The following is a 49,953-nucleotide window of genomic DNA, read 5'->3' on the forward strand; positions in this document are numbered from 1 at the left end:
TTCCGCTACGGAACAAAAGAGATTGTTTTTGAACCTGCTACACGGAGGGACGACGTGTATCCTGCTCCGGCGAAGCCGGATCAAGAGAGTCCGTAGGACGAACGGTGTTAGCTTGGGTGGTTATAGGTTATAGGCGATAGGGTATGGGACAGGTCTCTCGTCCTGATCAAAAGTTGACACCTTGTGGTTAGTAAATGTTTTGGTATGGTTCTTTCAATATCGGTCTTGCCTGGCAAGGCTGATTGGCTGATGGAGTTGGAACATCGTTCAGCTGTGCTTCACTGGATGGACTGGCGGGGCCAGTCCAACAGGATGCGCTGTGCGCAACAGGTTTTTGTGGGTGTTTTTTGAAGCTGTTGCTGGGAAAGGTCGAACGGTTGAGGTATTCGAGTGTCCAGGGAGCGAAATTTTTCCAAATTCCGCTACGGAACAAAAGAGATTGTTTTTGAACCTGCTACACGGAGGGACGACGTGTATCCTGCTCCGGCGAAGCCGGATCAAGAGAGTCCGTAGGACGAACGATGTTGGATAACAGCGGTTGTATGGAACAGGCTGACGCACTGCTGAGGATGGAACATCGTTCAGCTGCGCTTCACTGGATGGACTGGCGGGGCCAGTCCAACAGGATGCGCTGCGCGCAACAGGTTTTTGTGGGTGATTTTTGAAGCTGTTGCTGGGAAAGGTCGGACCGTTGAGGTATTCGAGTGTCCAGGGGTCGAAATTTTTCCAAATTCCGCTACGGAACAAAAGAGATTGTTTTTGAACCTGCTACACGGAGGGACGACGTGTATCCTGTTCCGGCGAAGCCGGATCAAGAGAGTCCGTAGGACGAACGGTGTTGGATAACAGCGGTTGTATGGAACAAGCTGACGCACTGCTGAGGCTGGAACATCGTTTCGCTACGCTTCACTGGATGGACTGGCGGTGCCAGGCCAACAGGATGCGCTGTGCGCAACAGGTTTTTGTGGGTGATTTTTGAAGCTGTTGCTGGGAAAGGTGGAACCGATGAGGTTTTCGAGTCTCCAGGGGTCGAAATTTTTCCAAATTCCGCTACGGGGGATGATGCCTTGGGAGGAGGGGCATGGCGGGTTGGAACGGCGGCACCCGACACAAGCGGGAGCCCTACGCAAGATAGGGGAATCGCAATGAGAGAAGATGCTAAAAGAACGGAGTTGGGGAATGGGCGATGGGTCTCGACTAAAACCTATCTGTGTTTTCTGCGAAATCTGTGGTTTAGAAAGAATCGATGCTTTGGGTGGTCAGTGTTTGAGAATGCTGACGCGCTGCTGGAGTTGAAACATCGTTTCGCTGTGCTTCACTGGATGGACTGGCCGGGCCAGTCCAACAGGATGCGCTGAGCGCAACAGGTTTCTTGTGGGTAGTTCTTGAACCTGTTACTGGGAAAGGTCGAACCGATGAGGTTTTCGAGTGTCTAGGAGTCGATATTTTTACAAATTACGCTACGGGGGATGATTCCGTGGGAGGAGGGGCATGGTGGGGTGGAACGGCGGCTCCCGACGAACAGTGTTCGAGTAGATGCGAGTAAATCCGAAGGGGCAGAGGCAAAAGATAAAGATTTTCCCTATTCTTGTGGGTTCGTTTCCGGTAACTCTGGATCTGCCTCAAGGCATGGGCGAACCCTGCGGAGCATCCCTCACTCAGGGGAATGTAAAAAGGATTCAATGATTCACAATTTTGGAATCTTGAACTGCAACGACGGTCCGAATTCTCCCGAATCCGGCTACAGTTAAGGAGGTGTGAGTGAAGCGGATCAAGGGAGGGGGTGAGGATTTTTGCGCATTTGCATGGAGTTGTTCGTTGTTTTCAGTGAGGTGGTCGGGGACTCAAAAGCTTGTTGGCGCTGTGGAACAGCGTTTTGTGGGCCATAGGCCTTCTAGGTTGGCATTCGCCAACCGATGTAATAAAATTCGGTTGTTTAAACCATAAATGGCGCTCAAGACGCCAAGTTGGAAGAAAAATAACAGGTAGATGTCACGCTCTGGAAATACCAGCACGCGCATCGTTCTTGCCTCAATTGCTGACCACTGCTAGCATTTCTACGATTACCAGTGCCTCACCTCGACTCCAGTTTCATTCGCCTGATGAGCATGCTTGTGGTTGCAGCGATGCAGGGAACCGGGCACGCCTCCCCGGAGCAGGCCATCGTCGAGCTGCCAGGATATGTCATTGAGGGCAAACCGGACCTGCCCGATGCGGAGTCGTGGCGGTATGCAGTGGTCGATGATTTCGAAGTGCTGTGCAATGGTTCGGAAACGAGGGCAACTGAGCTGCTCACCGCATTTCAGTGCTTTCGTCAAGCACTTGCCATCGTTCGCCCCGCACCGGAACCCACGCACATTGGCAAATCATTGGTCCTCTGTGGCAGCCGAAACGATTTCAGGCGTTTCGTTCCGCAGGGAGAGTCGCTCGAAACCGGAATCACCAGCTATCTGCTTCGGGATTCGGAGGTTGCGGTCATCGTCCTCGATTTGAGCACACGATACCTTCAAATCTCTGGACTTGCGACCCTGAGCGAAGAGGGTTCAAGAGTCAGGGAACTGGAAGTATCATCGAAGCGGCAGCTCTTCCGACAGTATTTCCGCTATCAAATCCCTCCTGGCAATACGGCTGCAACTCCGGCGTGGTTCATGGAGGCGATGTGCCAACTGATCATGGATCTGGAGTTCGAGGAACACGTGATTCGCTTTGGTAACATTGACAACCGCAAGGGAGCATTGATGCTGCTCGGCGAAGCGACATCGCCTCCAATTGGAAATGGCGCAGTGGATATCGCCAGTTCGTTTTCGAGATACAAATCGGAACTCACCCTTGCAAATAACGGCGGGTACATCGCCAATGCCTACATCGGAGATCGCCCCTTTCACACCGTATTGAGGCGACAGGCACTCATGCCCATGCAGGCACTCTTCGCGGTACAAGCAGACGACCCGGAAGCCCGTAATCCACTCGTGCATCCGCTTTGGACCAAACAAGCCTATGCTTTTGTACACCTGTGCCTTTTTGGGAATCCAAGTCGGTTTCGAGCAGCGCTCCATGACTTCGTCTTGCGTCTGCAAACCGAACCACTGAGTGAGGCTCTGTTTCAGGAGTGTTTTGGAATGTCGTTTGAAGCCATGCGTCAAATGTTGAAAGGCTACATCCGCCGACCGGTGGGGAAATACGACCAGTATCGACTGCAAGAAGGCAGTGAACTGACGGCAAAGCCCGTAGCATTTCGAGAAGCAACACAAGCGCAAATCGCACGAATCCAGGCCGACGCATTCCGCCTTGCGGGTCATCGGACAGACGCCCTTGAGACGCTGCGCATTGCCTATGACCGGGGAGAGCACGACCCCGAATTGCTTGCAACCCTGGGAGTTAAAGAATTGCACGCGGGCAGACGGGATCGTGCGTTGCAGTTTCTGACCCGTGCGACGGAGAACGGTGCCCAACGAGCCTCCGCCTGGGAGGCACTCGATTTCATCCGGCAACGCACACCCCATGCGGAGCGGAACTGAGCTGCACCATCCATCATGCCGAGCAAATGCGTGATCGAGGCCCAGACGTCTGCGGTGCCAGTGGACGATCCTCGGCAATGATGAAGGTCAAAAATATCCATTCACCGGTCAAACAGATCGATTGCCGGATGACTGCATGCATGATATGCTTTGAGAAGTTACCCGACCCTTTCCCCGCAAAAAGCTGGATGCTTTGTGCAACCCTATGGCTTCGCCGGGCAGATCTCTGTTCACGCCAGCGGATCATCACTGCATTCATCCAACAACGGGCATGGGGGTCGTGAAACGTTTTTGATCGCTGACACCCTGTATTGACACGAACACGCCGGGTTCACTTCGCTCACCCCAACTCCCCGATTAGCCATGACAAGCCGACTCCCCCTTCTCGTTCTCAGTTGTGTTGCGATCCTGCAAGGCAGCTACGCAAACTCCGTTTCGTCGTCAGAAACCCCGAGCGTGATCGTTTCCACCACAGCAGAACCCATCGCACCGGGACCCTTTGAACCGGACTGGCAGTCCCTTGCTTCGTATGAGATGCCGGAATGGTTTCGGGATGCAAAATTCGGGATTTGGGCACATTGGGGTCCCCAGTGTGCACCAGAGCAGGGCGATTGGTATGCGCGACACCTCTATTTTGAAGATGGCCCTGCCTGGGGAACCAACGTCACCGCCTTTCATCGCGATACCTATGGTCATCCATCGGTGGCAGGGTTCAAGGATGTGATTCACCAATGGACGGCCGAGAAGTGGAATCCAGATGAACTGCTTGAGCTGTATGTGAAAGCAGGGGCGCGGTACTTCTTTGCCATGGCCAATCATCATGACAATTTTGACCTCTGGGACTCCCAATACCAACCCTGGAACGCCGTTCGCCTGGGACCGAAACGCAACATCATTGCCGAGTGGGCTCGCGTCGCGCGTTCACACGGACTCAAGCTGGGATTGAGTGTGCATGCCGCACATGCCTGGAGTTGGTATGAACCTTCCCAGGGAGCTGACAAAAAGGGTGCCCTGGCAGGAATCCCCTATGACGGAAACCTGACCGCTGAAGACGGGAAGGGAACCTGGTGGGACGGTCTCGACCCGCAGGATCTCTACGAGCAGCGCCACACACCCAGTCCGAATTTTGAAGACCCCCTTTCCATTCATTCGCGCTGGAACTGGGACAACGGAGCGGTACTGCCCGACCAGGCCTACTGCGAGCGGTTTTACAATCGAACCATGGATCTGATCAACCAGTTCAGCCCCGATCTGCTCTACTTCGACGATACTGCACTTCCACTCTGGCCCGTCAGCGACGCAGGACTGAAAATCGCCGCCCATTTCTACAATCAGAACCTGGCTCGCAACCCCACAACCGACCCTGGGGTGCTCTTTGCCAAAATCCTTACCCCCGACCAACGGGAATGCCTGACCTGGGACATCGAACGCGGTGTTCCCACAACCACCCTGCCCTATGCATGGCAAACCGATACCTGCCTGGGCCACTGGCATTACGATCGATCCGTCTATGAACAGAAAACCTACAAGAGCGCCCGCACTGTCATTCACATGCTGGCCGATATCGTGAGCAAAAACGGAAATCTGCTGCTCAGTGTGCCCATCCGCGGAGACGGCACGATCGATGAGGAGGAACGCCGCATTCTTCATGAAATCGCATCGTGGATGAACGTTCATGGTGAAGCCATCTACGAAACAAGGCCCTGGTCGGTGTTCGGAGAAGGGCCGGCCAGTGAGGGAGTGGAACTCAGAGACCAGGGTTTTAATGAAGGAAAGGGCAAGCCGTTTACCGCTGAGGATGTTCGCTATACTATGAGCAAAGACGGCCACCACCTCTACATCATCGTCCTGGGCGCACCTCGCCAACCCCTGTCGCTCCAAGCCCTCGGATGGAACCCTTCCGGACGCCAGATCGAAAACCTACAGTTGATTGGAGACGAGCTTCCCGTTGAATGGGAACAACATGCGGAGTCCCTCAGCATCGAGCCACTCGAAGCCGCGCGTTTCAACGACATTGCAATGGTGTTCAAGGTCGACTTTGAAACGAACTGATCTCACGCGTTTGGATCATTCGCCTGCGTTTATTCCTCGTCATTCATGAAACTTGACATGGCATGACATTTCCTAACATTTCACTGTTATGAAATCCCATATCAGTGCTACAATCGATGAAAGAGTTGCCGAAGCACTGGACCGCTTTGGGAAGCAGGAGCGCCGGTCGCGGAGTCAAATCATCGAGATGGCACTGGAAGAGTTTTTGAGTCAACATGTCGGTGTTGAGGATGAGATCGTGACTTCTGGAGGATCTTTTGAAGGCAGCTTCAGTCGGGAGGAAACCTATGCGCGTTGAGGCACTCTCGGGCCGAATACTTATCGACACGAACGTACTGCTCTACGCCACTCTCGCTGGAGATTCTCGACATGCTCGGGCACGCGAGGTTCTGGCACTTCGTCACCGTCCAGAGGTGGCCTTGTTCATATCTGTGCAAAATTTGGCTGAGCTGTATCCGAATCTCACGGGTCCCAAAACACAGCCACCGAACAGTCCCGAACTAGCAAGGGAAAAGATCCGGTCACTGTCCCGCCTGCGCGGACTGAACGTACTTCCGCTCACACTTGAGAGCGTTCATCGGGCACTGGATATTTGCGTCGCAGGCAAGGTAACTCGACAACACTATTTTGATCGTCAACTCGCTGCCCTGATGAACCGTGAAAGAATCCCCATTATTCTCACCGAAAATGTGAAGGATTTTTTGGATATTGAAGGCATCACTCCCCTAGACCCTTTTGCCTGAGCAGGAACGTCCCCACCTCACCTTTTTTCCGGATAGTCTTGCAGCCGAAGCGAAAGCACTCAATTTTTGAGCAATACCCGCAAACTCCCCCTTTGCCGAAAGTTGCCCTGTCTCCGAAAGACAGGGTCCTGAATACTTCAATCGGATCAATCAAAGGCAAACTGATGAATACATTCTTATCTGGAGGACTCATTCGACGGGTCCAGCATCTCTTTCGATGGGTCGCAATCGCGGGATGCTATTGCTCGCTCGCACCGTCACTGCACGCGCTGGGTGATCCCAATTACGTGCTGCATGAGCATGACGCTTCTGCCCTGCCCATCATCGGCACTTCCGAGCGCGCCAAACTCTACGTCGACACCGAAGATCAAACTGGAGTGCTGCGCGTGGTCAATACGCTGCGTCAGGATATCGAACGCGTCACTGGCACCGCACCGGTGATCGCGCACAGCTCAGCCGAATTGCGGGACTATGCGGTGATCATCGGCACAGTGGGACACAGCTCCCTCATCGACCAGCTTGTTGCATCGGGAACCATTGATGTGTCCGATGTGGTGGGAAAATGGGATGCCTACCATCTTGAAGTCGTGGAAAATCCACTGCCACAGGTCAAGCGCGCCCTGGTCATCGCTGGCGCCGACCGGCGCGGCACCTTCTACGGAGTCTTCGATCTGGTCGAAAAGATGGGGGTTTCGCCCTGGCATTTCTGGGCAGATGTTCCTGTTCGCAAGGCGGATACCCTCTACGTTCGTGGTGATCTTCGCCTGCAGGATGCACCCGTGGTGCAATACCGCGGCATCTTTCTCAACAATGAAGCACCCGCGCTGACCAACTGGGTGCATGCAAACTTCGGTCAGTACAATCATGAGTTCTACTCCCACGTCTTCGACCTGTTGCAGCGCCTCAAGGCGAACTACCTGTGGCCTGCGATGTGGAGCAATGCGTTCAATTACGATGATCCCCTGAACATGGTTGTGGCACACGAATATGGCATCGTCATGGGCACTTCCCACCACGAACCCATGATGCGCGCCGACAAGGAGTGGGACATCTACGGTCAAGGTCCCTGGCAGTACTCCACCAATGCGGAAAATCTCAACCGGTTCTGGCGCGGTGGAGTCGAGCGCAACAAACCCTACGACAGCCTCATCACACTCGGCATGCGGGGACGCGAGGACACGGCCATGAGTGAGGGGGAAAACATCGCCCTGCTGGAGAGCATCATCGATGCTCAGCGTCAGATCATCGACGATACCTTTGATCAGCCCGTGGAAGAAGTGCCACAGGTCTGGACGCTCTACAAGGAAGTTCAGGGATTCTACGAGCGCGGCATGCGCGTTCCCGACGATATCATCCTGCTCTGGACCAATGACAACCGGGGCAACATTCGCCGACTGCCCAGCCCGGAGGAGCGCAAACGTCCAGGAGGTGCCGGGGTGTATTACCACTTTGACTACGTCGGTGGCCCGCGCTGCTGGCGCGGACACAACGCCATGCCCATCGCCAAGATGTGGGAGCAGATGAATCTGGCCTACCACTTCGACGCCACGAAGGTATGGATCGTGAACGTGGGCGGTCTCAAAACCCATGAATTTCCCATTGAGTTCTTCCTGCGCATGGCATGGTCTCCTGAGCGCTGGAATGCAGGCAATCTCGCAGAATTTGGCCAAACCTGGGCGGAGCGGGAATTTGGTCCCCAGCATGCCAAAGCCATCGATCAATTGATCACCGATTACTCCCGCCACAATGGTCGCCGCACGGTTGAACTGCAGGAACCCGATACCTACAGCCTGCTGCACTACGACGAAGCAGACCGCGTTCTGGAAGAACTCAACGACATGGTCGCCCGCGCGGATGCCCTCCGGGAAAAGATCCCTGCTGAGCATCAGCTCGCCTATCACCAGCTGGTCTGGCACCCAGTGCATTTCGCCGCCAATATCACGCGTTTGAATATCAACATCGGCAAAAACCGTATGTTTGCTGCCCAAGGTCGATACAATGCAAATGCCTACGCTGACAAGGCTCGCGCCAGCTTCGCCTACGATCAAGAACTGCGCGACCAGTACCACGCTCTCAACGACGGCAAGTGGTTCCACTTCATGGACCAGCCCCACATTGGCTACCTGCACTGGCAAAGCCCTCAGGGCAATCAATTGCCCGCCCTTGCCACCTACGATCCCGGTAACTACGGAGAAATGGGAGTTGCCGTGCAGGGATACTCCTCTGCCTGGCCCTCCAGTCCGGAAAGCACAGCACCGAATCCAGGTCCCTACGCACTGCACTTTGATGAAGTCGGCAAATCCACACGAGACCTGCTGATTTTCAATCGTGGCACCCAATCCTTCACTTATGCCGTTACCGCCAGCGAACCCTGGATCAGGCTCAGCCACACTGCCGCTGAAATCGATACCGAGCAGTCGATCAAAGTCAGTATTGACTGGAATGCACTGCCCGAGGGGACACATCGCGGCTTCATCGAAATCCGGGGTCCCGGTTACTCGCGTCCGCGCATTATCGTGCAGGCCAAGCGCCACCTCTCCGAGCTGCTTGCCCGTGCGCAGGGTTATCTCGAAGCGGATGGCTACGTCTCCATCGAAGCCCCGCACTACCATCGCCATGTTCCACAGGAGGGATTCGAATGGAAAAAAATCCAGAATCACGGGCGCACCCAGGCTTCCATGTCTGTATTTCCGATCAGTGACCGCCATTTTGACAACCCACGCGAAGCTCCATGCCTGGAGTATGATGTCACCTTCACGTCTACCGGCACCTTCGAAGTACAGGCCCTGCTCGCACCCAGCTGGCCATTCCTGCCCGGGCACGGACTGCGCTATGCCGTGGCCATCGGTGATGAGCAGCCGCAGGTGGTCGAGTTTACCGCCGATTTTGACAATGAAGATGCCGTCTGGGCAAAGCGTGTGAGCGATGCGGTAGCGGTGGGTCGTTCGACACATGAGGTAACGCAAGCCGGACCCACCACCGTTCGCATCTACAGCCTGGACGCTGGCGTCACCCTGCAAAAAATCCTGATCGACACAGGCCGCCTGCTGCCCAGCTATCTCGGACCCGAACCGAGCGTGCAGCGCTAAGCATGGCTCGTTGAGGACCGAAAAAAGCGGTGCGCCGGATTTCACGCTGCACCGCTTTTTTGTGTCCAGATCGATGAGTCATACGAATGATTTTTTAGATACTGAACACAGGATTTCACTACACACCGTTCGTCCTGAAGGACTCTCTCGATCCGGCTTCGCCGGAATCCCGATTCCTTTCGTCATACGGGAACGTCGGTGAAGCGCAGCTGAACGATGTTCCAGTCTCAGCACTGCGTCAGCCTTCGCCATCAGGCATTTCTCATTCGCCATCGCAGCATCGCTGCACAATGGCTCAATCCAGATGAAAAACTTCAACCACAAAAGGCACAAAACACACAGAGTCCGCAGGACGCGATTTCTCTACCGCAGATTTCAGATTGCCACAGATAATGGCCTCTCCCAGTTCCCCCCGTAGGGCGTTCGCTTGTGGTTTCACCACCCTGAGCAAACCGTAGGGCGGACGCCGCCCCACCCTGAGCAAGCCGAAGGACCCATCCATCCAATCTTCAAACTACGATCTCCGAATCCCATCGCTCCGCCATTCAACCTCATTCATTCGCCATTTCTGCTACGCTACGGCCGCTCTGCGGCATGCACCAACAGTTGATCGTGCTTACCACGTTGCACCGCACCAAAAAGCTTTATGTCCCCGACTCGTCGGGGTTTTTGCAGCTCCGATTTATCGGAGCATTTTGAGTTCGGCATCTGCCGAACGGTGTTTTGTGAAACTCTGGGTTCAGTATCTGAAACAATCATTCGTGTGCCAGGTGAACAAAAAGAGAAAAACCTGTTGCGCACAGCGCATCCTGTTGGACTGGCACCGCCAGTCCATCCAGTGAAGCGCAGCTGAACGATGTTCCAGTCCCAGCACTGCGTCAGCTTCGCCGCCCCTCACTCCAGACCCGCTTTTTCGCGCAGGAGCTGACGGGTCAGACGACCGGATTCCTTCATATCCTCTGCACTCCACCCCCCCTTGCTGGCGGCACTGGGCAGCAGAAAGGAGCAGGTTTCATTCTTGTCCGCAATCGACCAGGTAATCCAGCTGATCTTGCGATCCTCAGCCCAGTCACGCCAGACCTTCCACGCCTCAAGATCGATGGGACCATCTCCGCTGGCTTCCATGCCAGCCGATTCGGAAATGAAGAGCGGAATACCCTTGCTCAGGGCATAGTCCCCACGCTCACGCAGGTAGTCACCATGCGTTGCCGCGTAGTAGTGCAAGGTGTACATGATGTTGTGAGATGCCGCGCCCGTAATCGGGTCGTCGGCGACGAGGTGCAGATCCTGATCCCAGTGCGGGCTGCCGACCAGGATTACATTGTGGGGATCGATTTCGCGGATCACGGCGATCACTTCTTCGGAATACGCCTTCACCTCCTCCCAGCTCTGGTGCACAGGTTCATTAAAAATCTCGTAGATGATGTTGGGATACTGCCCGTATTGCTCTGCCATCTGTCGGAAGAACGTTTTTGCCAGCTCGAGTTCAAGCTCATGGCTGTGGAAATCGATAATCACATACACGCCATGTTCGATGGCACCGTCGATCACCTTGGAAATGATCTTCACGGCACGCTCCGGTTCTTCATTGTAAGTCAGCTCCGGTTCCTCCAGGTGAATTCCAATCGCCGCACGCACGACATCCACGCCCCAGTCGTCCTTCAACCACTTCACACTTTCCTTATTGTAGAAGCGTGGCCACCAGTTGTGCCACCCATAGCTGACACCGCGCAGAACAACGGGTTCACCCGCCTCGTTGACAAGTTGGGTGCCTTCCACAGAGAGGCGTGAAAGCACAGGCACTTCCTCTGGAAGGGATGAGCGGGAGCAACCGCTCCAAGCGGTCGCTGCAAGAACAGACAGGGTGAACAGGGTTCGAACAGGTTTCATGCGAACACCCTATGCGCAGCACCCATCAAATCAACGAAAGACGAAGTCATTCATATGAAAGCGTGTCACTTTCCTGTGCAATGATTCCCACTTCGCTTCCTTCCAGTGTTTCCTCAGCAGCATAACGATCCTCTGCGTTTCAGAGGTTGTGTTTCCGATCATCCGGTCGCTAGATTGTCGTAACCATTTCCCAGAGTCATCCGCATGAAGCCCGAAATTCACGACATCCTGAAACCGCTCGAGTATTTTTCCCGACCCTATCCGAAAGCGGCAATTGATCGTGCCATCGCAAATCCATCCCTGGTGATCAACGATCTAAAACGATCCATCGAATGGTCCATCCAGGAATTCGACACCGTTTGCGATGACGCAAACTATATGCTCAACATATATGCCCTGTATCTGCTCGCCTATTTCCGGGAGAGTTCGTTCCTGCCGACCCTCATCGAACTCTGCCGAATTCCGGATGTGGAAGAACTGCTGGATGATGAAGTCACCACTCTCGCAGGCATTCTGGCATCCCTTTCTATCGAACAACCTCACCTGCTCCATCAGATCATCGAAGATGCTCAGGCAAATGAGTATGTTCGCAACTGCGCACTGGAAGCACTCGTCATCCACTATTATCACCAAAAACTACCCGAGCCGGAGTTCAAGGCATACCTGAAATACCTCTTTGAAGAGGGTCTGGAGAGAAAGGACAGTTTCATCTGGAATGGCATCGTGGACACCGTCTGTGATTTCCAGTTTCAGGAGTTTGAACCGGAAGTGCGCTTTGCCTACGAACACCACCTGGCAGATCCGTCCGTCATGGGCTACGAAGAGGCACTGGACCAGCTTTTTGGAAGACAACCGTCCTACTTTAACAGCAAACCCTTGCATTACATCGATGATGTTCATGCGGAGATGCAATGGTGGGCATGTTTTCGCGAAGAAACGGAAGAGGAAGGCGACTGGGAGGACGACTGGGAAGACGAAGACGTCGAATACCTCCCTCCCGCTTCATGGGTAGATCCCAATCCGGACCCACTCTCGCGCATGCCCGTTCAACGTCCCATCGTTTACGCTTCCCCCAAAATCGGAAGGAACGAACCCTGTCCCTGCGGCAGTGGTCTCAAATACAAAAAATGCTGCGGAAAATCCTGAGCTTGCGTCACCGACGTTGACGAGTTGAACCTCAAGGAGACTTACCCCGATTATAGTTTTTCGTCCCTGAAATGCTGATAAACACAAACTTCAGTTACACATTCCTGTGATCTTGTGACTTCTGGGGTTAACAACTTGGTCAGTTCTTTAAACGTTTTTCGATCTCAAGTACCAGCGCCCACGCCGTCCAGATTTGCACAATTCAGGCTCGCCAGAAAACCAAATGTGGATCAAAAGTGGAGTGTCCATTTCAAGTCAGTTTATCCCCATTTTGCAATGAATCTGAAACGCTGCCCCTTCACGCTTCTCGCAACGCTGTGCCTGAGCATATTCCTTTCCAGTGCATCGCACTCCGCCCCGCTCGATCCCATTCCGCTCTGGCCAAACGGGGCACCCGAGTCGGTTCAGTATGACCGCGAAGAATACGACAAGACCACGCCCGAGGATAATCGTGTCGACGGGCGCTATGTCAGCCGCCTCACCAATGTCGTCAATCCCACACTCACGCTTTATCCCGCACCTGCATCGCGCAATACCGGAACCACCGTGCTCGTCTGCCCAGGCGGTGGATACTGGATTCTGGCCAATGACCTCGAAGGCAGCGAAATCTGCGAATGGCTCAACTCGATCGGGGTCAATGCGGTGCTGTTGAAGTACCGCGTCCCGCGCCGTGAGGGACGGGCGCCGCATGAAGCTCCACTTGAGGATGCTGCACGCGCCATGCAACTGATTCGCTCCAAGGCGATTGAGTGGAATCTGGATCCCACAAAAGTGGGTGTGCTCGGATTCAGTGCAGGCGGACACCTCGCCGCAACCCTGAGCAATACCGAAACATTTCCTGAAATCGAGGGAGTTCCCGCCCTGGAAGGCATTGCCGTTCGCCCGGATTTTTCCGTTTTGATCTATCCCGCCTACCTGGTGGACCAAGACAACGCCGATGCACTGCACCGCGAGGTGACTCCAACGGAACAGACCCCGCCCACCTTCATCTCGATTTCCATGGATGACCCCGTGCGCGTGGAAGGTTCCATCGCCTATGCCATGGCGCTCAAGACTGCAGGCGTTCCGGTCGAACTGCACGTCTATCCGGAGGGCGGTCACGGCTACGGACTGCGGCGCACCGCAAATCCGGTCACCACTTGGCCCGACCGCGCCGAGGACTGGATGCGCTTTGCCGGATTGCTGGAATAGGAAATTTCCGTCCGGCTTCTGCCGAACGGTGTTTTGTCAAACCCTGGGTTCAGTATCTGAAACAATCATTGGTATAAATCGAGGATTGCAGCCTTTGCGATTACCTTGCCAACTCAGGCACACCGTTGCCCGACTGCCCGCGAGGTGATCCGGATGCGTTTAATCGCCTTTCCATACTTGACACCGCATAGTGTGCGTTGCATAGTATGCGACATATGGTATCTCCCCGGTTTGAAAAGATGCGCATGGAACTGCGACGAGGCAGCCTGGTCATGGCAGCCTTAACCGCACTGCAACAGGAAGCCTATGGCTACGCACTTCGCAAGCGCCTGAGTGAAGCAGGTCTGCAGGTTGACGAGGGAACGCTCTACCCACTGATTCGCCGCCTCGAAGAACAGGGGCTGCTCGAGAGTCGCTGGGATGCTTCCGACGAAGGACGGCGCCGCCGCTACTATACCATCTCGCCCGATGGCCATGCCCTGCTTCTGGAACTTCAGACCGAATGGGAATGCATCCGTCAATCTCTTGAACAACTCACCCAATCATCGACATCATGAACTGGATTCACGCCTACATCAACGCGATCAAAACCAACCTTCCACGCCACAAGCGTGACGATATCGCCTCGGAATTGCATACCCTGCTTGAGGAAACACTCGAAGCCGACACAGGTAAACCCGCATCGGATCTGAGCGAAGCAGAAACCCTGAACTGGCTCAAAACACGCGAACACCCAGCTCTCGTTGCCATGCGCTACCAGGATCGTCGCACTCTGATTGATGAGGACAGCTTTCCGCTCTACAAATTGACAGTTCACTACGCTATCATCGGCTTGACGGTGATCTATGTGCTGCTCGAGATGTTGACTGCTTTCTCCTCTCAAAGCAGTGCACAGTCCATTTCGGTCACACGCCTTGCGGGCAACATCCTGCATTCCAGTCTGCTTGCTTTCGCCTCGATCACCCTCGTATTTCATTTTTTTGGAAAACAGTTCAACGCCCGCAAATGCCTTGCACAATGGAACCCCAAAGAACTTCCAGACCCCGCCAAACGATGGGAGTTGGAACCCTACGCAGACTCCATCGCCGGATTGATCTTCACCGGTATATTCCTGCTATTCATCAATGGCTTGCTCACCGGAATCGTCTCTGAAATCTCGAACTCCACCGTGATCCGCTTCCATCTGGTGGAATCCGCCGCGACGCTGTTGCCATGGATCAATGCAACCCTGATCGCTTCGATGGGTCTGTATGCACTGATGATCCTCAGACCACACTGGAGCACGACCACCCTAGCGCTACATGCAGTCATTGCCCTTGCCTCAGCGGCAATTGCCCTGCAGTTGCAATCGGTAACGCCGCTGTTTGAGATGGTGAACGAGTCCACATCACACCCTGAACAGCTCGACCGCTTGACGCGCACCGTCAGCACTTCAGGACGCGTGGTACTGTCGATCATTGCCATCATCAGCATCTACGAGGTAATTCGGGACGCTTGGCGCATGATCCAGCTTGGAGGTCGCCGTCTGCTACCCTGAGGGGTTCGCCTGCAATTCTGTCGTCCGTACCCTGGATCCGCAAATTTCACTTCGAAGGCATACAACAGCCAGTTGCAGTTGACGCCGATTCCAAATTGCATCGAATGCATTAACCGCTTATCCAAAAACACTGTCACATCTGCCCGACTCATGAAGATTGCCCGTCTGTTCGCTGCCCTGGCTCTTCTCTCCATCAGTCCCGTTCTTCTCATCGCCCAAATCAGCCCTGAAGCCCTTTCCGTAATCGAGCGTTACAACCGCATCACTGGAGGAGCCGAATCCAAACGCAACATCACTTCCATCATTTATGAAGGAACCTGGGACATGCCTGAGCGAGAAATTTTTGGCCCTGCCACCATCTATATTCAGGATGGGGAGATTTTTGGCCTCTTTCTGGAAATTCCAGACGTGGGAACCATCAAGAATTGCTTTGCCCATGGAAAAGCCTGGGTCGAAAACCCTTTCATGGGGACCCAGGGATTACAGGGCACCGAGTTCGAACAAATGGGCAAGAGTTCTGTCATCTTTCCCGAGATTGCCATGGATCGGATTTACGCCTATGCGCAAATTCAGGAGCATCGCGATCCCAACCTTACCAAGCTGCTGCTCAAGGACAAAAACGGGGAAGAAGAAACCTGGTGGTTCGACCCCCGGACTGGCTTGCTCAGTGAAATCCAATCGGTCATGGATGCGGGTGTGCAGGGCAGTTTCATCATCAGCCTGAAGTATGGCAACTACCAACCCTTTGGCGATCTTCTGTTGGCCCACACCTTCACTTGGCACACTCCGGCATACGAAGTGGAAATCCGGGTCACGAACATTCGGATCAACGCCGAAATTCCCGTCCACCTGTTCCAGCCTCCGACAGAAGCATCCGAGGCCGATCTGTATTGAATCGCTTCTGGATGCCAGATGCAGCACCAAAGACTGTGGATGTTTGCAAATGCTCGCTCAGCTCCATAACCCCATCCTGTGGGCTGCGCTCCACGCTTTCCTTCATGCACAATTCCATTTTGGGAAACAACCATGCCTCCGGCACGGTCGCGGGAGGGCATGTTGCGATCACCGAATGGCCTACTTCAGGGCAGCGAGTTCCGCACCGAAGTTCAGATGAAACGGAACGGACCGACCCGGAGCACTCGAACGATCCATCACTGGAATCTCCACCAAGATCCTGTCCGAACGCCTGCGAAAACTCACTGCCTACGGTTTGCTGCACAAAACCAAATTCAACGAATCCCCTCCGCGAACAGTGTATTCGCTCACCTCCAAAGGAGCCAAACTGGTGAAGATCATCGCACAGCTCCATGAGCTGGATCGCGACAACTGATCCCTGCTTCCTGGGCAGCAAGGCCATGCTGCCCAGACGTTCGACTCAGTCGAATACTGCCACCTTGCCTGACTGCGCTATGCAGGAATACTCCAGTCACTTTGGGGCACTCCCCTTCATTTCCTCAAAAAATTTGCTCGAAATTCATCTGCATTTTGTAAGGAAACCCGTGCGAGCGGCCACTGATAGAGCAAACTCATGATATTCACTGATCAGCAAACCCAATGTTTTGCCGACTGGATGGAAGAGCACGGAGCGATTCTGCAGAAATTGAGTCGTGCCTACGCACCTGAACCCGTCGATGAGCAAGACCTGCTCCAGGAAATGCGAGTGCAGCTCTGGCGTTCCGTGCCGCGTTTCCGAAACCAGGCCAAACCCTCCACCTGGATCTACCGCGTTTGCCTCAATACCGCCCTCACCTGGCGTCGCACCCAGCGCCGCCGGGAAGCGCGTGTTGTCAACCAACCCGAATCCATCGAAGTCGCCACAAGCGAGGACCACAACCCGGCCTGCCAACAGGATCGAAGCGACCTGATGCATTCCCTGATGCGATCCGTTCGCCAGCTCCCCGCTACTGAGCGCTCCCTCATCGTACTCGCACTCGATGGCCTCAGCTATCGCGAGATTTCCGAAGTCACGGGCATGACGGAAAACCATATCGGTGTGGCCCTGAACCGTGCCCGCAAACGACTCACCCAATTGTTAGAGGAGGTAAGTGATGAAATTTGAAGACCTTCAACAGGCATGGCAGCAGCAAGCCCAGAATGAACTCCCTTTGGATAAATCCCTACCGGCTCGTGTGAAGCGCACCAGTCGCGCGTTTTCCCGCCAGATTTTCTGGAGGGATCTGCGTGAAGTCGCCGCTTGCATCGTGGTCAGTCTCATCTTCGGGAAAGTGGCTCTCGATGCCGGTACCGAAGGGGCCGCAGCGACCTGGCCCGCCTGGATGGCGGCGGCTCTTCCCATCGCAGTCGCATCCTTTTTTCTCGTTGACCGGCTCATCATGCACCATCGCGCTACCCCGAAAGGCGAGGCACTCGCTGTCGAGATTGAGCGAACGGCTAAAGCGGTCAGGCATCAGATCTGGTTGCTGCGTCATGTGCTCTGGTGGTACATCCTGCCCCTCGCACTGTGCTCGTTTCTCATTGGTGCGCAAATCATACTCTATGCTCCAGAGAGCTTTCCAACCTGGGCGCGCTGGGCTGTCGGTGCACTCATACTCCTTCCAACGGGCTGGGTGGACTGGTGGGTGTTGAAGCTCAACCAGAACGCCATTCAAAAGGAACTTCAACCCCGCCTGGCAGAGCTGGAATCCCTTCAAAACGAACTGAACGCTCCAGCAGAGCAGCTCAACAACATTCAATCAACAACCATCCACAAATCATGAAACTCACTCCCTGCATTCTGCTTCTCCTCGCATCCACCGCCGCTTTGGCCAGCAATCCTGCTTCCTCGATCAAGGCTCTTCAGCACGAACTCGAGCGTTGGGCGGGCAATCAAACCGGTGCGATCATCGCCATCACCGTCGAGGGAGACACCACGCAGCTGGCAAAAGCAGGACGTTGGTCTGCCAAAGAAGAACGCCTGCCAGATGTGCACACCGCCTTTGAACTCGGTTCCATCTCCAAAGTTTTCACCGCGCTGCTTACCGCAGACGCAGTTGAGTCCGGTAAGCTGAACTGGGATGACGCCATCGGAGGTGATTTTGCGCAATCCCCTGTTACCTATGCCATGCTGGCGACCCACACCTCGGGCCTGCCAAGATTGCCGGAAGATTTCCCATTTGAAAACATGGAGGATCCTTACGCCAAACTCAGCCTTGCAGACCTGCACCATTCCTTCCAACAAGCCATTGCTGCAGCGCAAGGCAAAGCCCTTCCCGACAAATGGAGCTATTCCAATTTCGGTTTTGCAGTGCTCGGACAAGCCGTTGCGGCGGAACTCGATCACTCCTACCCTGTCGCACTCAGGCAGCACGTGCTTGCCCCCCTTCAACTCACCGAAACCTGGTACTCTGGAACCGACAATGATAGTGCAAACACCTCCAGACTCGCACCAGGTCACCATTCTGCAGGAGTCGCCTCACGCTGGCGATTTGACGCCTACGGTCCCGCTGGAGCCTGGGTCAGCACTGCTGCAGACATGGAGCGATTCATGCGCGCGATGCTGGCTGGGAATAAACCCTGGGTGAGCACCATGGAACCCAGGGCCGAGACTGGAGGAGCAGATGCCATGGGCTATGGCTGGATGATCCGCATGGTGGAGGGATCTCCCGTCTTTTGGCACGGTGGAGGCACGGGGGGTTACCGAAGTTTCATCGGAATACAGCCAGATACCCAACGGGGTATCACCATCCTCGCCGCTCGGGATGTCGAGGTCGCCGACATCGGGCTTGGCTGGTTTCAGGGCATTTTGCATGAACCGACTGCAAACTCCGTTATGGAGACACTTTCTCTCGACGAATTCGTCGGAGACTATCCGCTCGCACCGCAATTCATTCTCGCGGTTTTCCAGGGAGAACAGGGAGAACTCCGTGCTCAGGCGACGGGACAGCCCAGCTTCGCACTGACTGCACAAGGAAACGATACATTTGCATTCGAAGGGGTTGCAGCACGGCTAAGCTTCGAACGCGACGCTGAAGATCAGGTCCGTGCATTGACGCTGCATCAGGCAGGTCAGGAACTGCACGCACCACGCCACCCCCTCGGCAGCCTCCAGTCAAAACCTAAAGGCATCACACTGACACCGGAGCAACTCAAAGGCCTGGAGGGCGACTACGAGCTTGCGCCAACCTTCGTCATCACGATCTCCGTCAGTGAGGCTCAGGTCTTCGCTCAGGCGACAGGACAGCCACGCTTCCCCATCTACGCATCGGGTCCGGATGAATTCTTTTACGAGGTAGTGGACGCGCGCATCACTTTTGAGCGAAATTCCGAAGGAGCCATAACTCAACTGGTGCTTCACCAAAACGGACAAGACCTTCCCGGGAAAAAACGCTGAGCATGTTCCCCCAGGTTCCTCTGCATCCTGCACGTCCGACACTAGCGGAATTTACATAAACAGCCGCTGAAGCATGATCAAAATGGGTAAAAACATCAGATACTCTGCAACCAAACGATACCGCTCTTCCCGGATCAACCATGGCGGCTGGCAGCTGAGCAGCCAGACTGCACCGATCATCAACAGGTAGACTCCCGTGACTGGCCACCATGAGCTCGAAAAGCACAGCAGTGATACACTGCCCAAAGCCGCGCTCAACAGGAGCAATCGGATCCAGCGCAGCGCGCGCTCGGGTCCGATCTGCCGGATGAAGGACACACTGCCCTGAATCTCATCCTGTTCACGCTCATGCAGCGCGATGACCAGAATATCAGCCCATACCACGAGGAAAAACACGATCATCGCGAGCCAGGTGGCGGGCTCCAGAGAGAGCCCGCTTTGCCAGATGGGAAAACCCCAGATAGCCAAGGTGTAGATCCCTGCAACCGCCCCTTCTTTCTGGAGCCAAAACCCGGCGCTGCGACCCCACCTGAACACGATGTAAAGGTAAACGCTGGTGAGGCTGCCAAGCAGCAGTCCAAACCCAAGCAGGCTCCACTGCTTCCATGCGATGAGGAAGATCGACATCAGCAACGCCAAGACCAGGATGATACCCGCCAACACCGCAAAGTGGGAGCGGTGCAGGGAATGGCGGTGCGTGCATATCCCTTCGACCAGACGAATGCTGTCCAGCAAGTGGTCTGCCGTGTAAGCACACCAGACCGCCACCATCAGCGCCAGCATCTGGATGCCCTGCAACGGTTGACTCAAAATCGCGTGGACAAAACCAAATGCGATTCCCGAACCAAGGGTCACATCCAGACTCAGGCTGTTCGCAGTTCGCAACAGGTTCGCGCTTTTCCGATACGTGCTGTTGAAGTGCGGATTCAAGAGACCCTACCGCAGCACCGATGCCCTGCAAAGACAATCTTTTCAGTTTTTGGAGGGTTCCAGCAGGGTCTTGTCCCCAAACCATTGAATGTCATCCCACCCCATTTATTCGTCTGGGCTATCCTGGGAACTCCCGTTTTTGTCCAACCCTACCATTCCTCAGCCTGCCCGCTCGGGTCTGCATGCTTGCGATGACGGGTCAGCGCCACTGCGCCGCCAGCCACTCCATAATGCTCACGGGTCTTCCCTCAATCTTCACAGGTGACCCATCATAGTCGAAGCGACAGTGATTGGCGTGGCAATAGATCCATGAAAAATGACCGTTGTACCAATAATCGTCTCCTCCAAAAAATCCACGGATGTCCACCACCCGCTCATAGAGCGAAAAATGCACACTTTTTGCGCCAGCAGCCAAGAGTCGCTTGTAAAGCGGCAGGGCAGTTTCGTGAACGGACAACGTCTCATCATCCGCTGAATGCACCAACCACATGGGAACCGACTGGATTCGCTCAATCTGCGCGTCTGAGAGGAATTCTGCATGATAACCAAGGGCAACCGGAAACGCCGCGGCAAAAAAGTCCGGGTGTTCGAGCACCAGTTTCAGACTCATGTAGCCTCCGTTCGAACAACCTCCCACATAGATGCGATTCACATCCACCTGCGCATGTGTCATGACAAACTGACGAATGAGTCCCATCAACGCTTCGTGCTGGATATCCTCACGATCCCCTCTTGTGTACTCCCCATCTTGCGCCTGCATCCAGAATGTCGGCGTTTGCGGCACAAGCACATACGCACCCTCAAAATACAGCTGAATCCCAGGTGTGGCATAGTTGCTCGCCAAGTTCGCCATGAGTGGAATCGAGGGGTCAGTTCCTCCTTCACCACCGCCATGCAGCCAAATGATCAAGGGGTGAGATTTTTCGGAATGCAATGGAGGTTCAAAATAGGCGTAGGTCAGTCTCTGTCCGTTATCATGCTCATAGACACCATCCAGATTGAACGCGTCCACTACAGGGCGAATGCGCCTTGTTTCGCGATCCCATACGCGCTCCGTCGTGCGATCCATGACTGTCAGTTGATAGTCGATCCAGTGATTCCGGTGGGCGATGTATTCCATGGGTGAAGCGAGTGCATCGTCAGGCCCCACCGACAACACCAAGGTGAAATACTGCCCAGACTCAGAGCGGTTCCCCTCGCTGTCCGACACATATCCCATCACCACATTCCTCAAGCCCGCCCGACGTTCCGGAGCAAGATCGGAGAGACTGGAGCTTCGTTTTACCGTTACCTGAAATTGCGATGCGTGTGCCTCTGATGCCGACGCTCCCAACGGCAGCACGACCTTGTTTGCCGCCGGCCCCCAATCAAACCCGCTGACAATCAAGGTGTAGTCCCTTGTCCGTTCAGATCCCTCCGCACCTGCCGCATGCGTCAGAGCAGCGACAACTGAAAGGGAAAGCAGACCAACAAATCGAATCCAGAAAGGTGGGGTTTTCATGGGCATGGGTAACGTTTGCAGAAAGGATTTTCAACGATTCTAAAGCATTGCGTGACAAAAGAAAAGGGAACTTTTCGGCAAACACATTTAAAGGCATTACTTCCGCAGCACCTCAGATGATGAAAATCGGCGTGCGCAAAATCCCAAAAACCGTTCGAAAGCGGCTAAACTTTTGGTGAAAATTGTCCGATGATAGATGATGCGTGCCCCTAGAACCTGACCATTTCATGCCGGGAATTTTCCCGTTCCTGCGCAGGTTTTGCATTCTGACCTGCAGTGCTCTGATGCTCGCATGCCCATTGCTCGCTGAAATGCCCGAACCACAAGGCAACGCATTTCATGAAACGGGGGTTCCCGCCTACCGCATCCACGAACTGCACAACATGCGCACTGGATTTTGGGCCGCTACCTTTGGCACCATGGCGGACGGACGTTTGCTAACGCTCACTGGGGGGACTCTTTCGGTGTTTGATGGAGCACAGTGGAATCCGGTTCTTGAATCTCCCTCACATACGGTTTTCTCGGGGCTGGCCGTCAATGCAGAGGGCAGAATCTTTCTTGGAGCGTCGGGCGACTGGGGCTACCTCACCCAACACAATGGGAAACGCTACCAGTTCCACTCACTCAAGCTTGAATCCATGCCCAATCACCGCAAAGCAGCAGGCGACTATTTCAATGTCCGGGTCTTCGGATCACGGGTCGGATTTTTGGGAGAAAACAGCTACATCGTGCTTGAAGCGGATGGCTCCAGTCATGTTTTTTCCGATCTCTACCGACTTCGGACTCAGTTCAGCGCAAACGGTCAGCTCTACATCGTCTCGGAAACCGATGGCATGCTTCAATACAGCAATGGCAGGTTCGTGCCGGTGCAGGGCGTGAACCAGTCCTCCACATGGCAGCGGCTCATTACGGCATCCGCTTCCCTTCCGGATGGAAGAGCGATGCTCGCAATTGAAGGGCAAGGGTTGGTGTACTTTGACGGCACCCGCACACACGCTCTACCGAACCGACTTCCCGAAGTAAGCACCCACACCATTGCAGATATTCAGATCATGGATGACGGCATGATCGCACTGGCGATCGACAATTGGGGACTTGCGATTCTCAGCAAAGACGGTGCTGTGCTGCAAAGCATTACCAAACAAGAGGATCGCCGCTTCATCCGCATGACCCACCTTCACGCTAATCGTGACGGTTCCCTCTGGGCCACTGTTGCCACGGGAATTGCCCAGGTGGTTGCGCCAAGCGCTCTTTCCTTTTTTGGACATCCGCAAAACCTTCCGCTCTTCTGGCCATCCGTTTACCGTTACGAAGGGAAATTGATGGTGACCTCCAATCGTATGCTCTACGAAGGGATTTATGATTCGGACGGACGATTGATCCGATTTGAGAGCCGTCCCGATTTTGAATCCATCCCCTGGCTGAATACAGTCTATCCAGTGGACGGAGAGGGCATTTTTTTCAGCGACAACGAACACCTCTACCTGAGGACAATTGACGGCACCACCCAACAAATCGCTCAAGACCTTCCTGTTCGCTATTTTCATAAGGACCCCTCCCATCCGAACCGACTGTTTCTGCTCAACCACGATGGCGTGTTTCTGCTCGAAAAACAGGGGAATTCCTGGCGCTACAACGGCAAACACATCGTATCCAAGGGCATTTTCAATCAAGTGCATGTGATCGATGAGCAGGGACGATTCTGGAGCGAGCGCGGTCCGGGGAAAGTGGTACGCTATTGGGTCGATTCCGACGGAAACCTGAACGGGCGCACCTACGGGGAAGATGGCTCACTGGGGTCGTCGTGGATCAACCTCTATCAGGTCAATGATCGTGTCCACATCTCCGCAGCACACACCCACCGGGTTTTTGATCCGGAGGCAGACGCCTTTGTCGAGTCTGCATTGATGGGGCGCATTCAGGAACAAATCCAGCAACCCATCACAAGGCCCTATTCCTTCTCACGCACCCACTTGTTGGTCCCAACATCCAGCGGAATCGTTGTGGCAGACATTTCCGATCCGCAAGCTCCCTCTCTGGATTTTGAGACATTCTCCACTTTCCCCGATTTCCAACCCATGGTCATGAATGACATTCCTGGTGAAGTGTGGATACGCAGTGAAAGTGCGCTGGTTCGCTTTGATCCCTCACGAATGCGATCAGAGGAACGAAACCTGCAAGTGCGCATCGAACAGGTCTTTATTCCCGGCGATGTTCAAACATCATTTTTAGGCGACAATGCAGATCCCGACCATACAGCTCCCAGGCATTCCTTTCCCTTTCACCCGAACGGTTTGAGTTTTCGATTCTATGCCGATGCGAATGACCGACTGCAACCGCTACAGTTCCGCTATACCCTGCACGGAGTGTCCGAACGCTGGTCCGAGCCCACCCACCAGCCTATCGCCAATTTTGTCGGTCTTCGGGAAGGTTCCTATACCTTGTTTGTCGAAGCCCTGGATCACTTCAATCGCACAGCCGCCAGCACAGCGTTTTCCTTCCAGATATTACCACCCTGGTATCGCCACCCACTCACCTACAGCGCGTATGGTGCGGTCGCTTTGCTCGGCATTACAGGACTCGTTCTGCGAACCCGACGCGGTGCCCTCCGGGAGAAACAAAGACTCGAGCTCCTGGTAGCCGAAAAAACCCAGGAACACGAACAGGCAGCGGCGGCTGCCCAACAGGCCTCTCGTGCAAAAAGCCAGTTTCTTGCCAACATGAGCCATGAAATCCGCACTCCCATCAATGGCATCATCGGAACCTCAGAACTCTTGGAATACAGTGGACTCAACCGCGAACAAGATAACCTGCTGCAACTGATTCGCAGCAGTGCAAACAGTCTGCTCGATGTGATCGAAGACATACTCAGTTTCTCACGTATCGAAGCCGGACGCCTGCAGCTGCACCGGGAAACCTTTGCGCTGGAGGAATGGATTGTCGACTGTCTGCGGGTCATTTCAAACCGTGCCATGCTGCGCCAACTCGATGTGTTCTACGAACTGAAAGGACACCATGATTACGTGATCGAAGCAGACAAGGGTCGCATCCGCGAAGTTCTCATCAATTTGCTCGAAAACGCACTGAAATTCACTCACGAGGGAAAGATCTCCGTGCACATCGAGATCAACTCCGTGCCCCATGAAAATGCAAGCGAACTCACGATTTCGGTGAGGGATACGGGTATCGGAATCGAAGCCGAGCAGATACCGGAACTGTTTGAGCCATTTCATCAGATTGACAACTCCGATACCCGCAGTTTTGAGGGTTCAGGGCTGGGACTGTCGATCTGCAAAGGGCTGGTGGAGCTGATGGGAGGACACCTTTCGATTCAAAGCAAGGTCAACGAAGGCACGGAGGTTTCCTTTTCAATTCCTGTGGTGCTGATCCAAACTGTCAACCGGCTCTCTCCCGATCTACAGTCCCGCTTGCCACAGCACATCGTCTGGATGGGTGGTCATGCCGAACACTGTCAGAGCTTTTTTTCGGTTCTATCGGATTTATCAGTGCAGTGCCGACAGATTACAGAGCCATCACAGATGCAGGAGCAGCTCGGCAAAGAGAACCTCGGATATGTCATCGTCGAACAGGAGGAATCCCGCTTCTTTGCAGAAATCACCTCATCCTTGCTCGAAGCATACCGGAGTCACCGCATCCCCGGGTTTTCCATTCTCTCTCATCCGCAAATCCGCTTCTCCAGTCAACTGATGCCTCACGTCCTGTTCAAACCGCTTTCGCTGGAGAATCTGGTGCACCACATCAGCTCCATTGCCGGGCGCCGATGTCCCGACATTCGCCGGAAACAACCACTGCAAACGCAGCTGCAACTGTTGCGCAACAAGCGCGTGATGATCGTCGAGGACAACAAGGTCAACTACAAGGTGCTCGACCTCATGCTCAAACAGAGCGGTGTGACTGCTGACCACGCATGGAATGGAATCGAAGCGCATCATTTCAACGAGCAAGCCAGCTATGATTTGATTTTCATGGACATCCAGATGCCCGAGATGGATGGCCTATCCGCCACCGAAATCATTAAAGCCCAATCTCCAGATACCTACGTCATTGGAATTTCCGCCAGTGCGCTCGATACGGACCGGCAGACCGCACTCGCCCATCGCATGGACGATTTCATCACCAAACCCGTGCGCCACGAATCCCTCTCAGCCGCCGTCGAACGTTTCCTTTCAACATTCCCAGAGAGCGATTGACTCCGGTTCCCGGGTGTTTTGCGAGCCTCAAGACCGTCACATGAGTTGTTGGCACACGTAGATCGCACAGAAGTTTTGTCCGCCGCTTGCAAGAGATATCCTCCATTGGGAACTTCGAAGAATCGATGTCACTCCCTATGCTCAGACCCGAATATGATGATCATGAAACCGACTGTCCCCTTTCTGAAATCCGCATTCCTGGCCCTTGGGTTCGTCATCCCATACACCTCCATCCAGACTTTTCTTCATGCGGATGCACCTTGTAGCGATTCCAATCCAAACGCCTTTTATGGTACGCTCGAACCCTTTGCATCCGAAGCGATCTACTTTCTTCTGCTCGACCGTTTTGTGGACGGCGATCCTTCCAACAATCACGAAGATCAGGGAGGAGCCTTTCCAACTTGGGACCAGAAGTTAATCGGTCCGGATGGACAGGAAGCCAACATCGGCTATCTCGGAGGGGATTTTCAGGGCATCGTCAACAACCTCGACTACATTCGTGAAATGGGCTTCACCGCGATCTGGACCACTCCGATCATGGACAATCCCGATGAGCATTTCAGTGGGGGAGAAGCGATTGAATTTGGAGGGGCATTTCGCGACGGTGGCAAGACAGGCTACCACGGCTACTGGGCAAGCAATTACTTTGTGGAAGATGAGCATTGGGTCTCGCCCAAACTTGATTTTGAGACCTACGCCAATACGTTACACGATAACGGGTTCAAGGTCGTCTTTGATATCGTCACCAATCACGGATCTCCCTCCTTCAGCATGCCAGTGGACCAGCCCAAATTCGGCGAACTCTACGATGGACAGGGAAATCTCGTCGCCGATCATCAAAATCTGCATCCATCTGAACTCGATGCTTCCAATGCATTGCACGCATTCTTTCATCCCTACGAGGACATCCTGCAGCTTTCCAATCTGGACGACACCCACCCGGATGTCATGCAATATTTCATCGATGCCTACCTGGGCTGGATCGAAAAGGGAGCAGACGCCTTTCGCATCGATACCATCCGACATGTGCCACATCGCTTTTGGAAGCAGTTTGCCGACACGATTCGCAGCTACCACCCAGGTTTCTACATGTTTGGTGAGAGCTATGCCTATGATGCCAACTTCATTGCACAGCACACCCTGCCCAAAAATGGAGGGGTCAGCGTGCTCGATTTCCCGGGCAGAGCCGCGATGATCGAGGTATTTGAAGCCCCGGACAAGGGATTCGAGGAACTCGCCGCCTACCTGCACCTCACCCACGGTCCCTACACCAATCCCTATGATCTGGTGACATTCTACGACAACCACGACATGGAGCGCATGAATGCCAGTGATGAGGGCTTCATCAATGCGCACAACTGGCTCTTCACCTCACGCGGTATTCCCTGTGTGTATTACGGCTCCGAGATGGGTTTTATGCGTGGAACTGCCGAACACGCGGGCAATCGCAACTATTTCGGACAGGAACGCATTGATCAGGCAACGCATCATCCCATTCGAAGGGAGTTGGCACGCATCGCCCACATTCGGAAAAAACTCGTTGCCCTGCAGCGTGGTATTCAGGTTAACGTGAAGCTGGAGGGTCATACTGCCGTGTTTTACCGAGTGTACCATCACGACGAGATACAACAAACTGTACTCGTGCTGCTGAACAAAGGGTATTCACCCATCGAAGAAGAGGTCACCGAAATGCTGCAACCCGGTCTGTGGACCAATATCGAAACCGGACAGACCCAACACACCTCGACAAACCTTGGATTGAAAGCAACTGTGCCGGCGAACAGTTTCAGCATCTGGGTGCATCACGGAAGCCTCCGCCAGCCCGATCTCATTGAACAACTACGCTACGCAATGCAGCACCGTTGAAGGACCGCTCGCTGGCCGTTTTTCACAAATCCACCGCCCGGCGCATGCGAACGCAAAAACTCCGCCGCGCACCAACACTCAAATGCGCATTACGGAAAGATGCCCTGGGTCTTGTAAGTCTGCGCAACCGCTTTGATCGAGAGCACAAATCCGGCAGTGCGATAGTCCGGAATCTCATACTGCCGACGACATTGCGTGATCTTTTTCCATGCGATGATCATGGTCTGTTCCAAAGCAGCGACGACAATTTCCTCTTCACTCGGTCCGTGGATCAGGCGCTTGCGCTGGTCCGGAGCAACACGTGCACCTGTGAGCAGTTCCATCTCGTCGATCAATTCCCCCTTCATCAGTTCCTCATGACGCGAAATCATGCGGTCGAAACTGACACCTGCTCGATTCTTCAACCACTCAAAATACGACACCGTCACACCGCCCGCATTCAGGTAGAGATCGGGAATGATCAGCTTGCCAGCCGCCAGCAGGATGTCGTTGGCATCCTCATCCACAGGTCCATTCGCCGCCTCCGCAATGATTTTCGCTTGAATGCGGTGTGCATTCTCAGCCGTGATTTGACTCTCAAGCGCAGCCGGGACGAGTAAATCACAGGGGTATTCCAACAACTCAGCCGAATTCTGAATGAACTGCGCGTTGGGAAACCCCTCAAGCGTACCGTGTTGCTTGCGGTATTGATACACTTCCTCCACATCGAGTCCGTGCTCGTTCCACAAACCGCCCTCAAATTCTGCAATTCCGGTAATGATCGCGCGTCCTTCCCGCTGGAGAAAGCTCGCAGCGTGGTACCCCACGTTCCCAAGTCCCTGCACAATCGTGCGCTTGCCCTGAATTCCAGGATCTACCCCGGCAGCCTCCATCTCCGGCACATCTTCGAGGCAACACCGAATTCCGTAATACACGCCCAATCCCGTTGCCTTGGTGCGCCCGGGAATTCCCTGCATCTCAACCGGTTTTCCCGTCACACAAGCGTAGGGATTCGACTCGTTCATGCGCAGATTCTGATAGGTATCCGCGATCCATGCCATCTCCCGCTCCCCGGTTCCATAGTCCGGTGCCGGCACGTCCACGTTGGGGCCGATGAAATTTTTTCGCACCAGTTCGGCTGTGTAGCGCCGGGTCAGCCGCTCGCGAAACCCATCGGAAATGGTTCGCGGATTCACCCGCACCCCACCCTTGGCACCGCCAAACGGGACGCCCACCAATGCGCACTTGAAGGTCATCAACGCTGCGAGCGCAATAGTTTCATCCAGGTTCACATGCTGGCTGAAACGTATGCCGCCCTTCGTCGGCAAGCGGTGAAAGCTATGCTCTGCCCGATAGGCTTCGACCACGTGAATGGAACCATCGTCGTCCTTGACGGGAAAGCGCAACCGAATGATCGAGTTGCAGGTTCGTATCTGGTCCAGCAGACCGCGTTCCAGCCCCGTGTAAGCCGCCGCTCGATCAAAGTAGCGGTTTACACTCGTGAAAAATCGACTTCGTGCCATAGGTAACAGAGTTGAGCCGGAGCATACGGGCGAGAACGCAGGCAAGCAACCGGAATTCCGCTTTGTCAGGGATTTTGATGTGGCGTTGACGCACCATAGCGATGCACCCTCACCTCAGAACCCGATTGCATCGCTGACCCTGCTTGCGAATCAACCGAAGGCCGTTGTCGCTTTTTCCACTCAGATTCATTTACTCCATCCAATGATACCCCCAAAACTTCTGCCCATCCTTGCCCTGCTCAGCTGGGGATCTTCCCTTGTAATGAGTGCTGAGTCTGTGATCAACCGGCAATCCGTCGTGCAGCGCCATGATGTGCAGGTCAACACCTTCCATCCTCTCGACTCGCTCAGTGTGGGCAACGGAGGATTTGCGTTCACCGTCGACCCGACTGGATTGCAAAGCTTCCCCGAACTGTTCATCGACGGAGTGAGCCTGGGAACCCAGTCTGACTGGGGTTGGAATCATGCGCCCAACACGGAAGCCTTCACCCGGGAGGAAACCCTTCGCCACTACCGCGTGGGCAACCGCGAGGTTCCCTATGCGGTTCAGTCCCATGACACCGAACGACAGCAGGCGGCCATGCAGTTCTTTCGTCAGAATCCACACCGCCTGCACCTCGGTCTACTTGGCTGGCACTTCACATTGGCAGATGGTTCCAGTGCCACATTTGATGCCATCAAGGGAATCGATCAGAGACTGAAACTCTGGAAGGGAGAAATCCACTCACACTTCGAGCTCGAAGGCATCCCGGTGCAAGTCATCACACTCGCGGACCCGGACTCCGATGGCATCGCCGTACGGATGCAGTCAGAGCTGCTCCGCCAACCCAGCCGTGTGAAGCTGCGCCTTCGCCTGCCCTACCCCACCTTCGCCCACACCGACAGCGCAGTTGATCTCAATCCCACGACCCATGATCAGCACGTATCCAAGCTCACCGTGGATGAACCTCATTCCAAAGGATGGGAGCATCGCCTGGACAGCGCACACTACCGGATCGTCATGCAGCTTAACCAGCCAGCTACAGTTGAGACGGTGGGGCCGCATGAATTTATCATCCATCCCCACAGCTCCGGAGAAAGCATCATCGAGTTTACCTTTCATTTTGAGGATTTGTCCCAACCAGACGCCGCACCTGCAGACCTTATCACCACACGGGACTTCAGCACCATTCAGTCGGAGAACGAACGTTCCTGGCAAAACTTCTGGACCAGCGGCGGATTTGTGGAGTTCACGGGTTCCACTGATGTCCGGGCACACGAACTGGAGCGGCGCATGATACTCTCCCGCTACCTCACTCGCATTCAGTGCGTTGGCATGGACCCACCACAGGAGACCGGACTTACCTTCAACAGCTGGCATGGCAAATTCCACCTTGAAATGCACTGGTGGCATTCCGTCCACTGGGCACTCTGGGGACAACCTGAGTATCTCGAACAGACGCTCGAAACGTATGACCGCATTCTTGATGTTGCGCGTGCAAAAGCCTCGCTGCAAGGTTATCAGGGAGCGCGCTGGCCCAAGATGACGGACCCAACTGGAGCGGACAGTCCTTCGGACATCGGCGAATTTTTGATCTGGCAGCAACCCCACTTCATCTATTTCGCGGAACTGCTGTACCGCCTGCAACCGGATGAAACCACGCTCAACCGATTTGCAGAACGCATCTGGGAAACGGCAGACTTCATGGCCGATTTTGCCGTGCTGGATCCGACAACCGGAATCGCAAGTTTGCCCCCTCCCCTGATTCCAGCACAGGAACGCTTGCCAGCGGAATCGACCTTCGACCCAGCCTTTGAAGTGCGTTATTGGAAGTGGGCCTTGAACATCGCACAGCAGTGGAGGGCGCGCCTTGGACTCGAGCAGGATTCTGATTACCAGCGCATCATTGATGGCCTCCCACCGCTGGTCGAACAGGACGGACGCTACCTCGCCGCAGCTTCCGCCCCAGACAGTTACAGCAATCCGCTTTTCATGCAGGATCACCCCATGGTGCTCGGAGCCATTGGCATGCTGCCATGGGACGCCTCCATCGATCCCCACATCGCGCGCGCGACTTTTGATTTTATCGACGCAAACTGGGACTGGCCCAGCACCTGGGGGTGGGACTACCCCATGATGGCCATGGCGGCAACCCGTCTGGGTCTGCCGGAAAAAGCCGTAGACGCACTACTCATGGATGTGCAGAAAAACACCTATTTGCGCAATGGGCACAACTATCAGGACGAGCGCTTGCGCATCTACCTGCCCGGAAACGGAGGCCTGCTCACGGCAATTGCCATGATGGCTGCGGGATTTGAGGGAACCGATGCTGAGCGTCCAGGCTTCCCCAGGCATGGTTGGTTGGTGCGAGCAGAGGGCTTGCATGCGATGCCTTAACGGCAACCCAAATTCCATAAATCCGGGTCGAACAGTCCACCTGATAAGGCACGACGGAGACTTCGGTCCAGATCAAGCCGGGTTCGAACCGCCCATGATGCGTTCCAGCGCGCACTGTGGCAGCTCAGCAACCCGGCGCAGGGAGGGGTCCTTTCGTTTGAGCATTGCTATAAATTCCGCGCGCGCACCCTCTTCCGCAAAGTCAAATCCGATCAGTGCCCGCCCAACACGTTCACCCGTGTACCCGTAGTTGAAGTAGATGATGCTCGCCTTTCGGCAATTGCGCTGGAGAAAGGAACTCAATGCCCCCGGACGCTCATGAAACTCAATTCGCACAAACACGGGTCGCTGAAACAAAGACGCTTCATAGTGAATGATGCGAAACTCAACATCCTCATCATGCGTCGCATCCTCAAAGCGAATGTCGAGTTCATGAAGACGTTGTTCAAGCTGCACGAGCTGCAGTGGAGTCGCATCAATCCCGATCACCGGTGCGACGATTGGACCCGCCGTCAATCCATGCTGAAACTCCACAATGTTCACCTCGTCGGGAAAGTGCTGCAGCAGTTCGAGCAAAGCACCCGCCCGCTCCTCGAGAAAAAAGCGGTAGAACTTGCGGCGGGAGGAGCCGATGCCAGCATGTTTCACGACCCATGCCAGTTGACCAAAGTCCATGTTCGCTCCACAGACCACAACCAGACAGCGTTTGCCCGCCAGATCCGCTTTTTCATTGAGCCAGGCCGCCAGTCCCATCGCGCCAGCAGGCTCGGGAATGATGCGTTGGGATTCCCACAGCATCTGGATCGCAGCACACACCTCCTCGTTGGTGACTGTCACAAAACGATCAATCAATTGTGCGCAGAGCGAATGCGTGAGCACCCCCGCTTTGCGCACGGCCGTGCCGTCACAAAATACATCCACATAATCGAGTTCGACGGGCTCTCCGGCCCGCACTGCCGCCGCCATCGAGGCCTGATCCACCCCTTCGACGCCCACAATTTCCACCTCTGGGAAATAGGTTTTCAACCAGCACGCCACTCCGGCAGCCATCCCCCCACCACCAATTTGCAGGTAGACCCGGTCGAGATGACCAATGCCCTGCATCACGATCTCATCTGCAAGCGTGCCTTGTCCCGCAATCACCTCCAGGTCATCATAAGCATGAATGAATGGCAGATTGCGTTCTTTCGCCGCTTCCATTGCCAACTGATAGGCCTCATCATAGGATCCACCCTTGAGCACGACTTCCGCCGCACTCCCGCCCAGCCTGCGCACGGCTTCAATTTTCATTTGGGGTGTCGATCGCGGCATGAAGATGAGCGCATGCGTTCCCAGTTTGCTCGCGGAAAGCGCGACTCCCTGGGCATGATTGCCAGCGGAAGCACAGACCACTCCGCGCTCCAGCTCCTGCGCTGAAAGCTGGCACATGCGATTGTAGGAACCGCGCCATTTGTATGCGTGAATGGGAGAGAGGTCTTCACGCTTGATGAAGAGTTCTCCACACTGCGGCGACTCTACCCTGAGCTGTTGCAGCGGAGTTGCGGGAGCAAGTGCGTACACCCTGCGCCGCGCCTGTAGAATGGACTGAAAGAGCTGTTCGACCGACACGAGCATGCCCACTGCCTAGGGGAAGCGGCACAAAAGCTCAATCCGAAACACAGCAGATTTTCACTGGGAAAAGTTTTCCCTGCTCCATTTCTATTCGGAAGAGTTTACTGTCACACAAACACTTACAAAATTGGTACTACCCCTGCTTATGCACTGGGGCATGAATATTGGAATCTACAACTCGGCAACCACGCTCTCATCCCTTGAGCGCTGGCAGGATGCGACTTCTCAAAACATCGCTGCCGGAAATGTGCCTGGCTACAAGGGCAATCAAATGAGTTTCGAATCCATTCACGCCGGCATGGTGGGCCTGACTCAGGGCAGTCGCAGCATCCAGTCCCCCAACATGATGGCGGTCTCCGATTCCCGTTTCAACTTTGCTGCAGGTCAACTCCAACAGACTGAAGTCCCAACCCATGTTGCCATCAACGGTGAAGGGTTTTTCAAAATTGAGGGTGAAGGATTTGACTATTTCACGCGCGATGGAGAATTCCACATCAATGCGGAAAACCAGCTCGTAAACAAAAACGGACACCGCGTTCTCGGACCCAACGGTCCGATCACCATCAACCCCCAACTCGGAGAAGTCTCCATTTCAGCTCGGGGTGAAGTCTTCCAGGGTGCCGTGCAAAGCGGTCGCATCGCTGTGGTGGACACTGCACAGAAAGACGCACTCGTGCGCATGACGGGTGGCTTTCGCTTCGATCCGCTCCGCACAGATGCTGTAATGCAGGATGTCGAGGATGCCAACGTGATTCAAGGCAGCCTGGAGGGAAGCAACATCAACCCACTCAAGGAAATGGTAAATCTGATCAGCATTTCCCGCGCCTTTGAAGTCAATCACAAGGTCATCCAAAGTCTGGATGAAATCCAGGCCAAAACCATTGAAGTGATGGGTGCCACCACCTGATGATCTCCCCATCCCATGCCATCCGCCTGATTTCCAACACTTTTTCAAACCGTCAGCACCATGAATCTGTCACTCTACTCAGCCGCTTCGGGAATGGATGCTCAGCAGTACAATCTGAACACGATCTCGAACAACATTGCCAACGTCAATACCACGGGATTCAAGCGCAGCAAAGCTGAGTTTCAGGATTTACTCTATCAGAATACGAAGCAGGCGGGTGCCGATGCAGGAGCGGGTAACGTCACACCCACTTCCGTTGAAATGGGCAACGGCAGTCAAATTGTATCCACATCCAAAATTTTCACTCAGGGTCAGCTCACCGAAACGGGAGGCGAATTGGATATCGCGATCCAGGGGGATGGTTTCTTTCAAATACAACTCAATGATGGCAGCCTCGCCTACACACGGGACGGTGCCTTCAAAGTGGATGGAAACGGTCAGGTAACGACCAGCACCGGCCTGCCGGTGCAGAATTTCCCGCCCATTCCCAACGGCACGATTCAAGTCACCATCTCCCAGACTGGCGAGGTGACCACGGATGATGGAACCAACCAGAACCAGGCAGGCAGAATCCAGCTCGTGCGTTTTGTCAACCCGGCCGGGCTGGAGAGCCTCGGGGGCAATCTTTTCGCCGAAACCAATGCCAGTGGCACTCCGGAAACCGGAACCATCGGACAGAACGGTTTTGGCTTTGTGAGACAGGGATATCTGGAAATGTCCAATGTGAACGTCGTTCAGGAGATGGTGAACATGATCGTCGCCCAGCGTGCGTACGAGATCAATTCCAAGTCCATTCAAACCTCCGATGACATGCTGCGGCAGATTGCGACCCTGAAGCGATAATGCATTCCCCTTTTGAACCTGAACCAGCGATGAAGCACAACCCATCTGATTTCCGACTCGAAGCCACAACGCTCCGATCCCTGGTGTCCGTGCTCTGCTTCAGTTTGCTCTGCGGAACATTCGCAGGCGCGGATGAGTGGTCTGCGGAAAAACTGCTCGCGTCCGTCATGATCGAGGACTTGGTAAAGGCCAAACCGACCCCGACAAAAGCAGCCAATACTGCGAGCTTGTCCTCCCCGGAACAAGCCGCATCCACAGTGACTCAAAGTGATTCCGAACCCAAGCCCGCTCACTTGCTCAACGAGCGCAGCGTGCTGGGTGAGCTTCGCCACCAACTCGCAAGCCACTTCAGTCTGCAGGAGGACTTCCGCATCTATTTTGACAAACCGTGGCGGGATCTGAACCTGGAACACCCCCACTGGGAGCTGGTCGTCACTTCTTTCCCTCCACAAGGGTTGCGCAGCCGCTTTTACCTCAGCTTTGAGATTTGGGTGGCAGGCAAACGCCATTCAACCTGGCAGGAAAGCGTGCGATGCGAGCTGTGGACCGATGCTTATGTGGCCACGCAACGCCTGGATCGAGGATCGCGCCTGCACTCCGATCTGGTCACCGTGAAGCCCGTTGACCGACTCAGCCTGTATCAAGGCGTGGTCGAGCCGGGAACCAAGCTTGATGACTACCTGCTCAACAACGGAGTCAAGGCAGGAGAGCCGCTTTTCTGGAACGATCTGAAAGAGCGTCCACTCATCGAAAAAAACGCCCTCATCGACGTCGTTGCCGAAGAGGGAGCACTCAAGGTGACCCTGAAAGCCAAGGCACTGGAAACCGGGGTAAAAGGCCAGATCATCCGAATTCGTAACCTTCAATCATTCAACGACATCCAAGCCGAAGTCATCGGCGTCAATCAGGCCAAAGTCTACTTCTGATACCCAAGTTCGATCCAGCAGAGATTTTAACATGAAACCACATCACCCAATTCCCATTCTGCAACACGGAATGATGAGCCGATACGCTTCACTCGGCGCATGCGGGTTGCTGGCAGTCCTTGCCAGTGTTGCCAATCTGCATGCAGAATCCCTCTGGCTCAAGGGAGGAACCGAACGCAGCATGTTCTCATCCAAAATTGCCTACCGCGTCGGAGACATCCTCACGATCTCGGTCAATGAATCCATCGATTTCAATTCCACCCAGGCCATGGATACCGGCAGCAAATCGTCCGCGCTGATCAACATTGCCGGTGAATTTCTGAATGACATCCGCATCGGTCAGCTGGAGGGTTCCGATGTTTCCCTCTCCGATCTGCTCGGAGGGCAGTACACAACGACACCGAGCGCAGTCAACGGAAGTACCAACATTGTCTCCGCGCAAATCCCGGTAGCCGTGATCGATGTGCTGCCCAATCACAATCTGGTCGTTGAAGGCATGCGTCACCTGTCCTTTGCGGGAGAGAGTCGCTACGTTGTGTTTCAAGGCATCGTTCGCCCACTCGATATCGATGTGAGCACCAATACCGTTGCATCCAATCGTGTCGCCAATGCACAGATGGAGTTTGTTTCCACTGGAGCCGTCGGAGACGTGCAGCGCAAAGGATGGTTCACCCGCTTTGTCGACAAAATCAATCCCTTCTGATTTCGCTCCCATGCATCCACGTCGCATTCAGTTCATGCTTTCCCTGCTGCTCGCCCTGATTCTGGCAGGAACTCTGGAAGCCTCCCGCATCAAGGATTTGACGCAGGTGGAAGGAGCACGCTCGAATCAACTGATCGGCTATGGAATTGTGGTCGGTCTGGCGGGCGATGGCGACAGCCAGCTCAGCTACACCGTACAAAGTGTATCCAATTTTCTCAAACGCTTTGGCGTCGTGGTCGATCCCGGAACCATTCAAGGTGACAACATGGCAGCCGTCATGATCACTGCGGAAATTGGACCCTTTGCGCGCCCGGGTTCCCGAATCGATGTCACAGTATCGTCGATCGGTGACGCTGATTCCATCAACGGAGGCGTGCTGCTGCAAACTCCTTTGGTGGGGGCCGACGACGTGGTCTATGCCGTTGCGCAGGGACCCATCGCGGTCGGTGGTTTTCTGGAAGGTGTAGGCGGTCCCGGTGGAGCCACCGTGCAGAAAAACCACCCCACCGTGGGCACCATCAGCAGTGGTGCCATCGTCGAGCGCCGCATCCCGACATCCATCCTTCAGGGCGACCGCATCAGTCTGACGCTGCTGCACCCGGATTTCACCACCGCTGCCCGCATCTCCCGTGCCATCAACGAATTGTTTCCCGGAATCGCCCGCGCTGAGGATGGTGCATCCGTTTCGGTGCGGTTGCCAAATCAGTTCATGGGCCAGGAAACCAACTTTATTGCGGCCATTGGATCGATTGAGGCAACTCCGGACACACCCGCAAAAGTGGTAATCAACGAACGCACGGGCACGATTGTCGCAACGAACCAGGTGCGCGTCTCAAGGGTTGCCATCAGTCACGGGGCCATCACGATCACCATCGCCTCGAATCTCGATGCCATCCAACCCAATGCGTTTGGCGAAGGAGAAACCGCGATTTTACCCGATACCGATGTCAACGTGATCGAAGTTCAGGGCGGATTTGAAATCATCGAGGAATACCCGTCCATCGAACGTCTCACAAACGCACTCAACGCACTCGGTGTGACCACGCGCGAAATGATGTCCATCTTTCAAACTCTCAAGCAGGCAGGTGCACTGCAGGCCGAATTGGTTATCCAGTAAATCCAACTGCCAACCCACCATGGACGCCATCAGTCAAAACCATTTACCCGTGATGCTCAATCCCGCCGACTGGCAGGGTTTGTCCAATATGAACCAATATTCGGACGAGCAAAAACTGCGCATCACATCGACCGAATTTGAATCAACCCTGGTGCGCCAGTATCTGAAGGAAGCCATGAAACCCCTGATGAAGGGCTACCTGAATGAAGACAGTGTCGCCCATGAGATTTACCGAGGATATTTCACCGATGCCATGGCCCAAAGCCTGTCCCAGGGACACGGTATCGGTATCTCAAGTGTCCTGCAGTCACAATTGTCCACTAATCATCAAAACACAAAGGAAACGGATGCGTCATGAGTAACACGCAAGCTGCCACACTGAATTGGGAACCGTTAGTCCAGTCCCTGCGGATGGAACTCCAGGAATATGGAGGCCTTTCGGTGCTGATCGAAAAACAACAGCGCGCCATCCTGGATCGCAACATGTCCGACTACATGGCGATCGCAGAGGAAATCGAAACCCAGGCAGCCGCCACGATGGGGCTGCGGGCCGAACGCGAGCAGCGCGTTCGGCAGTTCGCCGAGCATTTTGGCCAGCCCGTTGATACCGAACTGAGCCGTCTGGTGGAGCATTTCCCGAGCGATGCCCAGCCCTTGCTTCGCGCACTGGTTGAAGAGATCAACAACCAGATCGGAAAATCAAACCGGCGGGCCAAACAAAACCACATGCTGCTGGCTCGTGCGATGCAATACACCTACGAATTGCTCCAGCAGGTCAGTCCACAGTCCCAGGTGAAAACCTACAGCAAAATGGGCAAAACCAGTATCAAACCCTACGCCGGTAGTACCACCGTGCACGCATCCGCCTGAGTACCCAACTCCGGGTGCTGCAACGAAACCGACAATTGTAACCGCTATTTACCATGTCCGGGCTCATCGGAAGCATTCTCGCCACCACCAACGCTCTCAAAGCCAATCAGACTGCCGTTCAAACTGCAGGCAAGAACATGGCGAACGTGAACAATGCCAACTATTCGCGCCAGCGCGTAGAGTTTGGGATTTCCGGCGGTATTTCCGAGAGCATCATCACGCAACAGCGCGATGCCATCATCAATTCAAAAATCGTCGCCGAAACCTCAGTATCCGGAAGCCTTGATGCCCAGTCCAACATCTATCGGCAACTTCAGCTCATCCTCGGCGAACAGATCATCGGAAACGTCGACAGTCCCGACACACTTGAAGGCTCAGCCGCAGGTGACCGAAACATGCAGGGGATCTCGACCGCGATCAGCGATTTTTTCAATTCCATGCACGCCTTGAGCACCGATCCTGACAGCGTGCCAGCCAAGTCGGTCGTCATTGCTCATGCGGAAGAACTGGTCAAACAATTCCACTCCCTTTCATCCGATCTCGATAAACTCGACCAGGATGTGCAGCGCGCCATCAACGCCGATGTTACAAAGGTCAATGGCCTGCTCAATGAGATAGCCGCGCTCAACAGTCAAGTCGCCAAGATTGAGATCCAGACCCCCGGTGCGGCACACGAGTATCGCGACCTTCGCCAGCAGAAACTCACTGAACTGGCAAACTACATGGACTTTGAAACCACTGAGGTGGACAATGGGCAAGTCCTGTTGATCGCCCGCGACAAAGACGCCAATGAAGTACTGCTGGTCGACCGTGCAAGGGTGTCCAACCGCCTGCGATTCAACGAATCGAGCAATGAACTTTTCTTCAGCAGCCACACCGTACAACCCCTTGGTCCGTCACCCAATGCAACCACCTTTGCCATCGAGGGAGGACGCCTGCACGGCCACCTCTACTCCCGCTCAACAACCGATCCGTTTGGAGGCACGGGCAGCATCGGTGTGGGTCCATTGGCCCGCATGCGCGAGGATCTTGATACCCTGGCAAGGGAGATTGCCACACAGGTCTCCACCATCTATGATGATCCTGGAAATGATATCTTTTTCTTCGACGATGATGCCAATGCCGACGCCATCGATCTCTCCAATGTCACGGCGGCCAACATCCAGCTCTACGCTGGTGATGGTGGAGCCATTCCACCGCTCAACGCCAGCACCCTGCGCGCTACCGCTACCACGAACAGTGGGGCCAATGAAATCGCACTCGCCATCGGAGAACTGAGCACGTTCACCTCCCCCTCCCTGCGCGGGAATTCCTTTACCGGCTTTGTATCCGAAATGGCCACCGACATTGGGTTCGAACTTTCCAACACCACGAAATTACTCGAAAACCAGGCCTTGGTCATGTCACAACTGCAGGACCAGCGAGCAGCTGTCAGCGGGGTTTCCATCGACGAAGAACTTGCCAATATCATCCGCTTTCAACGCTCCTTCGAAGCTTCCGCACGCGTCCTGCAGGTCATGGACGAATTGCTTGAACTCGTTACCAATGGTCTCGTCCGATAACACAGAAAGGAAGGAAAGATGAGTAGCCTCCGTGTCGCCACCCATTCAATTCAGGAAAACCTGATCCAGCAACTCAACCAAAACCAGCGTACGCTCGCATCGCTGCAAAAGCAGCTTGCCAGTGGTCGACGTGTCTCCATGCCCGAAGACGATCCCGTGATCATGGGTCGCACCATCCGGCGCGAGGCAGAGAAGACCGAACTGAGCCAATATCAGACCAACAATACCCTCGCGCGCAGCATCGTTAGTTCATCAGAGCTTCACCTCAACCAGCTGCGCGACCTTGCGGACCTCGCACTGGGAATTGCAAATTCTGTCGGCGATTCCACTACGGATGTGGAACTGGATGGCTATCGAAGCCAGCTGGATGAGATCCTCAACCAATCCCTCGATATGGCGAACGGCAAAATCGATGGTGATTATCTCTTCGCTGGCGTGGATTATGGGCAGCCCCCTTATTCCATCAACGACAATGGCACGCCCAACGACCCAAGCGATGATACAATCGACTACAACGGAAGCCCTACCGATCCGTCCGATCCCAATTTCACTCAGGCGGAGACTTATGTCGGGAACAATACCCGTATGGCCGCACGTCTCAATCCTGAGTACAATGAAGATATTCAAAACATGCTTCAGGGGCTGCTGGATCTCCGGAACTCCTTCGACACCAACATTGCTCCGTTCAGCGCCAGCAACGTCAAAACCATTGTCAGTGAAATTGAAGATGCCGATGATCGCATCGTGATTGCCAGTTCAGATCTGATCACCAAACAAATGCGTCTCGAACTTGCCAGTCGTTCGGACGAAGCCCTTTACAACCAGCTCGATGCATCCATCTCCGGAGAAGTCGGTATCGACTTTACCCAACTGGCCGTCAAGATGAAACAGACCGAGACCTCCTATCAAGCCGCGCTGGCAAGCTCGAGCCGCATCCTAAATCTCTCGCTACTGAACTACATTTAAGGTTAGCCTGGAGTAGCGGGGGTACAGCAACCGAGCGACCCCATATCCGTGCAAGACAACCAACTGCCAATCCAATGACCATGAAACCTGAAGTGATCGAAACACTCAAGCAGCGCGCCCTCGCGGGAGACGGCGAAGCCCAATACCAACTCGGCAATGTGTTTGCCCGTGGAGAAAGTGGAGGAGTCGACCTCGCTCAGGCAGCGGAGTGGTATCGCAAAGCGGGTGAGCAGGGCCATGCGGATGCACTCTGCAACTATGCCTTTCTGCTGCACGCCGGTGAAGGCGTCGCCAAAAATGAGGAAAAAGCGTATGAACTCTTTGAAGCAGCTGCGAATCAGGGGCAGGTACAGGCACAGCTCAATCTCGGAATTCTCTCTGCCAACGATGCCAACTCTGACACAGAGCGCATGCTGCACTGGTTTCGGATCGCGGCCAACAATGGCAGTGCCGAAGCATCCTACAATCTGGGCATGCTCTACTTCGAAGGAAAGCGAGTGCCACAGGACTACGCCTCCGCGTTCAAGTACTTTGTACAATCCGCAGAGGCGGGCTACGCACAGGGCGAGTATAGCGTGGGATTCTGTTTTTCCAAGGGACTGGGAACTGAAAAAGATGCGAGCCAGGCTGCGGCATTTTTCAAACGGGCAGCCGAGAAAGGCCACGCCAGTGCCCAGTACAACCTCGGACTGCATTTTGAATACGGTGAAGGTGTCGATGCGGTCGATACTGACGAAGCCATATTCTGGTTTCAAAAGGCAGCCAATCAGGGTCATCCGCGCGCAGACGAAGCCATACAACTACTCGAAGCAGGCGATTCCGACTCCAACTCCTGAGAACAGGATTTGTACTCACTGCGTCTGACTCCAAATTGGAGGGGTGCGGTGAAAATTTGCCGACCTACCCAATGATTCACCCGATTCTTTTCATGTTCGGTTGATTTCCAGCGGAGCCTTTCGTTTACTGGATCAAATTTCATATGAAAGGTTTTCGTTTTGCCGCCACCCTGGGTTCTGTCGTCCTGCTGTTTTTTTTGCTGAAACTCGGCAGAGACCTGCTGTTGCCCTTCGTCTATGCACTGTTCATCTGGTATTTGATCAATGTGGTTACCTACGCCTTTCGTTCGATCAAATACGAACAATTTCGCATGCCCACTCCGATCTGCTTCCTGCTCTCGGTATCGAGCATCCTTGGCATCGGCTCGATGGTCGTGCGCATCCTTTCATCCAATATTTCAAGCATCGCCAGCGGTTCTGGTGTGTACCGCGAAAAGGTGGGTTCCGTGGTTTCCCGCCTGTTCAGACTCGCAGAACTGCCCGAACCTGAAAGCCTTTCCGCCCTGCTCAGGGATATCGATCTGAGCAAATTCATGTCCGATGTGGCGCTGAGTCTCACCAGTGTGGCGAGCAGTACCGGACTCATCCTGATCTACCTGATTTTTCTCTTCCTCGAACAGAAGAGCTTCTCCAATAAACTCAAAGCACTCGCAAAGGCCCCCGACCAGGAGCAGAACATCCTTCGCCTCATCCGTAAAATTCAGTCTGATATTCGCCTCTACATCGGCATCAAGACCTTCACCAGTGCACTCACCGGAATCTTGAGCTACCTCATCATGAGCGCTGTGGACCTGCAATTTGCCAGTTTCTGGGCGTTGTTGATCTTCCTGCTCAACTATATCCCAAGTGTCGGCTCCATTCTTGCCACCATTTTCCCATCCCTGCTCGCCCTGATGCAGTTTGACCTCAGTGGCCGATTTTTTGTGATCGCCGGAGGAGTCACCATTCTTCAGTTCATCATCGGCAATCTGCTTGAACCTCGACTGATGGGAAATTCGCTCAACCTGAGTCCGCTGGTCATCCTGTTTTCCCTCACCTTCTGGGGGGCCATGTGGGGTATCCCCGGTGCGTTCCTCTGTGTTCCCATTATGGTGATTCTGATGATTGTGCTCTCACACTTTCCCTCGACACAACCGATCGCGATCATGATGTCCAGGGACGGCTACGTCACCAAGAGCTAGACAAAGCGTGATGCCGCAGCATGCCTTCTGGGGCTGATCCAATTCGATGTAGGATCTGTCAACGTTTTTTACGCTGGATGAAAAAAATGTATATCTGGCGAATTCGCTAAAACCCAACCAAATCTGCCGATTTAACAGGGTAAGCATGAATTCAGACTACCAACATTCGAGTGAAGGACTTTTGCTTCTGATCAAGAATCTGCAGTCGAACCGAACCTACCGCAAATTCAAGGAGCGTCGGCTTGCTTCGCCTCACGTGAAGGATGACATTCCTCTCGAAGAAGATGCTGATCAGAAGAAATGGGACAACATGCTTGAGGAATGCCTGAGCCGTCTCGAAGAAGACGCACTGCTCTGAGCAGGCAGAGTGCTTCAGCCGACCGAATCCAAATCAGGAAAGGTGCTTTTTGGGCTCAAAATCGGGTCGAAGGATTTGTGCTTTGGGAACATCAATGGACACCTCCCGACCCAGAAAATCGAGCAGCACGCGGATGCGATCCGTCGCCGGAACGTAAGTTTGAACGATCGCATGCAACTCAGCAAAGGGTCCTTCCGCCAGTAGCACGGATTCCCCCGGTTGCGGATCGGGGTCTGGAATTTCTTTAATTTCTTCGGAAAAGCAAGGCTGCAGTTCCTCAATAAAAGCGGGCGTCAGTGACGGGATGCGCTCTCCATACTTCACCACATGTCGAATCCCCTGCATTGCGAGGATGTGGCGCAGGTGCTGATGGATTTCACAGTACACAAACAAATAGCCGGGAAACAGCGGCTCCACAAACCGCACAACGCCTCGGCGGGTTTTTTTTCGATAAGCGATCCGTGGACAAAAGGTCACAAGCCCGGCACGTGCCTTGAGATTGGCTGCAGCAATGTGCTCGCGTTTGGGCTGTGTTGTAAAGCAGTACCACTGCTCCTGAGGTTCTTCCGCCATATCCATAGCTTAGTCACAGACGGAGCGGTCGCGTCAAGTGGATATCCCTTTGCTTTGATCTGAAGCGGATGATCGCTGTGTATACCCTCACTCCCGCAAACCGGACCAACGCTTCAACGTCCTACCCGTCCGTTGCAGTGCGGATGACATGCTCACGCAGAATCGGAAGCAGGGAATCCAGTTCGATACGGTCCCCCGGGCGAATCCCCTTTCCCTTGAACCAGCCGCGATTGGTTTCCAGTGCAAACTGAATCTCGCGACTGTTTGAGACGACACTGTTCTGATTGTTGGGAAAGAGCGCATGGATCTCCCGAATCGTTCCGGATGCATCAATGTAGGCGATGTCCAGGGGGATCCAGGTGTCTTTCATCCAGAAACTGCGACGCTCCGGACGATCAAAGACAAAGAGCATGCCATGGTTCTCCGGCAGGGATTCCCGCTTCATCAAGCCGCGCGCCTGTGTTGCCCGCGTCAACGCAAGCTCAATCTCAAGTGCATGCCCTGCAACGTTCAGGGTGATCGTGTCACCCGGTTTCCAGCCAGACTTCCGGTCTGCATTGGCACACGATACGCAAAGTCCTGAAATGCCGAGCAACAACAGGCTCAGTCCAAACCATTTCAGCTGGTGAATGCATTGACTCATGGGTCGCAAGCTAGCAGGATTGCACCTATTTGCAACGCACGAAATCCATGAGCACTTCGCAATTGCCTCTACTGATCTACGCCAACCCGGAATTCGTCTCTGACCTGTATTACCTGACGGGTCTGATGACGCCTGACCCCTACATCCTGCTGCAAAGCGGAGAGCAAACCACGATTGCCGTCAGTCCACTTGAGTATGGACGCGCCGTCAAGGAGGCTCGGGTCGACCAGGTCATCGATATCGCAACCCTCTCCAAGCGCAACGAACCCCTGCAGGCGAAAGGCCTGAGTCCGGAGGCCGCCACCATCTGCAACCTCCTGGCCGATCAACTCCTGACGCAGGTGCAGGTCACCCGTGACTTTCCCTTCTACCTCGCCGAAGAACTGCGCAGCACCGGGGTACAGCTACAACCCTACCCTCATGCGATGCTCACCCAGCGCATGCTTAAAAGCCAGGAAGAGGTTGCACACATTCGCGATTCCATTCGCATCACCCAATGCTGCCTTGAGCGGGTTGAGCAAATTCTCGGAGAAGCAACAATCGAAACTGGCATGCTCAAGTGGAACGGAGACTGGCTTACCTCCGAAGTGGTGCACCGCGAAATCGAACAGACCTGTATTTGCCACAATGCCATGGCTGGGCATCCCATCGTGGCAGGGGGCGACCAGGCCTGTGATCCACATGAGCGAGGTCACGGCGTTCTTTACGCAAACCAGCTGATCATCGTCGACATTTTCCCACGATCCAAAGCGCATGGATACTGGGGCGATCTCACGCGCACCTTCCTTAAGGGGAAACCCACCACAGAGCAAACCCGGCTGGTCAAAACCGTTGCGGAAGCGCAAAAACGCGCAATCGACGCCATCGCCTCTGGCAGCATCACTGGCAAAATCCACGCTGAGGTCGAAGCCATTTTTGAGCGCGAAGGTTACCGGACAGAACAGAAAAACGGAACTTATCAGGGTTTTTTCCATGGAACCGGCCACGGGTTCGGACTCGATATCCACGAACCTCCCCGCCTCGGCAAACAGCAAACGCTTGTGCTTGAGGCCGGCATGGTAGTCACCGTCGAACCCGGCCTCTACTACCCGGGAATCGGAGGCTGCCGCATCGAAGATGACGTGTGGGTCACCCAAAACGGTTGTGAAGTGCTTTCAGACTACCCGTATGGCTGGATTTTGAGTTGAGCAAGTTTCACACAAAGCGCCCTGCAGCCACTGATTTTGCACGTTCTGCTACACCCTTGTCACGAACGGCCAGGACTCACGCATTGATCTAACCCTCATCACGACATTCTCGATGGGTCGGTGTCGACCTGCAGGGGCAGTTCGAACCAAAACTGTGATCCTTTGCCGATTTCACTTTGCATTCCAATATCGCCGCCAAGAAGGTCGACCAGTTTCTTGCAAGTCGCCAGCCCAAGACCCGCTCCCTCAAAATTACGGGTGTAGGTCGAATCCACCTGCGAAAAGGGCTTAAAGAGCTGTTTGTGATTTCTCTCATGAATTCCAATTCCCGTATCCTCGACCACAAAGCGAAAGCGGGTCCATCCGGATTCATCATAATTCATGCCAACCGACAGACTGACCCATCCCAGCTGGGTGAATTTGCAGGCATTACTGAGCAAGTTTTGCAGCAGGCGCGTGAGCATGGAAATATCACAAAACACCTCCAAGCCCGAAGGCAGTGCATACCATCCGTCCATGCCATTGTGAAACTGGAACTCGAGTCCGAGTTCTGCTTTGCTCATGCCTTCAAACACATTCTGACACAAGTCGTGCAGAGGGATCATGGTGGGTTCTGGTCTGAGTGTGCCCCGATCCAGACGAACGTAGTTGAGGATGTTCTCAATCTGATTCAAAAGCTGCCCTCCCGCATCCGCGATGTTCATCAGAAAGGACCGCTGACCCGGATTTTCAATCTCGTCCAAAAGCAGATTTGAAAATCCAAGAATTGCATTGAGAGGAGTGCGCATCTCATGGCTCATGACCGCAAGGAATTCATCCTTCGCCCGGTTCGAACACTCGGCAGCATCTTTCTTGAGTTTGAGTTCCTGCAAAATCCGTTCCTGCTCAGTCTGGAGGCGTTTTTTCTCCGTGATATCCTCCATGATCGCCAGAATGCGGACGACCTCCCCCGTGTGATCCCGAACAGGTGCCGTCGATAGGCTCACCACAATGGGTTCCCCGGATTTGCGCACGCGCGTCACTTCAAGCTGGGAAAAGGTCTCCCCTTTCAGGATGCGCTGACGCAGAGACTTGACATAAGCATGTTGGTCCTCAGGGACAAACGGCGGAAACCGGCCTACGACTTCATCCCTTCTCCATCCGAATATTCCGGTTGCTGCATCATTCCAACTCTCCACGCGTCCTTCCGAGTCCGCAGTGATGATCGCCAATGGTGATGACGCGATGATCGCGCGCTGAAATTCCTCGTTGACGCGTAAAGTGCGCTCACTGATGACCTGGTCCGTGATGATCTCAATATAATTGACAATTCCCCCGATTTTTCCGGGTGCCTCATACCATGGTCGGCATTCCCATCGCGCCCAGTCCACTTCACCATTGTCGTGAATCATTGGGTCACGATCCGCCCGGCACACCTCACCCTTCAAAACCCTTCGATGCACGGCCTTCAATTTTTCCGGTAGGTCTGGAAAAACCTCGTAGTGGTGCTTACCCAGGATGTTATTACCATTGAGTCCAAAGGCGGCCATATACCGTTCGCTCACATAGACGTAGCGCAAATCACGGTCGTGCACTGCTACCGCACTGTTGGCATGCTCAATGATGTATTGCATGAGGTTGCGTGAATTCCACAGCTGCGCTTCACTTTCGATCAGCGCTTGTTCCGCCCGCTTTTTGGCAGACACATCCATCGCCACACTGAGCACCGCAGGGCGTCCATTCCATTGGATCGCCTTTGCCATGACCTCGAGCGGAAAGCGCGACCCATCCTTGCGAAAGTGTTCGACCTCAAACCTGGCACCACCCTCGGACTGTATTTGTTGCAATCGCTTCGGGATCCCAGCAGCACTCTCTGGAGTATCCAGTTCCTCGAGCTTCACTTCCAAAAATGCAGCCCTGTCTGCATAGCCATGCCATTCGCGCGTGACGCGATTGGCATAGACAATGTTTCCTTCCGCTTCGTGAATCATTATCGCTGCAGGAGCCGCATCCAGCATTTCTCCCATCAATCCGATGTGTCGTTCCTGATTTCGACGACGCGTCAGATCCCGCGCAAAACAGATCACCTGTCCTCCCCGGATATCCTGCCAGGTGGCAGTCACTTCCACCGGAAAGGTCTCTCCATTCTTGCGAAAGTGTGTGGATTCATAGATTTCCGAACCCTGCTCTATGAGACGTGCGATGCGCATTGCTGCACCATGCCCATCGGTCGATACATCGAGATCCGTGATGGATTTGCCGATCAGTTCTTTTCGGGAAAAACCCGACATGCGGCAGTAAGCCTCGTTGACATCAAGAACCAGTCCCAATCGATCCAGCACCCAAAACCCATCTGCAGTTGTCTGAAGGATGGTTCTCAGGTATGCTTCTCTCTCACGGGTTCGTCGCTCGGCCTCCACACGAGCAGTGATGTCCTGTATCGTACCCACAACCCTGTGGTGTTCAGCATCGTAGTCAGCGAGAGAATGCACCCATCGGATCGCTCCGTCCGAACAACGTCGGATGCGAAATTGAACATCGTAGGACTGCCCTTGCTCGATCAGTTCGCGAAGTCGTCGATCCAGGTGAGGGCGATCCTCTGACAGCGGGATTGCTTGAATCTGCGTGACCGAAAGCGATTCTCCCTGCGGGATGCCATAGATCGTGTAACTCCGTTCCGATGCCTCCACCCGACCCGTTTTCAGATCAATGTTCCACATGCCCAGCCGAGCCAGATTCTGTGCTACCTCGAGTTCCCGGCGACAGTGCGCAAGCTGCTCCTGCAATCGGCTGATTTCAGCCGTGGCATTGTTCTCAGGTGAAGACGACATATCAATGGACCGACAGAGGAGTGAAGTCCTGGATATTTGACATGAGTTGCACGCAACCCAACCCACAACCCTGTCGAAGTGAAAAATGCATACGTCTGGTTATCGGATCAGGATTTGCAAATCTAAGTGAAATCGCTCAGACCTTCTCCACTTTTCCATTGCACGCCTCCAGATCACCGTTCACAGGGCCAGCACAACCGTTCATCGAATGGAGAATGCGCATGCTTCCCCACTCAACTAGATTGGTGATATTTGATGAAACAGACGCGCTTCCAGCCACCACACCGAAGCAAAGTTGCACTGCAAGCGTATGCCCGTATGATGCGCCTGCATACCGTTGATCCCCAATTCCACTGATGCCACACACCCAAATGGATTCGACCCCCTCTACCCTGCCGGAACCCCGACTGCGCCCTCACTATTACTGGATGCTCCAGCTCATCGGTTGGGGAGGCTACGGTGTCGTAGGCATGGCAATCCAACTCATGTTCTACGGGATGCAATGGAGGAACCTTGCTCTGGTGCTCTGCAATGTCATCGTGCTGCTCCTGCTCACCCACGGACTCCGGCACATCGCCAAAACCCGCAAGTGGACCAGTCTTTCGTTTGGCAAGCTCGCTCTGCGACTGCTACCTGCCACGCTATTGCTCTCTCTCATCAGCCAACTCATTGCCTCGGCATTGCTGGTGTGGGTCTTCGACCTGCTGGGTTCCCAGCGTTTCAGTTTTGCAATTCTGGGCATCTACATTTTCCAGACTCAGGTGATCCTGGTCTGCTGGTCGCTCATCTATTTTGCTTTTCACGCGTTCCGTAACCGTCAAATCGAACAAATCGAAAAATGGCGACTGCAGGCAGCCCTCAAGGAGGCGGAACTCAGTGCCCTCAAGGCACAGATCAATCCGCACTTCATCTTCAACTGCCTGAACAACATCCGGGCACTCGTTCTCGAAAACCCGGAAAAATCACGGGAAATGATC

General features: G+C 54.4%; 38 protein-coding genes and 1 pseudogene. 31 read left to right on the top strand and 8 right to left on the bottom strand.

Going from position 1 to position 49,953, the window contains the following annotated elements; all coding sequences use genetic code 11:
- Positions 1–2,102 precede the first annotated feature (2,102 nt).
- The 5 genes from ABQ298_06910 (at position 2,103) to ABQ298_06930 (ending at position 9,402) form a co-directional block, all read left to right on the top strand.
- Positions 2,103–3,518, top strand: coding sequence for a hypothetical protein (locus tag ABQ298_06910; GenBank protein MEQ9824097.1), 1,416 nt, complete (start codon positions 2,103–2,105; stop codon positions 3,516–3,518).
- Between the two features lie 363 nt (positions 3,519–3,881).
- Entirely contained in the window at positions 3,882–5,570 is a 1,689-nt protein-coding gene (locus tag ABQ298_06915) for an alpha-L-fucosidase (protein ID MEQ9824098.1), read from the top strand.
- Positions 5,571–5,658: 88 nt separating this feature from the next.
- Entirely contained in the window at positions 5,659–5,868 is a 210-nt protein-coding gene (locus ABQ298_06920) for a ribbon-helix-helix protein, CopG family (protein MEQ9824099.1), read from the top strand.
- Entirely contained in the window at positions 5,858–6,313 is a 456-nt protein-coding gene (locus ABQ298_06925) for a PIN domain-containing protein (protein MEQ9824100.1), read from the top strand. Before ABQ298_06920 ends, ABQ298_06925 begins: the two co-directional genes overlap by 11 nt.
- A gap of 164 nt (positions 6,314–6,477) precedes the next feature.
- Positions 6,478–9,402 (top strand): glycosyl hydrolase 115 family protein, encoded by a 2,925-nt coding sequence (locus ABQ298_06930; protein ID MEQ9824101.1) that lies wholly within the window; start codon positions 6,478–6,480, stop codon positions 9,400–9,402.
- A gap of 894 nt (positions 9,403–10,296) precedes the next feature.
- Here ABQ298_06930 and ABQ298_06935 read toward each other — a convergent pair.
- Entirely contained in the window at positions 10,297–11,292 is a 996-nt protein-coding gene (locus ABQ298_06935; GenBank protein MEQ9824102.1) for a glycoside hydrolase family 5 protein, read from the bottom strand.
- A 204-nt stretch (positions 11,293–11,496) separates the two neighbouring features.
- Between ABQ298_06935 and ABQ298_06940 the strand changes: the two genes are divergently transcribed.
- The 9 genes and pseudogenes from ABQ298_06940 to ABQ298_06980 all read left to right on the top strand — a co-directional run bounded on the left by ABQ298_06940 (position 11,497) and on the right by ABQ298_06980 (position 19,496).
- On the top strand, positions 11,497–12,438 hold the full coding sequence (locus ABQ298_06940) for a DUF1186 domain-containing protein (protein MEQ9824103.1): 942 nt from the start codon (positions 11,497–11,499) through the stop codon (positions 12,436–12,438).
- Positions 12,439–12,714: 276 nt separating this feature from the next.
- The gene (locus ABQ298_06945) at positions 12,715–13,629 is read left to right on the top strand and encodes an alpha/beta hydrolase (protein ID MEQ9824104.1); all 915 of its coding nucleotides are present in this window, start codon (positions 12,715–12,717) and stop codon (positions 13,627–13,629) included.
- Positions 13,630–13,874: 245 nt separating this feature from the next.
- Positions 13,875–14,186, top strand: a complete 312-nt coding sequence (locus ABQ298_06950) for a PadR family transcriptional regulator (protein ID MEQ9824105.1) — start codon at positions 13,875–13,877, stop codon at positions 14,184–14,186.
- On the top strand, positions 14,183–15,166 hold the full coding sequence (locus ABQ298_06955; protein MEQ9824106.1) for a hypothetical protein: 984 nt from the start codon (positions 14,183–14,185) through the stop codon (positions 15,164–15,166). Before ABQ298_06950 ends, ABQ298_06955 begins: the two co-directional genes overlap by 4 nt.
- Before the next feature lie 150 nt (positions 15,167–15,316).
- Positions 15,317–16,060 carry a hypothetical protein gene (locus ABQ298_06960; GenBank protein MEQ9824107.1) on the top strand — a complete coding sequence of 248 codons (744 nt, stop codon included), beginning with the start codon at positions 15,317–15,319 and terminating at the stop codon, positions 16,058–16,060.
- Between the two features lie 232 nt (positions 16,061–16,292).
- A pseudogene (locus ABQ298_06965) lies at positions 16,293–16,496 on the top strand (helix-turn-helix domain-containing protein).
- A 198-nt stretch (positions 16,497–16,694) separates the two neighbouring features.
- On the top strand, positions 16,695–17,225 hold the full coding sequence (locus ABQ298_06970; GenBank protein ID MEQ9824108.1) for a sigma-70 family RNA polymerase sigma factor: 531 nt from the start codon (positions 16,695–16,697) through the stop codon (positions 17,223–17,225).
- Positions 17,215–17,883: a hypothetical protein gene (locus ABQ298_06975; protein ID MEQ9824109.1), complete on the top strand. Its 669-nt coding sequence runs from the start codon at positions 17,215–17,217 to the stop codon at positions 17,881–17,883. The genes ABQ298_06970 and ABQ298_06975 overlap by 11 nt, the downstream gene beginning before the upstream one ends.
- Positions 17,880–19,496 carry a serine hydrolase gene (locus ABQ298_06980; GenBank protein ID MEQ9824110.1) on the top strand — a complete coding sequence of 539 codons (1,617 nt, stop codon included), beginning with the start codon at positions 17,880–17,882 and terminating at the stop codon, positions 19,494–19,496. The genes ABQ298_06975 and ABQ298_06980 overlap by 4 nt, the downstream gene beginning before the upstream one ends.
- Before the next feature lie 51 nt (positions 19,497–19,547).
- On the opposite strand, the gene ABQ298_06985 is transcribed toward ABQ298_06980, so the two are convergent.
- Complete coding sequence (locus ABQ298_06985; protein ID MEQ9824111.1) at positions 19,548–20,381, bottom strand: hypothetical protein; 834 nt, start codon at positions 20,379–20,381, stop codon at positions 19,548–19,550.
- A gap of 244 nt (positions 20,382–20,625) precedes the next feature.
- A complete protein-coding gene (locus tag ABQ298_06990) occupies positions 20,626–21,927 on the bottom strand; it encodes a prolyl oligopeptidase family serine peptidase (protein ID MEQ9824112.1) in 1,302 nt (433 codons plus the stop codon).
- 311 nt (positions 21,928–22,238) lie between these two features.
- Here ABQ298_06990 and ABQ298_06995 point away from each other — a divergent pair, with 311 nt between their 5' ends.
- Positions 22,239–26,138 (top strand): ATP-binding protein, encoded by a 3,900-nt coding sequence (locus ABQ298_06995; protein MEQ9824113.1) that lies wholly within the window; start codon positions 22,239–22,241, stop codon positions 26,136–26,138.
- A 162-nt stretch (positions 26,139–26,300) separates the two neighbouring features.
- Positions 26,301–28,004 carry an alpha-amylase family glycosyl hydrolase gene (locus ABQ298_07000; GenBank protein MEQ9824114.1) on the top strand — a complete coding sequence of 568 codons (1,704 nt, stop codon included), beginning with the start codon at positions 26,301–26,303 and terminating at the stop codon, positions 28,002–28,004.
- Positions 28,005–28,093: 89 nt separating this feature from the next.
- On the opposite strand, the gene ABQ298_07005 is transcribed toward ABQ298_07000, so the two are convergent.
- Positions 28,094–29,506 carry a Glu/Leu/Phe/Val dehydrogenase gene (locus ABQ298_07005; protein ID MEQ9824115.1) on the bottom strand — a complete coding sequence of 471 codons (1,413 nt, stop codon included), beginning with the start codon at positions 29,504–29,506 and terminating at the stop codon, positions 28,094–28,096.
- Here ABQ298_07005 and ABQ298_07010 point away from each other — a divergent pair.
- The gene (locus tag ABQ298_07010; protein MEQ9824116.1) at positions 29,484–31,883 is read left to right on the top strand and encodes a hypothetical protein; all 2,400 of its coding nucleotides are present in this window, start codon (positions 29,484–29,486) and stop codon (positions 31,881–31,883) included. The genes ABQ298_07005 and ABQ298_07010 overlap by 23 nt on opposite strands.
- A gap of 72 nt (positions 31,884–31,955) precedes the next feature.
- On the opposite strand, the gene ABQ298_07015 is transcribed toward ABQ298_07010, so the two are convergent.
- Complete coding sequence (locus ABQ298_07015; GenBank protein ID MEQ9824117.1) at positions 31,956–33,497, bottom strand: pyridoxal-phosphate dependent enzyme; 1,542 nt, start codon at positions 33,495–33,497, stop codon at positions 31,956–31,958.
- A 154-nt stretch (positions 33,498–33,651) separates the two neighbouring features.
- Between ABQ298_07015 and ABQ298_07020 the strand changes: the two genes are divergently transcribed.
- From ABQ298_07020 to ABQ298_07075, 12 genes are all read left to right on the top strand, one after another.
- A complete protein-coding gene (locus ABQ298_07020) occupies positions 33,652–34,401 on the top strand; it encodes a flagellar hook basal-body protein (GenBank protein MEQ9824118.1) in 750 nt (249 codons plus the stop codon).
- A 60-nt stretch (positions 34,402–34,461) separates the two neighbouring features.
- Entirely contained in the window at positions 34,462–35,244 is a 783-nt protein-coding gene (flgG, locus tag ABQ298_07025) for a flagellar basal-body rod protein FlgG (protein MEQ9824119.1), read from the top strand.
- A gap of 29 nt (positions 35,245–35,273) precedes the next feature.
- Entirely contained in the window at positions 35,274–36,170 is an 897-nt protein-coding gene (gene flgA, locus ABQ298_07030) for a flagellar basal body P-ring formation chaperone FlgA (protein ID MEQ9824120.1), read from the top strand.
- Between the two features lie 31 nt (positions 36,171–36,201).
- Entirely contained in the window at positions 36,202–36,873 is a 672-nt protein-coding gene (locus ABQ298_07035) for a flagellar basal body L-ring protein FlgH (protein MEQ9824121.1), read from the top strand.
- 10 nt (positions 36,874–36,883) lie between these two features.
- Entirely contained in the window at positions 36,884–37,990 is a 1,107-nt protein-coding gene (locus ABQ298_07040; GenBank protein ID MEQ9824122.1) for a flagellar basal body P-ring protein FlgI, read from the top strand.
- 19 nt (positions 37,991–38,009) lie between these two features.
- On the top strand, positions 38,010–38,348 hold the full coding sequence (locus ABQ298_07045) for a hypothetical protein (GenBank protein ID MEQ9824123.1): 339 nt from the start codon (positions 38,010–38,012) through the stop codon (positions 38,346–38,348).
- Complete coding sequence (locus tag ABQ298_07050) at positions 38,345–38,860, top strand: flagellar protein FlgN (protein MEQ9824124.1); 516 nt, start codon at positions 38,345–38,347, stop codon at positions 38,858–38,860. Before ABQ298_07045 ends, ABQ298_07050 begins: the two co-directional genes overlap by 4 nt.
- A gap of 53 nt (positions 38,861–38,913) precedes the next feature.
- On the top strand, positions 38,914–40,422 hold the full coding sequence (gene flgK, locus ABQ298_07055; GenBank protein ID MEQ9824125.1) for a flagellar hook-associated protein FlgK: 1,509 nt from the start codon (positions 38,914–38,916) through the stop codon (positions 40,420–40,422).
- A gap of 18 nt (positions 40,423–40,440) precedes the next feature.
- On the top strand, positions 40,441–41,388 hold the full coding sequence (locus tag ABQ298_07060) for a hypothetical protein (protein ID MEQ9824126.1): 948 nt from the start codon (positions 40,441–40,443) through the stop codon (positions 41,386–41,388).
- Between the two features lie 80 nt (positions 41,389–41,468).
- Positions 41,469–42,224: a tetratricopeptide repeat protein gene (locus ABQ298_07065; GenBank protein MEQ9824127.1), complete on the top strand. Its 756-nt coding sequence runs from the start codon at positions 41,469–41,471 to the stop codon at positions 42,222–42,224.
- 143 nt (positions 42,225–42,367) lie between these two features.
- Complete coding sequence (locus ABQ298_07070; protein ID MEQ9824128.1) at positions 42,368–43,405, top strand: AI-2E family transporter; 1,038 nt, start codon at positions 42,368–42,370, stop codon at positions 43,403–43,405.
- A 145-nt stretch (positions 43,406–43,550) separates the two neighbouring features.
- Positions 43,551–43,763 (top strand): hypothetical protein, encoded by a 213-nt coding sequence (locus tag ABQ298_07075; protein MEQ9824129.1) that lies wholly within the window; start codon positions 43,551–43,553, stop codon positions 43,761–43,763.
- Between the two features lie 33 nt (positions 43,764–43,796).
- On the opposite strand, the gene ABQ298_07080 is transcribed toward ABQ298_07075, so the two are convergent.
- Entirely contained in the window at positions 43,797–44,336 is a 540-nt protein-coding gene (locus tag ABQ298_07080) for a transcription termination/antitermination NusG family protein (protein MEQ9824130.1), read from the bottom strand.
- A 121-nt stretch (positions 44,337–44,457) separates the two neighbouring features.
- Positions 44,458–44,979, bottom strand: coding sequence for a DUF192 domain-containing protein (locus tag ABQ298_07085; protein ID MEQ9824131.1), 522 nt, complete (start codon positions 44,977–44,979; stop codon positions 44,458–44,460).
- 47 nt (positions 44,980–45,026) lie between these two features.
- Here ABQ298_07085 and ABQ298_07090 point away from each other — a divergent pair, with 47 nt between their 5' ends.
- Complete coding sequence (locus tag ABQ298_07090; GenBank protein ID MEQ9824132.1) at positions 45,027–46,166, top strand: Xaa-Pro peptidase family protein; 1,140 nt, start codon at positions 45,027–45,029, stop codon at positions 46,164–46,166.
- A gap of 98 nt (positions 46,167–46,264) precedes the next feature.
- Here ABQ298_07090 and ABQ298_07095 read toward each other — a convergent pair whose 3' ends face one another.
- Entirely contained in the window at positions 46,265–48,976 is a 2,712-nt protein-coding gene (locus tag ABQ298_07095; GenBank protein MEQ9824133.1) for a PAS domain S-box protein, read from the bottom strand.
- Between the two features lie 356 nt (positions 48,977–49,332).
- Here ABQ298_07095 and ABQ298_07100 point away from each other — a divergent pair.
- Positions 49,333–49,953 (top strand): histidine kinase (locus ABQ298_07100; protein ID MEQ9824134.1); only part of this gene is annotated, 621 nt, incomplete at its 3' end.

The sequence above is a fragment of the Puniceicoccaceae bacterium genome (assembly GCA_040224245.1).
Lineage (GTDB): Bacteria > Verrucomicrobiota > Verrucomicrobiia > Opitutales > JAFGAQ01 > JAKSBQ01.

Coding starts and splice junctions, on each gene's coding strand:
- ABQ298_06910 (MEQ9824097.1), top strand. CDS start 2,103: ATGAGCATGCTTGTGGTTGCAGCGATGCAGGGAACCGGGCACGCCTCC.
- ABQ298_06915 (MEQ9824098.1), top strand. CDS start 3,882: ATGACAAGCCGACTCCCCCTTCTCGTTCTCAGTTGTGTTGCGATCCTG.
- ABQ298_06920 (MEQ9824099.1), top strand. CDS start 5,659: ATGAAATCCCATATCAGTGCTACAATCGATGAAAGAGTTGCCGAAGCA.
- ABQ298_06925 (MEQ9824100.1), top strand. CDS start 5,858: ATGCGCGTTGAGGCACTCTCGGGCCGAATACTTATCGACACGAACGTA.
- ABQ298_06930 (MEQ9824101.1), top strand. CDS start 6,478: ATGAATACATTCTTATCTGGAGGACTCATTCGACGGGTCCAGCATCTC.
- ABQ298_06935 (MEQ9824102.1), bottom strand. CDS start 11,292: ATGAAACCTGTTCGAACCCTGTTCACCCTGTCTGTTCTTGCAGCGACC.
- ABQ298_06940 (MEQ9824103.1), top strand. CDS start 11,497: ATGAAGCCCGAAATTCACGACATCCTGAAACCGCTCGAGTATTTTTCC.
- ABQ298_06945 (MEQ9824104.1), top strand. CDS start 12,715: ATGAATCTGAAACGCTGCCCCTTCACGCTTCTCGCAACGCTGTGCCTG.
- ABQ298_06950 (MEQ9824105.1), top strand. CDS start 13,875: ATGGAACTGCGACGAGGCAGCCTGGTCATGGCAGCCTTAACCGCACTG.
- ABQ298_06955 (MEQ9824106.1), top strand. CDS start 14,183: ATGAACTGGATTCACGCCTACATCAACGCGATCAAAACCAACCTTCCA.
- ABQ298_06960 (MEQ9824107.1), top strand. CDS start 15,317: ATGAAGATTGCCCGTCTGTTCGCTGCCCTGGCTCTTCTCTCCATCAGT.
- ABQ298_06970 (MEQ9824108.1), top strand. CDS start 16,695: ATGATATTCACTGATCAGCAAACCCAATGTTTTGCCGACTGGATGGAA.
- ABQ298_06975 (MEQ9824109.1), top strand. CDS start 17,215: ATGAAATTTGAAGACCTTCAACAGGCATGGCAGCAGCAAGCCCAGAAT.
- ABQ298_06980 (MEQ9824110.1), top strand. CDS start 17,880: ATGAAACTCACTCCCTGCATTCTGCTTCTCCTCGCATCCACCGCCGCT.
- ABQ298_06990 (MEQ9824112.1), bottom strand. CDS start 21,927: ATGAAAACCCCACCTTTCTGGATTCGATTTGTTGGTCTGCTTTCCCTT.
- ABQ298_06995 (MEQ9824113.1), top strand. CDS start 22,239: ATGCCCGAACCACAAGGCAACGCATTTCATGAAACGGGGGTTCCCGCC.
- ABQ298_07000 (MEQ9824114.1), top strand. CDS start 26,301: ATGAAACCGACTGTCCCCTTTCTGAAATCCGCATTCCTGGCCCTTGGG.
- ABQ298_07005 (MEQ9824115.1), bottom strand. CDS start 29,506: ATGGCACGAAGTCGATTTTTCACGAGTGTAAACCGCTACTTTGATCGA.
- ABQ298_07015 (MEQ9824117.1), bottom strand. CDS start 33,497: ATGCTCGTGTCGGTCGAACAGCTCTTTCAGTCCATTCTACAGGCGCGG.
- ABQ298_07020 (MEQ9824118.1), top strand. CDS start 33,652: ATGAATATTGGAATCTACAACTCGGCAACCACGCTCTCATCCCTTGAG.
- flgG (MEQ9824119.1), top strand. CDS start 34,462: ATGAATCTGTCACTCTACTCAGCCGCTTCGGGAATGGATGCTCAGCAG.
- flgA (MEQ9824120.1), top strand. CDS start 35,274: ATGAAGCACAACCCATCTGATTTCCGACTCGAAGCCACAACGCTCCGA.
- ABQ298_07035 (MEQ9824121.1), top strand. CDS start 36,202: ATGAAACCACATCACCCAATTCCCATTCTGCAACACGGAATGATGAGC.
- ABQ298_07040 (MEQ9824122.1), top strand. CDS start 36,884: ATGCATCCACGTCGCATTCAGTTCATGCTTTCCCTGCTGCTCGCCCTG.
- ABQ298_07045 (MEQ9824123.1), top strand. CDS start 38,010: ATGGACGCCATCAGTCAAAACCATTTACCCGTGATGCTCAATCCCGCC.
- ABQ298_07050 (MEQ9824124.1), top strand. CDS start 38,345: ATGAGTAACACGCAAGCTGCCACACTGAATTGGGAACCGTTAGTCCAG.
- flgK (MEQ9824125.1), top strand. CDS start 38,914: ATGTCCGGGCTCATCGGAAGCATTCTCGCCACCACCAACGCTCTCAAA.
- ABQ298_07060 (MEQ9824126.1), top strand. CDS start 40,441: ATGAGTAGCCTCCGTGTCGCCACCCATTCAATTCAGGAAAACCTGATC.
- ABQ298_07065 (MEQ9824127.1), top strand. CDS start 41,469: ATGAAACCTGAAGTGATCGAAACACTCAAGCAGCGCGCCCTCGCGGGA.
- ABQ298_07070 (MEQ9824128.1), top strand. CDS start 42,368: ATGAAAGGTTTTCGTTTTGCCGCCACCCTGGGTTCTGTCGTCCTGCTG.
- ABQ298_07075 (MEQ9824129.1), top strand. CDS start 43,551: ATGAATTCAGACTACCAACATTCGAGTGAAGGACTTTTGCTTCTGATC.
- ABQ298_07080 (MEQ9824130.1), bottom strand. CDS start 44,336: ATGGCGGAAGAACCTCAGGAGCAGTGGTACTGCTTTACAACACAGCCC.
- ABQ298_07085 (MEQ9824131.1), bottom strand. CDS start 44,979: ATGAGTCAATGCATTCACCAGCTGAAATGGTTTGGACTGAGCCTGTTG.
- ABQ298_07090 (MEQ9824132.1), top strand. CDS start 45,027: ATGAGCACTTCGCAATTGCCTCTACTGATCTACGCCAACCCGGAATTC.
- ABQ298_07095 (MEQ9824133.1), bottom strand. CDS start 48,976: ATGTCGTCTTCACCTGAGAACAATGCCACGGCTGAAATCAGCCGATTG.